The 57,671-nt window shown below is 62.8% G+C and carries 52 protein-coding genes (1 of these 52 running past the window's edge); 25 read left to right on the forward strand and 27 right to left on the reverse strand.

Annotated elements, in window-relative coordinates; genetic code table 11:
* Positions 1–216 precede the first annotated feature (216 nt).
* The 8 genes from ACJH6I_RS26960 (at position 217) to ACJH6I_RS26995 (ending at position 10,230) form a co-directional block, all read left to right on the forward strand.
* A complete protein-coding gene (locus ACJH6I_RS26960) occupies positions 217–1,026 on the forward strand; it encodes a DUF4262 domain-containing protein (protein ID WP_406784824.1) in 810 nt (269 codons plus the stop codon).
* Between the two features lie 79 nt (positions 1,027–1,105).
* Positions 1,106–1,498 carry a hypothetical protein gene (locus ACJH6I_RS26965; RefSeq protein ID WP_406784825.1) on the forward strand — a complete coding sequence of 131 codons (393 nt, stop codon included), beginning with the start codon at positions 1,106–1,108 and terminating at the stop codon, positions 1,496–1,498.
* 163 nt (positions 1,499–1,661) lie between these two features.
* Positions 1,662–3,227: a tyrosine-type recombinase/integrase gene (locus tag ACJH6I_RS26970; protein WP_406784826.1), complete on the forward strand. Its 1,566-nt coding sequence runs from the start codon at positions 1,662–1,664 to the stop codon at positions 3,225–3,227.
* Between the two features lie 107 nt (positions 3,228–3,334).
* The gene (locus ACJH6I_RS26975; protein WP_207548041.1) at positions 3,335–5,857 is read left to right on the forward strand and encodes a site-specific integrase; all 2,523 of its coding nucleotides are present in this window, start codon (positions 3,335–3,337) and stop codon (positions 5,855–5,857) included.
* Positions 5,854–6,447: a DUF6262 family protein gene (locus tag ACJH6I_RS26980; RefSeq protein ID WP_064985859.1), complete on the forward strand. Its 594-nt coding sequence runs from the start codon at positions 5,854–5,856 to the stop codon at positions 6,445–6,447. The genes ACJH6I_RS26975 and ACJH6I_RS26980 overlap by 4 nt, the downstream gene beginning before the upstream one ends.
* 396 nt (positions 6,448–6,843) lie before the next feature.
* Entirely contained in the window at positions 6,844–7,374 is a 531-nt protein-coding gene (locus ACJH6I_RS26985; RefSeq protein WP_064985863.1) for an HNH endonuclease signature motif containing protein, read from the forward strand.
* A gap of 710 nt (positions 7,375–8,084) precedes the next feature.
* Positions 8,085–9,140 carry an ImmA/IrrE family metallo-endopeptidase gene (locus tag ACJH6I_RS26990; RefSeq protein ID WP_234791669.1) on the forward strand — a complete coding sequence of 352 codons (1,056 nt, stop codon included), beginning with the start codon at positions 8,085–8,087 and terminating at the stop codon, positions 9,138–9,140.
* A 1-nt stretch (position 9,141) separates the two neighbouring features.
* Positions 9,142–10,230 (forward strand): hypothetical protein, encoded by a 1,089-nt coding sequence (locus tag ACJH6I_RS26995; RefSeq protein ID WP_064985867.1) that lies wholly within the window; start codon positions 9,142–9,144, stop codon positions 10,228–10,230.
* On the opposite strand, the gene ACJH6I_RS27000 is transcribed toward ACJH6I_RS26995, so the two are convergent.
* Both ACJH6I_RS27000 and ACJH6I_RS27005 read right to left on the reverse strand, forming a co-directional pair.
* Entirely contained in the window at positions 10,204–10,785 is a 582-nt protein-coding gene (locus ACJH6I_RS27000) for a hypothetical protein (RefSeq protein WP_131810263.1), read from the reverse strand. The two genes, ACJH6I_RS26995 and ACJH6I_RS27000, sit on opposite strands and share 27 nt — an antisense overlap.
* Complete coding sequence (locus ACJH6I_RS27005) at positions 10,785–11,003, reverse strand: AbrB/MazE/SpoVT family DNA-binding domain-containing protein (protein WP_064985869.1); 219 nt, start codon at positions 11,001–11,003, stop codon at positions 10,785–10,787. The genes ACJH6I_RS27000 and ACJH6I_RS27005 overlap by 1 nt, the downstream gene beginning before the upstream one ends.
* Positions 11,004–11,115: 112 nt before the next feature.
* On the opposite strand from ACJH6I_RS27005, the gene ACJH6I_RS27010 reads away from it, so the two are divergent.
* On the forward strand, positions 11,116–13,176 hold the full coding sequence (locus tag ACJH6I_RS27010) for a DEAD/DEAH box helicase (protein ID WP_165606037.1): 2,061 nt from the start codon (positions 11,116–11,118) through the stop codon (positions 13,174–13,176).
* A 28-nt stretch (positions 13,177–13,204) separates the two neighbouring features.
* Here ACJH6I_RS27010 and ACJH6I_RS27015 read toward each other — a convergent pair whose 3' ends face one another.
* The 4 genes from ACJH6I_RS27015 to ACJH6I_RS27030 all read right to left on the reverse strand — a co-directional run bounded on the left by ACJH6I_RS27015 (position 13,205) and on the right by ACJH6I_RS27030 (position 17,840).
* Entirely contained in the window at positions 13,205–13,570 is a 366-nt protein-coding gene (locus ACJH6I_RS27015) for a hypothetical protein (protein WP_064985873.1), read from the reverse strand.
* 333 nt (positions 13,571–13,903) lie between these two features.
* A complete protein-coding gene (locus ACJH6I_RS27020; protein ID WP_082981996.1) occupies positions 13,904–15,745 on the reverse strand; it encodes an ADP-ribosylglycohydrolase family protein in 1,842 nt (613 codons plus the stop codon).
* Positions 15,742–16,440, reverse strand: a complete 699-nt coding sequence (locus ACJH6I_RS27025; RefSeq protein ID WP_406784827.1) for a DarT ssDNA thymidine ADP-ribosyltransferase family protein — start codon at positions 16,438–16,440, stop codon at positions 15,742–15,744. Before ACJH6I_RS27025 ends, ACJH6I_RS27020 begins: the two co-directional genes overlap by 4 nt.
* Entirely contained in the window at positions 16,437–17,840 is a 1,404-nt protein-coding gene (locus tag ACJH6I_RS27030) for a 3'-5' exonuclease (RefSeq protein WP_064985876.1), read from the reverse strand. Before ACJH6I_RS27030 ends, ACJH6I_RS27025 begins: the two co-directional genes overlap by 4 nt.
* Before the next feature lie 637 nt (positions 17,841–18,477).
* Here ACJH6I_RS27030 and ACJH6I_RS27035 point away from each other — a divergent pair.
* Positions 18,478–19,428, forward strand: coding sequence for a cytochrome c oxidase assembly protein (locus ACJH6I_RS27035; RefSeq protein ID WP_064985925.1), 951 nt, complete (start codon positions 18,478–18,480; stop codon positions 19,426–19,428).
* Positions 19,429–19,696: 268 nt separating this feature from the next.
* Here the strand turns inward: ACJH6I_RS27035 and ACJH6I_RS27040 are convergent, their stop codons facing one another.
* From ACJH6I_RS27040 to ACJH6I_RS27055, 4 genes are all read right to left on the reverse strand, one after another.
* The gene (locus ACJH6I_RS27040; protein ID WP_082981997.1) at positions 19,697–21,379 is read right to left on the reverse strand and encodes an Nramp family divalent metal transporter; all 1,683 of its coding nucleotides are present in this window, start codon (positions 21,377–21,379) and stop codon (positions 19,697–19,699) included.
* A complete protein-coding gene (locus ACJH6I_RS27045; protein ID WP_234791670.1) occupies positions 21,379–22,638 on the reverse strand; it encodes a magnesium transporter MgtE N-terminal domain-containing protein in 1,260 nt (419 codons plus the stop codon). The genes ACJH6I_RS27040 and ACJH6I_RS27045 overlap by 1 nt, the downstream gene beginning before the upstream one ends.
* A gap of 719 nt (positions 22,639–23,357) precedes the next feature.
* Entirely contained in the window at positions 23,358–24,377 is a 1,020-nt protein-coding gene (locus ACJH6I_RS27050) for a cation diffusion facilitator family transporter (protein WP_064985880.1), read from the reverse strand.
* A 171-nt stretch (positions 24,378–24,548) separates the two neighbouring features.
* Entirely contained in the window at positions 24,549–24,854 is a 306-nt protein-coding gene (locus tag ACJH6I_RS27055) for a hypothetical protein (RefSeq protein ID WP_131810265.1), read from the reverse strand.
* A 1,644-nt stretch (positions 24,855–26,498) separates the two neighbouring features.
* Here ACJH6I_RS27055 and ACJH6I_RS27060 point away from each other — a divergent pair.
* Complete coding sequence (locus tag ACJH6I_RS27060) at positions 26,499–27,683, forward strand: esterase family protein (protein WP_131810267.1); 1,185 nt, start codon at positions 26,499–26,501, stop codon at positions 27,681–27,683.
* Positions 27,684–28,103: 420 nt separating this feature from the next.
* Here the strand turns inward: ACJH6I_RS27060 and ACJH6I_RS27065 are convergent, their stop codons facing one another.
* A complete protein-coding gene (locus ACJH6I_RS27065) occupies positions 28,104–29,588 on the reverse strand; it encodes an ATP-binding protein (RefSeq protein ID WP_064985929.1) in 1,485 nt (494 codons plus the stop codon).
* Positions 29,589–29,626: 38 nt separating this feature from the next.
* Positions 29,627–30,409 (reverse strand): response regulator transcription factor, encoded by a 783-nt coding sequence (locus ACJH6I_RS27070; RefSeq protein ID WP_064985889.1) that lies wholly within the window; start codon positions 30,407–30,409, stop codon positions 29,627–29,629.
* A 378-nt stretch (positions 30,410–30,787) separates the two neighbouring features.
* Here ACJH6I_RS27070 and ACJH6I_RS27075 point away from each other — a divergent pair, with 378 nt between their 5' ends.
* The gene (locus tag ACJH6I_RS27075; RefSeq protein ID WP_064985892.1) at positions 30,788–32,977 is read left to right on the forward strand and encodes a bifunctional SulP family inorganic anion transporter/carbonic anhydrase; all 2,190 of its coding nucleotides are present in this window, start codon (positions 30,788–30,790) and stop codon (positions 32,975–32,977) included.
* A 449-nt stretch (positions 32,978–33,426) separates the two neighbouring features.
* On the opposite strand, the gene ACJH6I_RS27080 is transcribed toward ACJH6I_RS27075, so the two are convergent.
* Positions 33,427–34,029 carry an isoprenylcysteine carboxylmethyltransferase family protein gene (locus tag ACJH6I_RS27080; protein WP_064985894.1) on the reverse strand — a complete coding sequence of 201 codons (603 nt, stop codon included), beginning with the start codon at positions 34,027–34,029 and terminating at the stop codon, positions 33,427–33,429.
* Between the two features lie 33 nt (positions 34,030–34,062).
* The gene (locus ACJH6I_RS27085; protein WP_064985897.1) at positions 34,063–34,725 is read right to left on the reverse strand and encodes a thioredoxin domain-containing protein; all 663 of its coding nucleotides are present in this window, start codon (positions 34,723–34,725) and stop codon (positions 34,063–34,065) included.
* A 46-nt stretch (positions 34,726–34,771) separates the two neighbouring features.
* Here ACJH6I_RS27085 and ACJH6I_RS27090 point away from each other — a divergent pair, with 46 nt between their 5' ends.
* Positions 34,772–35,149 (forward strand): metalloregulator ArsR/SmtB family transcription factor, encoded by a 378-nt coding sequence (locus tag ACJH6I_RS27090; RefSeq protein WP_064985900.1) that lies wholly within the window; start codon positions 34,772–34,774, stop codon positions 35,147–35,149.
* The gene (locus ACJH6I_RS27095) at positions 35,142–37,262 is read left to right on the forward strand and encodes a cation-translocating P-type ATPase (protein ID WP_064985930.1); all 2,121 of its coding nucleotides are present in this window, start codon (positions 35,142–35,144) and stop codon (positions 37,260–37,262) included. The genes ACJH6I_RS27090 and ACJH6I_RS27095 overlap by 8 nt, the downstream gene beginning before the upstream one ends.
* A gap of 71 nt (positions 37,263–37,333) precedes the next feature.
* Here the strand turns inward: ACJH6I_RS27095 and ACJH6I_RS27100 are convergent, their stop codons facing one another.
* From ACJH6I_RS27100 to ctaD, 6 genes are all read right to left on the reverse strand, one after another.
* The gene (locus ACJH6I_RS27100; RefSeq protein ID WP_064985904.1) at positions 37,334–37,627 is read right to left on the reverse strand and encodes a hypothetical protein; all 294 of its coding nucleotides are present in this window, start codon (positions 37,625–37,627) and stop codon (positions 37,334–37,336) included.
* Between the two features lie 39 nt (positions 37,628–37,666).
* Positions 37,667–37,951: a zf-TFIIB domain-containing protein gene (locus tag ACJH6I_RS27105; protein ID WP_268793892.1), complete on the reverse strand. Its 285-nt coding sequence runs from the start codon at positions 37,949–37,951 to the stop codon at positions 37,667–37,669.
* Between the two features lie 312 nt (positions 37,952–38,263).
* Positions 38,264–38,968 (reverse strand): hypothetical protein, encoded by a 705-nt coding sequence (locus ACJH6I_RS27110; protein WP_406784828.1) that lies wholly within the window; start codon positions 38,966–38,968, stop codon positions 38,264–38,266.
* Positions 38,969–38,978: 10 nt separating this feature from the next.
* Complete coding sequence (locus ACJH6I_RS27115) at positions 38,979–39,683, reverse strand: MspA family porin (protein ID WP_064986735.1); 705 nt, start codon at positions 39,681–39,683, stop codon at positions 38,979–38,981.
* Between the two features lie 86 nt (positions 39,684–39,769).
* A complete protein-coding gene (locus ACJH6I_RS27120; protein WP_064986736.1) occupies positions 39,770–40,459 on the reverse strand; it encodes an MspA family porin in 690 nt (229 codons plus the stop codon).
* Between the two features lie 53 nt (positions 40,460–40,512).
* Positions 40,513–42,171, reverse strand: a complete 1,659-nt coding sequence (ctaD, locus tag ACJH6I_RS27125) for a cytochrome c oxidase subunit I (protein ID WP_406784849.1) — start codon at positions 42,169–42,171, stop codon at positions 40,513–40,515.
* Between the two features lie 1,119 nt (positions 42,172–43,290).
* Between ctaD and ACJH6I_RS27130 the strand changes: the two genes are divergently transcribed.
* The 10 genes from ACJH6I_RS27130 to ACJH6I_RS27175 all read left to right on the forward strand — a co-directional run bounded on the left by ACJH6I_RS27130 (position 43,291) and on the right by ACJH6I_RS27175 (position 52,322).
* Positions 43,291–43,689, forward strand: coding sequence for a BlaI/MecI/CopY family transcriptional regulator (locus ACJH6I_RS27130; protein ID WP_064986737.1), 399 nt, complete (start codon positions 43,291–43,293; stop codon positions 43,687–43,689).
* On the forward strand, positions 43,686–44,627 hold the full coding sequence (locus ACJH6I_RS27135) for a M56 family metallopeptidase (RefSeq protein ID WP_064986738.1): 942 nt from the start codon (positions 43,686–43,688) through the stop codon (positions 44,625–44,627). The genes ACJH6I_RS27130 and ACJH6I_RS27135 overlap by 4 nt, the downstream gene beginning before the upstream one ends.
* Before the next feature lie 561 nt (positions 44,628–45,188).
* Complete coding sequence (locus ACJH6I_RS27140; RefSeq protein WP_064986739.1) at positions 45,189–46,145, forward strand: GntR family transcriptional regulator; 957 nt, start codon at positions 45,189–45,191, stop codon at positions 46,143–46,145.
* Between the two features lie 274 nt (positions 46,146–46,419).
* On the forward strand, positions 46,420–46,632 hold the full coding sequence (locus ACJH6I_RS27145; protein ID WP_064986740.1) for a hypothetical protein: 213 nt from the start codon (positions 46,420–46,422) through the stop codon (positions 46,630–46,632).
* Between the two features lie 368 nt (positions 46,633–47,000).
* Positions 47,001–48,431, forward strand: a complete 1,431-nt coding sequence (locus tag ACJH6I_RS27150) for an SIR2 family protein (RefSeq protein WP_406784829.1) — start codon at positions 47,001–47,003, stop codon at positions 48,429–48,431.
* A 50-nt stretch (positions 48,432–48,481) separates the two neighbouring features.
* A complete protein-coding gene (locus ACJH6I_RS27155) occupies positions 48,482–49,360 on the forward strand; it encodes a DNA-processing protein DprA (RefSeq protein WP_406784830.1) in 879 nt (292 codons plus the stop codon).
* Positions 49,361–49,536: 176 nt separating this feature from the next.
* Complete coding sequence (locus tag ACJH6I_RS27160; protein ID WP_064986742.1) at positions 49,537–50,142, forward strand: phosphoribosyltransferase; 606 nt, start codon at positions 49,537–49,539, stop codon at positions 50,140–50,142.
* 657 nt (positions 50,143–50,799) lie between these two features.
* Positions 50,800–51,108, forward strand: a complete 309-nt coding sequence (locus tag ACJH6I_RS27165) for a helix-turn-helix domain-containing protein (RefSeq protein ID WP_082982074.1) — start codon at positions 50,800–50,802, stop codon at positions 51,106–51,108.
* Positions 51,109–51,403: 295 nt separating this feature from the next.
* A complete protein-coding gene (locus ACJH6I_RS27170; RefSeq protein ID WP_082982075.1) occupies positions 51,404–51,634 on the forward strand; it encodes an AbrB/MazE/SpoVT family DNA-binding domain-containing protein in 231 nt (76 codons plus the stop codon).
* A 112-nt stretch (positions 51,635–51,746) separates the two neighbouring features.
* A complete protein-coding gene (locus tag ACJH6I_RS27175) occupies positions 51,747–52,322 on the forward strand; it encodes a hypothetical protein (RefSeq protein WP_064986743.1) in 576 nt (191 codons plus the stop codon).
* On the opposite strand, the gene ACJH6I_RS27180 is transcribed toward ACJH6I_RS27175, so the two are convergent.
* The 4 genes from ACJH6I_RS27180 to ACJH6I_RS27195 all read right to left on the reverse strand — a co-directional run bounded on the left by ACJH6I_RS27180 (position 52,294) and on the right by ACJH6I_RS27195 (position 55,511).
* Positions 52,294–53,586: a hypothetical protein gene (locus ACJH6I_RS27180; protein WP_406784831.1), complete on the reverse strand. Its 1,293-nt coding sequence runs from the start codon at positions 53,584–53,586 to the stop codon at positions 52,294–52,296. The genes ACJH6I_RS27175 and ACJH6I_RS27180 overlap by 29 nt on opposite strands.
* Before the next feature lie 37 nt (positions 53,587–53,623).
* Positions 53,624–54,724, reverse strand: coding sequence for an ImmA/IrrE family metallo-endopeptidase (locus ACJH6I_RS27185; RefSeq protein WP_165605930.1), 1,101 nt, complete (start codon positions 54,722–54,724; stop codon positions 53,624–53,626).
* Positions 54,725–54,748: 24 nt separating this feature from the next.
* Positions 54,749–55,051: a hypothetical protein gene (locus ACJH6I_RS27190; protein WP_064980278.1), complete on the reverse strand. Its 303-nt coding sequence runs from the start codon at positions 55,049–55,051 to the stop codon at positions 54,749–54,751.
* 247 nt (positions 55,052–55,298) lie between these two features.
* On the reverse strand, positions 55,299–55,511 hold the full coding sequence (locus ACJH6I_RS27195; RefSeq protein ID WP_406784832.1) for an antitoxin Xre/MbcA/ParS toxin-binding domain-containing protein: 213 nt from the start codon (positions 55,509–55,511) through the stop codon (positions 55,299–55,301).
* A gap of 81 nt (positions 55,512–55,592) precedes the next feature.
* Here ACJH6I_RS27195 and ACJH6I_RS27200 point away from each other — a divergent pair, with 81 nt between their 5' ends.
* The gene (locus tag ACJH6I_RS27200) at positions 55,593–55,892 is read left to right on the forward strand and encodes a hypothetical protein (RefSeq protein WP_064980277.1); all 300 of its coding nucleotides are present in this window, start codon (positions 55,593–55,595) and stop codon (positions 55,890–55,892) included.
* 377 nt (positions 55,893–56,269) lie between these two features.
* On the opposite strand, the gene ACJH6I_RS27205 is transcribed toward ACJH6I_RS27200, so the two are convergent.
* The 3 genes from ACJH6I_RS27205 to ACJH6I_RS27215 all read right to left on the reverse strand — a co-directional run.
* Complete coding sequence (locus ACJH6I_RS27205; protein ID WP_064980276.1) at positions 56,270–57,103, reverse strand: hypothetical protein; 834 nt, start codon at positions 57,101–57,103, stop codon at positions 56,270–56,272.
* Between the two features lie 179 nt (positions 57,104–57,282).
* Positions 57,283–57,627, reverse strand: coding sequence for an antitoxin MazE-like protein (locus ACJH6I_RS27210; protein ID WP_207547945.1), 345 nt, complete (start codon positions 57,625–57,627; stop codon positions 57,283–57,285).
* A protein-coding gene (locus ACJH6I_RS27215; RefSeq protein WP_131810040.1) for a hypothetical protein crosses the window boundary here: on the reverse strand, positions 57,614–57,671 show its 3' end. It continues 248 nt past the right edge of the window; 58 of the gene's 306 nt are visible here — the last part of the coding sequence; the start codon falls outside the window, past its right edge; its stop codon occupies positions 57,614–57,616. The genes ACJH6I_RS27210 and ACJH6I_RS27215 overlap by 14 nt, the downstream gene beginning before the upstream one ends.

Consider the following 57,671-nt stretch of genomic DNA (forward strand, 5'->3'; position numbering starts at 1 on the left):
GGCACCGACACCACCTCCCCACCCGGCACCGACACCACCTCCCCACCCGGCACCGACACCACCTCCCCACCCGGCACTGGGTGGGGAGGTGGTGTCTTGAAAGTTGCTGCGGCACCGGGGGTTTTGGGCGGAGTTGTCGGTGCCTGGCCATAGAATCTGTGGTGTGGGGCACGCCATTGGGGCGGGCCCGCAGAGCCCAGGGAGGGGCGGATTCTGATGGGAAACGACCGTGTTGATGAGTCGCTGGCTGCTGTTCGCGCAGAGGTTCTCGATAGCACTCGCGCTGATATCGCCAAGTTCGGGTGGTCGGTGATTGGGGTGTTTCCGACGCCGGAGGAACCGGGTGTGCCGTTCTCGTACACGGTGGGGTTGTCGGGGAAAGGGTTGCCGGAGTTGGCGATCTACGGCTTGCCGGTGCGGACCGGGCACCAGGTGCTCAACATGGTCGCGCGGCAGATGGTCGATGCCGGGGTGCCGCTGGTTACGGGGCAGCGCATCGAGAACGTGTTGGAGAACGATGTGGCGTTGGTGGCGGTGGCGATGACCAACACGACGGACCTGAACCTGGTGCGCGAGGTGTATGGGTCGGTGGCGGCTGCGGTGCAGCTGTGCTGGCCCGATCGTGACGGCTTGCTGCCGTGGGAGCAGGGCTGCAGCGTTGGCGATGATGTGCAGCCGGTGTACGGGGAGGTCCCGGCGGGGCGGCCTGTATTCCGGGCGCGGCGGCTGCCGGTGGAGACGGCGGGTGAGCTGGCCGAGCTGGTCGGCGCTGACGCTGATCCGGGGTCGCTGACCATCGTGGACCCTCAGGCCGACAACGACCGTCGCGCACGGTGGGGCGCTCGGGCGTTTCTCGGGTATGCGTCGTTCCTGGGGCGGGGCAAGCTCAACTGCGAGATGGAGACCACTGCGTCGGACATGCTTGCGGATCTGCGGCACATGTACGACGCGCTCGGTCTCGACTGGGAGGAAGCGCTGTCGTCGGTTGACCGGAACTATCGGGACGAGATTCTCGGCGAGCTGTAGCCCGTTGTCAGTGTGTGGGTGGGGCGTTGGCGCGTCCCACCCACCCGCACCACTTCCCCACCCGGCACAGGGTGGGGAAGTGGTGGTCGAACTGGCTGCGCCCAGGGGGCTTTGGGCGTCGGGGTTGTCGCTTCTGGCCGGTAGAATCGCAGGTGGTGGGCACGCCGTAGGGCTGGCCCCGAAATCCCGGGAAGGGGAGATGGTGATGATGGTGTACATCGATGACGACGAGCCAATGTTCGTGGAGCAGTTGGGTCTCGATGACGCGAGGGCAGTGCTGGCGCGGACGCGGGCGTCGTTGCCGTGGGCGTTCAACAGTGCTCACGCGGTGGCGTTGCGGGCCGAGATTGCCGCAGTCGAGGATCAGATCGATTGGCTGGAAACGCAGGAGTGCGCGTCAGTGGCGCGGGAGCGTGCTGCTGAGATGGCCTACGACCTGTGGGCGGATCACGACTTGGGTGTGCCCGCCTGATTGGTCGATGCCGCCCCGCTGTCTGGAATGGATGGCGGGGCGGCTGCATATTGTGCAGGGGCAGTGGATGTTTGGCGCAACTTGTCGGTGGCTGCCGGTAGGGTTGTTGGTGTAGGGCACGCCACGAGGGCTGGCCCGCGAATCCCAGGTAGGGGAATTGGTGATGACTGAATTGGACACGACTGTCACGGTGATTGATGCGGCGGCACGCGCTCACGTCGGCGTAATCCTGTGGGGGCAGCCAGGATTGGGTAAGTCTGCGGTGGTTCGTGCGCTGGCCGCTGCCGATGCGGTGCCGATGGAAACGCTGATCGGTTCACAGCGTGAGCCGGTCGATATTGCCGGGTGGCCGATGGTCGAGGACGGGGTGGTGCGGCTGGCGATCCCCGACTGGACCAAAGCCCTGGTGGAGGCCAACGGCGGGTATCTGTTTCTGGATTTAACTGACCCCATGAAATGTGTGCGTGTCGTACGCCCGCTGCAGACCTACGGGCGTAACGTGCCGTTTAACCAATCACTAGCAAACATGTACGTGACGTTGGCGGGGGAGTGCATGGCGGGCCGTCCAGTTATCGGTGTGATTCGGGTCCAAGAGATCAGGCGAGGTAACGGGCGGCGCGATTACACGATCGTTGACCGCCATGGGGTACCGATTGCCGTTGCAGATGGCTTTTTGCGGACCTGCGAAGGCGGGACAGACCGGACCTACGCGTACCTGTTGGTGGGACATTTGAGGTGGCTGGAGCACCAAGGGCTTGCGGTCGAGACGGTGTGCCTTTCAGACGTGGCTCGCTATATGGCGGCGATCGGCGCTGAACACGCCGGCCCGATAGGTCGTCCGTGGAGAGTGGGTAAGTCACCGTATAAGCAACGCACGCTTGACACTGCTGCAGCTTGCTTGAAGAGCTTCTACCTCTATCAGTCATCGTCGGGTGTGAATCATGTTCTGGCGGAGCAACTTAATCTGACTCGATTGCCGTCGAAATTAGATCGTCAGCGAAGCCTGTTGGGGCACATAACTCGTGAGTTGCCGTCAAATCCACTTACGTCAAAGCGGAGGGTGCGTACTCGTCACCCGAAGTTGCCTCCTGAAGGAGCCCGAGACGCGTTGGTCGCTGGGGCAAGAACTGCGAGAGACCGAATGGTAGTGACGTGGCTCAGCGATGGGGGGTTCCGGATCGGTGAACTTTGCGGCCTGTATTTGATGGATTTGCATCTGCGTGAGGGTGCTGATTGCGGGCAGTGTCGTCCTCGTCACGTTCACATTTGCCATCGGGAGGGAAATCGGAACGGCGCTCGCGCGAAAACGAAGCACCCATGGGTCGTGGAGGATGGTGCCGTGTGCGGCGGTCTGATCCGCAGGGTGAGTCCGGCGATGGTGCATACCTATTTCGACTACATGACAACCGAATATCCCCGAGACGTCGACCACGGGATGCTGCTAGTTCAGTTGCACGGCAAGAACCGGGGGCAGCCGTGGTCGCCCGCAGCCGCTCGGGGCATGCTGGCGCGTACGGCGCGGCGTGTGAACTTGGATAAGGTTCGTCCGCACTCGCTTCGTCATGAATTCGCGACAGCGGTGCTCAACGCATCGGGTGGAAACACGATCATTGCACGTGATGCCGGCGGATGGGCCTCCGCGAGCACTGTCGAGCAGGTATACGCCCACGTTGACGCCGACGACCCAGCTTTCGTCGCCGCACTTAATCATGTTTGGGCGCAAGGGTAGTCGTGGCGACGTTGGATTTGGCAGTCGGCGAATCGAGTCGGCGTGTACGTCGGGATCGATTCGAGTTGCTCGCTGCACTCATCTCTGCGCCTTCATTTCCTCCGCTCTTGCGCGACGACATCATTGACTTCCCGCCGGATCACTCGGTGTATGGATGGGGCTGCGGAGTAGACGGCTGTGAACGAACGATTAGATATGACAACAGCCGGTACTGCGCCAACCACGAGCTCGAGTGGAACGCGGCTGACACCGCTGGGATGAAACGCGACGAGTTTGAGAGCCAGGCTCAGCCGTTGATTCCCGAAACGGGCATTGACATCGGGCGGTGTGTGATATGCCCGCAGCAACCGGCGGTGCAAAGTGAGACGAAGCTGTGTTTTCGCCACTATCAACTGTGGCGACGAAGCGGTAAGACAACCGGCGCCGCGTTCAAGCGGTGGCGAAAGTCGCAGCATCAGTATCCAAGCGATGGGTCGTGCCGCTGCTTGGTGTGCCCGGAGGCCGCGATGTCGCCACTTGGACTGTGCGAACAACATCGGCAGCGATATCAACGAGACGACAGGCCGGGAAACGCACGCCTTCCGTATCGTTGGGGAGAGAAGTTTGAATCCCAGGGCATGTCGGTTGAGGTGCTTTATGACGCTGAGTCCGCGTTCAAAGAATGGTGCCGGAATGCTGACCCGATCTATCGGATTGGTCGACTGAATTTGACCGGTATGGCTCCCCTTGCTCGTGCGGAACTGAAATGGGGGATGCACGTACACGCGCAGATTCGTGACCGCACCAACTGGAACATCTTCGACCTCCAGTTGGTCGCCAATATTATTCGGCGCCAACAATTTTTGTCGATGGCTGACCTGGAGGCGAATCTAACAGATGACTTGAATCTGGCTGCCAGCACGCTGTCCAAAGTGGCACACGTATGCCGCGAGACGATTAAGGCTTTGCGTGTTATCTACTACAGTCCAGACGACAGCAAGGTCGCCGGGTTCATAGAAACCGATCACTTCGGCCGTCGTTTTCCAGACTCTGCCAGTACGTGGGATTTGACTCGTATCCCTCAGCGTTGGCTTAGAGATTTGCTTTGGGAACATCTCGCGGAGAGCTTGCGATCAGAGGCGTGCCCACGAACGCGGGGTAGGTTCGATTCCTGGCGTCGTGGTTGCGTGGAACTTGGGGCATTCCTGGAAATCGACGCTCCGCGTGGCGGCCACGTCCCCGAGAAGCTGACTTCGCGGAGTGTCGAGCGTTTTGTGGCCGACCAGCGCAATCGTGAACGCCACGGCTTGCCGTCGCTGGTGACCGTTGGCAATGACAAAAAGCCGTCCAAGGTCACGACCGTCACCCGCCGAATCGTGTTTCAAAGTGTTCGGCAAGTGATGCTGAGAGCTATGGAATCGGGCCGCGCAGCCCAGGTGGGCATCGATCACGGCTTTGTTCTAGCCTTCCCGAAGGCTGGCAATGATCCGAAGCGCTCCCGTAGTCCGTTCACCGATGAGGTCGCGAAAGCCCTTGCCGACGAAGCGAATCTAGCTGAGTTCGCCGCAATCTATGATCCGAACGATCGCGGGTTGCGCGACATCTGGGAGATCATCATCATGACCGGACGTCGCGTCAGTGAGGTCCTCAATCTGCGCTTGGACTGCATAGGTCGGTACGGCAGCTTCCCCATGTTGTGGCATGATCAAACGAAGGTTGGCAACTACAACGAGGCAATACGAATCCCTGAAATGCTCTTCAGTCGGATCGAGCGGCGCCAAGCTGCGACGAAGGCGCGCTTTGAGCGTAAACACGGACGGCTTCCGGAGGCATCGGAACAAACCGCGATGGCGTTGTTTCCCACGCATATTCGCAACACTGGGGACGACCGCGGAGTGTCCTACCAATTCTTTAGCCAATGCTTCAGGGCGTGGGTCAGGGACCTGGATCTTCCAAGCACCGTGGTGCATCAAGCTCGTCACACCTTGGCCACTAACCTGCTGCGGGCGGGCGCCAACCTCGCTCAGATCCGTCGCTACCTTGGACAAGTGAGTGACCGCATGGCCGAGCACTACGCGCAGGTCTCCCACTCAGACTTGGAGGATGTCCTGCAATCAGTGTGGGTAGCTGGCCCCGGATCTGCCAGGCCCGGCGAATTGCTCTCAGGCTCAAAGCTGCTAACACTCGAAGAAGCCCAGGCTCTTGCGTTAGATCTGTCGCGACGCAGCACTCCCACTGAAGGCGGATTCTGCACCTTCCAGCCTGTTGTCAACGGTGCGGCATGCCCGTGGAAACTGGACTGCGAAAACTGCGCCAACTTTGTTCTCTCCGGCGCGGACTTGTTGTACTGGCGACGCAAACAGCAACAATGGCGCTCTATCAGCGAACGCGCACCCGACGACGCCACAGCGGATTACCTGCACCGCGTTTTCGAACCAACTGCTCGCGCCATCGCTGGACTTGAGCGAGCTCTCGCAGCGCTTGGGCTTTTGGACGAAGCTCTTGCCTTAGATATGAGGCGGCCACAGGACTATTTCCACCGCGTGTGGAGCATCAATTTTCGTGCCAATGACCTTGCCGGCGTTGATGACACACAGGCCGACAGGTTCTCTGCGGAAACCGAATCGGCCGGCACATCAGAATCAGCATGACCGAGAGCGCCCTTACTGGAACGGCGGCCGCACTCCAGGCCCGTCGTGTCGCCACGACCGCGATGCTTCACCGATTGGAAGCTGCGCTCCAGGAGATGAAGCGCCAACACGCCAAGATCGGCGTGGCCGAAACTGCACGTCGCGCCGGGGTGTCGCGAACGTTTTTGTATCAGAACCCGGATGCGAAGCGATTGGTCGGCCATTACGCTCAGGAAACGACAACCATTCGCCTCCGCGACGAGGCGAACAGGGCTAAATCTGTCGAAACATCTTGGCGAGAACGAGCGCTCAATGCTGAGGATGCACTAGTTGTCGCAACCCGGGAGATTGCCCAGCAACGCAATACTATCGGCGATCTGTTCGGCAGGATCCGCGACTTGGAAGCGGACTTATCCGAAGACGCTGCTCAAAGGTTGCTTGCACAGAACCATGGGCTGAGGAACCAGGTACGGGACCTTACCGACGAAGTCCAGAGGCTCAACGATCGCCTACACGGTGCCCGCGACAATAACCGATTTCTCGACAAGCGCATCGCTGACCTTGAAGCCCAACTCGTCGACGGTGCTGGAGCTCCACCCGAAGCGACCTGACGTGGGCCATGTCGCATCACCTCGCGCCGGATCTGTGGCAGTTCAACAACTGCGAGATTTGCCGCAGCGTCCTGGACTGGGTCGTGCCGCCGAGAGCGACTGCCCGCTGTACGGAATGGCCCGGTGGTGGACTCCGATTGAAGTGCGCGGTAGCACCGGAACGGGTCACCGTTATCGGCGAGGCGTCCCTGCAGCTGTTTCTCGAGCGACGAGGTTGGCCACGACCCATGAGCAACCACATCATCGAGAACGGCAGCAAGGCGGTGCTTCGATTTCTCGCCGACGACTAGTTTCGCCACAGCGAGCCGGATGGCTCAGGGTCACGACGTGAGCGATGTCGGTGCCTCAGTGAATCGGATTCGGCCACCAATAGGTGAAGACAATCGGAGAAGGCGCATGAGCAGTCGCAAAGATATCCCCGCCGAGCTGGTACGGCAACTTATGATCGAAGCGGGCTATAGGTGTGCGATTCCACGGTGCAGAACGGCTGAGCCGCTGGAGATCGAACACATCGACGACTATGCCAAAGTGAAGACGCACGAGTTCTCCAACATGCTGGTTCTGTGTAGAAATTGCCACGGACGAAAAGGCAAGGGGCCCAGAAAGATTGATCGCAAGGCGCTTCGAATCATCAAGCAGTACCTCGGAATTGTTAACCAAAGGTACAACGATGTCGAACGGCGCATCCTTGAGCACTTCGTGGATGATGCCGACGCGTCCAGCGTGACCCCGCCTGAGACCCCTGTGCTGTTTGGGTATCTCTTGAAAGATGGACTGATCGAAGGACTGCCGGGTGCGGCTGTCCCAGACGCACTTTGGGGCACGACTGCAAGCAGCGAGGACGAATTCTTCTTCACGCGTGGCTACGCGCTTACAGAACGAGGTCATGAATTCGTGGCCCAGTTGCGAGACAATATTGCGAATTAGGGAGATGGATCGGCCATCTGGTGTGGACGACCAATTGATGCAAGCACTCGCAGGGTCAAGGTCAAGTCCACACGTCGAGCCCGAACTCCGGGACAGAGATCCGCTGGTGTCGAAGCGTTTCAAGTGTGCCCTCGCTCCGCCATGTCCGTGGCCATCGACGGCTCGTGGACGTCGCAGCCCGAGTGCACCCTGATCGGCCGCTAACCGCCGGGCTGGCCAGGTGATGAGGCTAACGGCGACTCAGTGGTCAGCGGCTGTGGTTATCCCGCCGGGCTGGCGGAAACGGTGGATCACGCGGCGTAGTTGTGCCAGGGCTAGTACGTCAGCTGCGCACGGTCAGCATCCACAACCGGGTCCGAGGCTCGCTTAGCGGTGTGGAGTGAATTCGACTCGGTACCCGGGGCTGCCATTGCTTCTTTCTGCGTGACCGGGTCACACCCGACGTACTGGATCATCGAATCAGTCATTGTCCGGATTCACCGATGTCAAGCAATCGGTGTGCGCGCGACATCGTCGGAATATTTTGGGATCTAGTTGCCGGGTGTGTCGACCGGCTTTTCCTCGGTGCCCAGCGCTATGGTCCTGGTTGTGAGGAGCGATGACTTGTCGGTGAGGCCGCAGCGGCGAGGTTCACGCGTGTCGGTGGCCGGTATGCGGGGACGCCCAGCGTCAATGTGTTCGACAGGTGAAGGCGCACGGTGGTGACGACGATGTCGGCCAATCCCCGGATGGTCACGTTGGTCCGTGAATCAAAATCGTGGTCGCAGGGCCAACTTGCCACGGCGTCTGGCGTGACTCAGGGCTACGTGTCGAAAGTGGAGAGCGGGCTCGCAGATCTTGTGGGGGAACGGTTGGCGGCAGTCGCTGCGGCACTGGATTGTCCTGCGGTGGTGCTGGCCATCCGCGATCCTCAGCAGGGTGCCGAAGTCTCCTGTATGTTTCACCGGCGCCGCCGGAGCCGAATGACCGCCAGCGCGGCGAAGCGTGTGGAAGCCATTGGTCACCTCACTCGTATCAGTGTTGACGGGCTGATGGAGGGCCGTGAGGTCGCATGCGATCTCCAGCGGATGCCCTTAGATGAATACGGCGGCGACCCCGCACGAGTCGCTGCTGTTCTTCGGGACCGTTGGGGTGTGCGCAGCGGACCGATCGACGACCTTCATGCGTTGTTGGACCGAGCGGGTGTAGTCATCGTGGTCCGGGAGTTCGATTCTGTCGCTCAGGACGCGTTCAGTACGTGGCCGCCAGGAAAAGCCCCATTGATGGTGGCACAGGCCGGACTGGCGCCCGACCGCGAGCGGTTCTCGTTGTGCCATGAACTCGGTCACGTGCTCATGCACGTAATCCCCACCGACGACCAGGAGCAGCAAGCTGACGCTTTCGCCGCGGAGTTCCTGGCCCCGGCCGAAGACATCGCCCCTCAACTTGAGGGACTGACCACGCGCGACTTCAAGCGACTGATGGAACTGAAACAGCAGTGGGGGATATCGATCGCTGCGCTGATTCAGCGTGCGAAGACGTTGGGCCTGATTAGTGACCGCCAGTTCAGGGAGTTCCGGGTCAAGCTATCCCAACTCGGATGGAACACAGTCGAACCAGTCTCGATACCACGCCATCGTGCTCGATTACTTGAGGCGATCCTGGCTGGGCACCGGACGACCGCGGCGAGTGGCGCAGGTGCCGCAAGTCTGCCTTTGGCAACAGCCGAGACATTCCTCGGCGACTACTACCGCATAGCGATCACTGACGACCGAGGGGTGTCCTAGCGTGGAACCGATCGAACTGCCACTCGACTTGCAGATTCCGGGCCGGCTGCCGGGTTTCGGACCAGGCTTCATGGCCCACGGCCCGGCTTCGAGCGCCGATCTGTTGGCGCCGCTGACGCGCCGTGCCGGTGTCGGCGCCATCGTCACGTCGCGCGATACTGCGGCGACCCGCAAAGCGATCCGTACCGTACTCGGCACGAATCCAGCGGCCAGTGTCCTTGCCGACGCTGATCGTTATAGCGGCAAGAAACGGCGAATCGGTGCCGAGGGGATGACTGTGGGCTGGATTCAAATGCAGCTGCGGGCGGGATGCGAATGGGCACTGACTGATTCGGGCTACATTCCCGCAGCTGACAGTGTCGCGCTCCAGCACGTTCTGGCATGGTCGGCCAAGAGCGAACGCATCATCGTCGCGTTGCCGCTGGCGTTGTCCTGGCTGACCGACCATCGCGACGAACTTTGTTCAGCCATCAATGCCGCGGGTGTCCCGGTGGCTTTGATCCTCGAACACGAGACGGATCCGCTTAGTAGACGGGAGGCGGTGTGCGGTCTCATCGAGGTTCTCGCCTGCGATGCTCCCGTGCTGCTGCTGCGATCGGACGTATCGACGCTCGGTGCTCTGGCGCACGGTGCTGCAGTGGTCTCGGTGGGCACTCGGTCGCGTTACCGCCATATCTACCCGTTGCCCGAAAAGGACGACGATTCAGAAGGTTTCACGCCACCAACATCGGCGTTCGTCAGGCCGCTGCTGTCCTTCAAGTACCTGGACATCATTGCGGACTTGCATACCCGCAACCCCGACAGCGCCCTGTGGAAGTGCGGGTGCGTCATCTGTGCTGGCCGGACCATCGACTGGATCACTACCGCGGTGGACCGGGAGGCTGCGGCTTTCGAACACTCGGTCGCGGCGCTGGCCCTGACCGCCGCTGAGTTGCTCGGCGACCCAATGCCGTCGATTCGCTGGCAGACAATGTGTGCCGAGGCGCAGTTGGCGTTCGACGAGATTCCCTACCCATCCGGCAAGCCGCGGCAATTCCCGGCGGCCCTGCGCGCCTGGGTGCAGTCAACTCCGCAAAGCGCCGCGTCCTGATCTCATCTGGCCGGAGCGCAACGCGTGTGCGAACAGAATCTCTTCTTTCTGCCGTGTCGCCACGGTCCTGCGCGCTGTCGCTACTGGCCCATACCGTCCGGTGACTACACACTCGCATCCATCGGCGCTGCTCCAGACCATGAACGCGCCAGCGAGGTCGCATTCACGCATGGTCCATTCAGATGGACGCCGCCTGCTCTCAAACAGAATCAGACCGGCGCCGTAACCAGACAAGACGTCCAGTCCGTAGAGCGCACGACGTGGACTGGCAGTGCTGATGAATCCGGTGATCGACAGAGGCGAATTCGGCGGGGCGGGCCCCAGATCGGCGCTCCAGCCTTCCCACATCGCCAGGGTTGACATGTCTGTCTCCGGATACTGCTGAGCGTTCAACCGCTCTTCGCAGACCTCACGGTCAATGGCTACGACGGGATGCACCGCGAAGCCGCTGAGTCGCAACGGTGGCAGCACGACGCCATCCCAGCCGGCCGTTGCCGCAGCACGCCCGGCTGTGTCATGAACAGCGTTGTCGGGCAAGACATTCGCGCTGGACACTATGTCACCACCGCCTGCATTTCCCCATCTTCGGTTGGCGTCAAAGTGGTCCTCTTACCTGGCAACATACAGATCACGCCGGGGTTGTCCGCCGAAACCGCGAAGTACACCTCGTCGTGCTTCTGGATATTCACCTGATCGAGCAGCTTCTTGGGTACCGACACCTGGTACACCTGCGTGATCGTCCGCGGCCCCCACGGCCGACCCAACAGCTTCATACATCGACCATATCCTAGAAATTAATAATATTAATAATATTAGGCCCTCGATCGCCAAGTGTGCACCCTTGTGCGAGGTTGGTGATGATGATCAATGTTGTACAATGTTGGCATGGCTGACGAAGACTATTTGCGGGTAGCGGAAGCGGCGGGGTACATCGGCGTCTCCGCTCAGACCTTGAGGCGCTGGGACCGCGACGGCACGTTGAAAGCATTGCGGCAGCCCGGTAGTGACTATCGGTACTACCGACGGGCTGACCTAGAACCTTTTCGGCTGCAGTACCGCCGTGCCGAGGAGGCCGCCGCGGCAGGTGCCGACAGCATCGTGTTTATCACCGCCAATGCCGACATCGAGGCCAACGATGCGCTACGCGATCCGCAACGCGAAGCGCACCGCGCAGTTCGTGAGCACTTTGCCGGCGGCGTCCTGCCCGCGATCGTGCAGATACCGGTGGGCTGCGGAAAGACCGGCATCATGGCCACCCTGCCCTTCGGGATCGCCAGGGGCCGGGTGCTGATCATCACGCCCAACTTGACGATCCGCAAGGGTGTCGCTGACGCCCTTGATATCGCCAGCGCTCAATGCTTCTGGACGAAATGCCGGGTACTTTCCGACTTCACCGCCGGCCCTTGGATGGCAGTCCTGGACGGCCCCAACGCCAATATCCACGACGCCATCGAGAGCCACTTCGTCGTCTGCAACATCCAGCAGTTAGCCAGTCAGGCTGACCGCTGGTTGCCGCAGTTCCCCGAGGACTTCTTCGACATGATCCTGGTCGACGAAGGTCATCATGCGGCGGCCGAAAGCTGGCAGAAGGTGTTCCGGCGATTCCCCAATGCCAAGGTAGTTAGCTTGACCGCCACCCCGTTCCGGTCCGACCAGCAGCAGCTCCACGGCGAGGTCGTGTACCGGTATCCGTTCACCCGGGCCATGATCAACGGCTATATCAAGCAGATTCATTCGCGCAACGTCGCTCCGTCGGAGATCTACTTCACCTACCACGATGACGCCCAGCGCCACACTCTGGACGAAGTCTTGCAGCTGCGGGAAGAGGCGTGGTTCCGGCGTGGCGTGGCGCTGAGTCCTGAGTGCAACCGGCACATCGTCGAGGCCAGCATTCAGCAGTGTGACCGCATGCGCGCGGCAACCGGCATCCAGCACCAGATCATCGCCGCCGCATGCTCGGTCGACCATGCGCGTCAGATCGCCGCGATCTACCGCGAATGCAACTACCGCGCCGCGGAGATTCACTCGGACATGGACCCCGATGACCAGGACGCCGTGCTACAGCGCCTCCGGTCGGGTCAGCTCGACTGCATCGTGCAGGTTCAGATGCTCGGTGAGGGCTTCGACCATCCACGATTGAGCGTCGCAGCCATTTTTCGACCATTCCGCAGCCTGGCTCCCTACATCCAGTTCGTCGGCCGCGTCATGCGCGTGGTCCAAGACGGAGCCCCAGATCACCCGGATAACCAGGGCCACATCATTTCTCACGTTGGTCTCAACAACGAGGAGCGCTGGTCAGAGTTCCGGGAGCTCGACCTTGACGACCAGGCTCTCATCCACGCCTGGGCCAACGGCGAGACCAATGGCGACGGGAATCCGGACGGCGACGGTGCACCGCGCGCACGCCGATTCGACGACGGCATGCTGGTAGACAACGAGATTCTCACCGACTTTGTCGAACACACCTACCTTGATCCCGCCGATGATCGCGTGCTCGACCAACTGCTTGACCGCGAAGTTGCCGTCGGCATCAAGCTCGGCGATCTCATCGATCGCGGGCAGCTGCGCACGAAGCTGCTTGCCCAGCGCGCCGCAACACCGACGCCGACTCCGACGCCGATTCCGGTCTCGCCACAGCGTCAACGCCAATCAGCCAAGACTCGAGTCAACGAGCGGACCAGAACAGTGGCCAACAGGGTCCTGAGCGAGTTGGGTCTGCAACATCGGCGATACGAGCTGATGGCAATCACGGGGGGCCGACGCCAATACAACTCCGCCATCGTGATCCGGCGCATGAACTCCGCGGTGAACGAGGCCGTGGGCATGCCCAAAGGCAGCCGGGGCGAATGGTCCGCCGAGCAACTCGCAATGATCCTCGCGCGGATCGACGAGCTTGGTGACACCGTTCGAGACACCGTGAAATCTCAACTTGACCAACACAAGTGATCAACGACCAGACTGCCGCAGATAGGAATCACACATGCCAACGAAGGCAGTATTGCGCCACGTTCACGTCGAAACCCCTCGAACCAATCACGAACGAAAATGCGCAGCCCACAAGTCCGGAAAGAACGCCCACCCAATACTGAGCGGTGACACCCACCTCGTGGTCGTCGAAGGCGACAAGACGTTCAGGTACTGCCGCGAAGCAGCCGAGGCTGTCCTTGATCAAGCTCAGGCTGACCTGCAGACTCTGCGGCAGCAACTCCATTCGGCGTCTGACTGACGCGCCACTGCTAGTTTTCTTGCCGCACGAATAGGGCGGCATGTCAACGATGGCGCAGATGATTGGCATTGTCGGCTCGCCATCCATGCCGCACGTTGCGTCGAAAACCTCCACTTGCCGTAGCCATACCGCACTTTGATGCCCATAACGTGCGGTATGGACTCCTAGAAATGCTGATTGCCGGCCGGGCAGAGAAGCGCCCGTTGCTGAGTGAGTTTGGCCATCCTTGCCGCCGTTGCTAACACCCGGGACTGCAACGAGCCGAGACGAAACGCCGACTACGCGGGCAGCAACTCACTGTGGTGAGTGGAGGGCCAAGCGCCCACGGTGCTGACGGAGCAGCCGGCCATTCCGCCTGAGCGGTTCTCCGTCAACGGGCGTAGGCGCGCATGCGGCGAGGAGCCCTGTAGTCATCATTGGACAGCGCTTGCAGCCGTGGGCGAGTCGTCAGCGACGCTCGTCGCGCCGAGCGGATCGCTGCGCTGCGGCGTGAACAGCTACGGAGAATGCGATTACCTGCTCTATCGTGCCGCCCTCGGCGAGTCTGCGCAGAGCGTAGCCAAGCGCCTCCTCGGAAAACTGCCTGCTCGCTGCCCACGCGAGGATGTGGTCGACATTCATACCTTGGTTGTGAGCTGGATCGAATGCCGTGGCAGGTGCGCTTCTCTCGTGTCGCGGGTCCGCGCTGGGGCTCGTAGCGGTTGGCGCACTCATACCATCAGTGTCGTCCAACCCAAGTTGTTCCGGCTGTCCGCCACGCCGAGGTGGGCGGCGCCGCTCAACTAGCGTTGGAGCGTCGGAGTTGGCGTGCGGTTCGCTGGTGCCGTCGTTGACCGTGTGCTGAGCCGAAGCGTCGATCACGGATCGTGTCGCGGGCCAAGAACCTTTGGGTAACACGCGAATCTTATTGCGCCGCTTGACAAGGACGGTCTGTCCGAAATCGGTTCGCATCCACTGCCAGATGTTGTCACGAAACTCCACTGGGCCTTGGGACGGTAGCGGTTCACACCAGCCGAGCCCGGCGAGAGCGGGGCGTTCCTCGGCAAGGCCACACGCATCAGACTGCGTCCGCGGTGCAACCCAAGTCAGCAAATCGGGGTAGGCGAACCGCTCCGTGGATTCTCCCGCAGCGATGCTTGCACACCGCGCGGCTTCGGCGGTGATGTAGGCACCGTCGAGGACATCTGGCGCTGAATCTGCACCGTCTGCAGCACCTGACATGGCGGCAGCCATCGTCGCGATGGTGTCGGTGTCGGTGCCGATCACCTGCGATGCAATGACCGAGGCTGCGTGCGCGTCGGAACCCACCGAAGCTGAAAGTGCCAGTGCGGCAACGACTGTGTGCAGACCGCTTCCGCGATATGTATCACTGCAGAGGTCAAATTGGCGAATTATCAGACCGTACTGTTCGGCAAGCGACGAAAGATCTTCTGTGCGTGTATTTGTCGCTGATTCTGTAGTCGCGACGGCGTCAGCAGCGACCGTGAGCAACTCCTCGCACTCGTTAGAAACAGTGGCCCATGCTTCCTTCAGCGACATTCCGACTTGGGCTTCCCATGACGGACGCCAGAACCCATCGATTTCCGCGTGTCCGTCCAACAACCCCAGCGCGGCGCTGGCGGTAGCGAGTAGCTCTCCCCATCGATCTGGTGCCGGAACTGCTCCGCTGGCCAGCGTTTCACCAAGGGCAGCCGCATGCAAAATCGCCCCAAAGAGCGCGCGCGGGTGGGCGTGAGTGGTGATGGCGTCGACGAACACCTCAAGCAGGTGTTCACCGGTACCCGATGGGCTCGCAGCCGACCACACGTGAGGTTGGATGCGCATGGCGGCGCCGTTGCCACCGGCATCAGTCCACCCCGGATAGAAATTGGCGAACCACGCAGTGTTCGGCTTGGCCATGTTGGCGGCCGCGGCTTTACTGGAGCGGCCACCGCCCAGTGCATATGACGGCCACACGGAGAGCTCTACGCGCGCAAAAGCTTCCACATCAAAACCGGCACCGGTAACTGCGCGACCAACCGCCAACCGCAACTGTGTGTCATCGGAGTAGCAGCCTGCCGGAAGATCGATCTCGACACCGTATCGTCCGCCGACCCGGCGCCTCCACGACACCGGTTGCACAAGCTCTGGGCCATTCTTTCCTAGACGACGGAGAAGTCCACGCTCATCAGTCAGCTCGCTGATGAAACCTAGCGAATCGGCCCAGGCCGCCCAGAGCGCTGATCGCACCACCGTGTCGTGACGGTCCGGATGAACCGCTAGTTTTTCTGGGTTGCTCGTGCTTGTCATGCGAAAACCTCTGGCTTGCAGGTGACGGGCACCACCGGGACTTCCGGGAAAAGATCGAACCAGGTCTTCACCTGATCGATGTCTTCGTCTTGTGCGACGTACACAGCGCGAAGATATTCGAGAGGCAGGTCGCCCGGGTAGAGCACCTCGGCCTGCAGGTCGGTGGTCCAGTGCGTCGGCATGCCATCGCGGCGGCGGTGGACGCTGCCGTAGTAGCCGTACGGCACAGGCTGCGAAAACATGTCGAGCAGCCCATCGGCGCCGGTGGCCCGCCGTACCGTCTCGGTGTAGGTGTTGTTCGTGGTGGTGAAGTGCACCCCGCCGTGGGTCAGGATGACCGGGTCGAAACCCAGCACTACCCACCAGATGCCAGCTTCGACATGCCAACCCATGGAAGAGCCCAACATATCTTTGTTCACTCTGCTGATCGAGAGGCTGATGTAGTCAGTCCAGTTCGCGTCTTTGATCCGGGTGTAGCAGTTGGGCGTGTAGATGTGCTGAACGTACTTATCCGCGTCAAGTCGATCGCGTGAGCGGACCATGCCTGAGGCGCAGATACCGACAAAGCCGAAGGGTGCAGTAGTGAAATGCAGGATTTCGGTGATGCCCCGTTCAGCGATCACCGTGGCGATCGCCGGGTCGTGACCGCAAGTGTCCTGGATGCCGGTTCCTGGAGCGGAGATGTTGGGGCTCATAGGGTTACCAGCTCATAGGTAGCCGGGTCCAGGTGCGTCAGGATAGTCGAGGCTTCTCCTGGCTTGTACCCGAGCATCACCGACTTCCGTGCGCGCCCAATACCCATAGCGACCAGCCGACGCAGCGCTTGTTCCTGCCCGTCGCCAGGTTCGGTGCCGTGCGGTGTCACCTCGGCATTGAGACCGGGCATCAGAACATGGTCGAATTCGAGCCCTTTCGCTGAGTGCAGGGTGCACAAGGCGACAGCCTCGGGTCCTGTGGGCCAGGTGCTGGCCCTGCTCAGCTCGACGAACGGAACGCCGGCGTACTGCAGGCGGCCCCGCAGATAACCGAACCACCCGCCACCTCTGGGATGTAGGAACGCCACCGACTCGGTCTTGAAGTCCACCGTGTTCACCAGCCGGTTGATCATCTGACTGATCTGGTCGCTGTACTTGCCCACAAAGACCGCAGGCTTGGTGCCGGATCGGGTGCAGGCGTCGAAGTCCGGGAGGCTACCGTCATCATCTTTGGGAAGCCCTGCAACCAAAGGCCTTGCAAAGGCGGCGATCTCGCGGGTGTTGCGGTGATTTGTTTTGAGCGTGTGGGTACGTGCCGGGTCGACGGTGATGCCGACCTCTTTCCAGGTGAAGTACCGGGGATAGATCCGTTGGACGGCATCCATGACGAAGGTCAGAGAGCCGAGCGGATCGAGGTGACTGAGCACGGTGCGCACCTGATTCGCTGAAAAGTCTTGCGCCTCATCGATGATGATCACGTCCCACGGTGGCTCCTGTGGCGCATTGGCTGCTGCGAGGGCGACGTCGTTCCAGTCCAGGATTTCTCGCTGAGCCTTGACCGCGGCGTAGGGCGCGATAACCTCATCGAGCAGGCGGCGCCGGAGAGGGGTGTCTATGCGCGGCGTGGACCCGCGGCCTGTCCGGACGATCGTCAGATACTCCTCAAGGTGCTCAGGAGGAAACCGGTCCAGAACGTAGTTGACCTCCTCAATGAGGAAGTCATCCGGGCGGGGGATGCCGGCGAGCAGAGGTGTCAACAACTGGCGTGACTTGTCGGGGTCGCACAGTGTCGGATAGCCGGCAAGATCGTTGGCCCAGCGACCGAATGTCGATACCTCGAGGTGCAGGCCTGTGCGCCCGCTGACCTGCTGCTGGGCCAGTTCGCGGATGTAACCCTCGAGCGTCCGGTTGTAGGTCAGGACGAGGACCCGAACTGGTTCGGCGTGGCCAAGGCGTTCTCGTCGATGCAGCCGCAGAGAACACAACTGGCGCAGCCGCAGAAGCGCTGTGGTGGTCTTCCCGCTACCCGCGGCACCCTTGATCAGCATGACGCCGGGCTGATTGTCACTGACAATCTTGAGCTGTTCCGAGGTCGGCGGGGGATTCCCGAGAATGCGCATAGCCGCCTCCAGCGGATTCGGGCCGCAGTGTGCTGGGACCACCTGTTGGCCAGCATACGCCGACCGTGAGATCTGTCACTGCCTGCTGAGGACGGGGCCTGGTTGGTGCCAACCTCGACCGGAGGCCTGCGACACCGAGCTGACACAACACAAGAACGCCAGGCCCACCACGTTTCGAGGGGTAGGCCGGTCGTATGGGGGCAGCCGGTCGCTACCCGCAGCCGACAGTTGTCCGAGGGGTAATGAATCACACCCCGACGAGGGGTGAGTCCATTGATCAAGCTGATCGCATATATGTGTGCGTTATGTGAATCCAGTGGCAGAGCGCAACAAACTTGTTGACACGATCGGAAAAGTGGATAAACCCCCGAATTTACCCTGCGCTGACGTCAATAACTCACTCGTTCCCAGCGCATTCTGGTAGGGCGTCTGGAGAATCATCGACTTTGCCGACAGCCACACAGGCGATCGAAACCCCGGGTCAGAGGCTCATCGATTCGATCTACTGAGTTGGATAGTAGAATCCATTCTGTGTCGCCGAAATTACCGCACTGTCATGGTATTTGATGGCTGCGTCCCCGATCATCATCGGCGACGGGGCGGCTGAAGCGGTCCTAGAACAGTGGCAAGGAGCGGCATGAGTGGACTGTCCCTGCCGCGCCGCGCGCCATCGGTATCGGCGATGCTGGACTGGTTTCCGCCCGCGGTGCCGCTGTTGCCGGTCGTCGCTGTCATCTTTAGCGTCTGGTATCTCTGGGCGGTGCACGCGCTGCGCACGACGGGAAGGTCCTGGTCGCGGGCGCGCACGGCGAGTTTCCTGGCTGGATGCGCCGTGATGGCCGCTGTCACTGGTCTGGCGATCGATAGTTACGGGTACCGGCTCTTTAGCGCCTTCATGTTCCAACACCTGACGCTATCGATCCTTGTCCCGCCGTTGCTGGTACTCGGGTCGCCGGGGCGGTTGCTGCTGCGTTCGACTCCGCACCGCGGCGCCGGACGATGGGTGTTGATCGCGGCACTTGTGGCCCTGCGCAGTCGGGCGAGTCGAGTGGTGCTGCATTCTGGTGTCACCATTCCATTGTTCCTGCTCAGCTACTACGGGTTGTACCTGTCGTCCCTTCTCGACACTGTCGCGGGAAACAGGATCGGACACATTGTTCTGCAGGTGTTTTTCCTGATCACCGGGGTCATGTTCATCCTGCCGATCCTGTCGACGGGGCCGCTTCCTGTGCGGCACAGTAATTTGGAGCGGTTTTTCGATATCTTCGTGGAGATGCCGCTGCATGTCTTCATCGGCGTGGTTCTGATGATGGCACCGCGACCACTGACAACGACATTCGCTGATCCACCCGTTGACTGGAATGTCGATCCGGTGGCCGATCAGGCGGTCGCGGGGGGTTTGGCGTGGTCGTATGGAGAGCCGGTGGCGTTGTTGACTACCCTCATTTTCGCCGTCCGATGGCGACGCGACGAGGAGTCCGAAACGGCCCGCAGAGAAGCCGATGTCGAGACCGACGACGCGGAATACTTGGCCTACAACAACTTTCTGCAGCGCCTGAATGGCAGTTCGGCCCCGCGGTGTGACTAGCCCCGATTTGTGGTCGGTGGGGATGGGCGATGCACCCGAACAGTGGTGCCGATCAACTGTCCGGATAGACATAGGATGGGGCCCGCCATTGTCGGGATTGCGCCGCCGCAATCCGTTGTGCTCCTGTCGTTTTCGTGTTCATGGACCGCTGCGTCCGCATTCGCCATCGTCGACCGCGGGCCATGTGCATCATGGCTGTCTATGGTGCACGGCGCTAGATGCACGCACTGTGGTACCTGTGCGTTCGGCCCGTGGCTACAGGTGGTGGTCAGCCACCGTGACTGATCTGGATTGCTTTGACCACCAACAGAATTGCTCCGACGACGAGGTAGCTGCGTAGGGCAATCATGCCCAAGCGGGTGCCGGCGTTCCACTGCACGGGTTCCAGGAGTGCCAGGGGAGGCATCCGCCAGGTGGCGCGGTCCCGCTCGTCCACCGACATGATGGCGGTCGTTGCGGCATGGCGGCGTGACATCCACCGCAGCGCGGCGAAGCCCGCGCCGGCACCGACGACGATGCCGCCGGCGAGATATTCGGTGACGGCGACGACGTTGAGGTTGTTGAACATGGTGGTGGCCATCAGGATCGACGAAAGTAGGAGCAGTACACCCACAATCACCCCGGCCACTGCGTTGAGCCAGGGCCGGTTCACCCAGGGTCCGAGCACTTCCCGGTCGTTGCACAGCAGCAGGAGGAACACGGTGGCGCTGGGCAGCAGAAGCCCGGCGAGAGCCTGGACCGCGGTGGTGATCAGGCCCAGCGGCGCCCCGGGGATCAGGACGATCGCAGCGGCCAGGGAGATCATGGTGCAGTAGGACACGTAGAACGCTTTGGCGTCTCTGAAGCCGCGGTGCAGGGAGTGCTTGAGTCCGAACACGTCGCCGAATGCGTAGCTGGTGGCCAGCGTGACTGCCGCGGCGCCGACGATGGATGCGTCGAGCAGCACGATCGAGAAAATGGAGCCGAGAACGGGGCTGTGTGCGCCGAGTAGCTGTGCGACATTGCCGGCGTCCACGAAGTCGGTTTTGCCGGATAGGCGTGCGGCGAAGTCGCCGACTATCACCAGGGCCGCAGCGCCGGTGACGACGACGACCGCTCCGATCACAGTGTCCGCGCGTTCGTAGCCGATGAAGCGTGGGGTGATGCGTTTGTCGACGATGTTGGATTGCTGGAAGAACAGCTGCCAAGGGGCGACGGTGGTGCCCACGATCGCGATGATCAACAACACCGCATCGGAGGTGACGCCGCCGGAAATACTGGGCATCACAAACGATTTGGCGGCGTGCCCCCATTGGGGGTGAGACATCAGCATCATCGGGATTTGCAGCAACGTGATGGCGATGAACACAAACATGGCCCGCTCCCACCGGCGGAAGCTGCCGCTGGCCATGATCGCGATCAACGCGACCGCGGCGGTGGGGACGACGATGTACTTGGATACGTTGAAGTAGTCCGCCGCCAAGGCAATTCCGATGAATTCAGTGACCAGAGTCAGGAAGTTCAACAGGAACAGGTCCCCGACGGAGAACCAGCCCCAGCCGCGGCCGAAGCGCTCGTTGATCAGTCGGGCGTGCCCGACACCGGTGACCGCGCCGAGTCGAACTACCATCTCCTGGTTCACGATCAGCACGGGGATCAGCAGCAGCAAGGTCCACAGCAGGCTGTAGCCGTAGGTTTGGCCGGCCTGGACGTAGGTGGAGACACCGCCGGCGTCGTTGTCGCCGACCATGACGATGATGCCGGGTCCGAGGATGGCCGCCAGGGTCAGCAGCCGGGTCTTAAGGGTGGCCCTGGTGTCGGGGTCGCTGACACTGATCTTGCCGAAGGCGCCCTCGATGTCACCGAGATGCGCCGAATCCAGCACAGCGCTGTGCTGTCGGTGTGACGATGCCGCGGTCGCGCGACCAGAATCGGGGTTTGGCGATGCGGCGGCGGGACGGTGGTTGGTCATCACTCGGCTCCGTTGCCGATCTCGCGGATGGGCCGGGGTGCGGGCTCACGCCGGCGCCAATCCTCAGGGATGAGTGCTTCCAGGACGTCGTCGTAGGTCACCACGCCAAGGACGTGGTCACTGTCATCGACCACTGGCACCGTGGCCAGGTTGAAGTCCGACATGAGCAAGGCGATGTCGGTCAGGTCGGCATCCGGGCCGACCCGCACCGGGTCGGTGTCCATCAGCGCGGCGATATCAGTGTCGGGGTCGGCCTGGAGCAGCCCAATCACCGACACCACCCCCACAAGGTGGCTCTCGGGGCCCAGCACGTGCATCTTCAACAGCGCCTCGGGCTGCAGTGTGCGGGCGCCGGCGATCATCGACAGTGCTTGTGCGGCAGTGCTTTCCGCCGGGCAGGTCGCGATATCGATGTTCATCAACCCGCCGGCCGAATCGGGGTTGAATCCCATCAGCGTGATCACCTTGGTACGCTGCGCCACCGGCAATAGGTCCAGCACCGTGCGCCGCCGCGACTGGCGCAGATCGAATACCGCGTCCGCGGCGTCATCGGCGCGCATGCGCCCCAGCACCCCGGCGACCTCGGCGTCAGGCATGTCATCGAATAGTTTGCTGGCCTTCTCCGGGTCGAGCTCTTCGAACACATCGGCCTCCAACTCGGGATTGGAGCGCACCCGTTCCAGGATTTCGCCGCCCTCGGCCTTGGTGGCGTCTTCAAGCAGGTCGGCGATCTGGGCCGGTTTGAGTGTGTGCACCCGGCCCCCCACACGGCGCAGAAGCATCGACTGGTCGTGCCCGATCATCGGCTCGAATGCTTTCCAGTCCCGTGCCGCGTGGCCGCCGTGAGACTTGATCAGACCGAAGAACCGGGCAGGACGGCGGGTGTCGAGGCGCGCCAATACCCAGCCGCCACCGGTGTGTTCGAGCTCAATGTCGTAGGCGCGCACCAGTTCTGCGTTGGGCACATCGATGAATCGGTGATCGAGCACGTCGGCTCTGAGAAGATATTCGCCGTCGCGGCGCTCGAACGTGCGCAGGTCGACCTTGTTCTTGGTCAAATCGACCCGGTGTTCGGCCAGCGACCGCACGGTCTCGGCCGACACGAACACATGGCGACCGCCGACACCGACCACCAGTCCGGTCACCGCCGGGTATTCCTGACCACCACCGAGTCGCACGATGACGTCCTCGACTTTGCCGACTGCCTCACCCGAGCGGGACACCACCGGTGCCTTCAACAATTCGGACAGGTGGATGATCGTTGCGCCGCCAGTGCCGGCATGACCGTCGTCACCAGTGATGCTCTGGTTCACGGGGACTCCTTGGTTCGGTGTGCCGCATCAGCCGCAGTGGCGGTAACGGGCGGAACATTGGGACAGAGAACGAATTGAGGGTGAGCGGTGGCCAGTTCGTCTCAGACCAGCTCGACCAGGGTCAACGGCACGCCACTTTGGTGCGCGACCGCGTTCAGACGAACCGGGTCGAAGGTCGGGCACGGCGACGGCCATCGCACACTTCTCAAAACCGTCTAGTCAACGAAATGGCTGCGCTGAATTACGCTGCTGTGCAACGTAACTGAGTTTATGCGCAGTGCCCGGTCGCATCTATTCAGATGCGGGCCGCGCAGGCGGCCATTGCGCGACTGTCACGACCGTGGCGAGGTTGGGCACAACATGGAGTTCAGATCGAGGAGGGAGACTCTCGCTAGGACTCATCGGAGTGTCGGTCACCTCCTTTGTGGCCACGACGCGCGCGGGCGCCTGTTCCGCCGCGGCCGCGACGGCCCCACCACCGCACCACCAGCACCGCCGTCAGCACTAGGGCGATCACCAACAGAACGGTGGTACCAAGGTCGGCCTGCCTATCGGTGTAGACCGGCAGTGCCCTTACCGCCCTGGCAGCTGCGGTGGCATCGACGAATAGTTGGCCGTCACAGCCGTACATCGTTCACGCCCTGTGTGTACGGCGCGGTTTGCCGTCAGTGGTCACTGTGCTCATGTTCATGGTCACTGTGGCCGTCGGCGGCGGCACCGCCGGCGCGGTGGGTGGGGCCGTGGGCGTGTTCGCAGTGCGGATCGGGATGGTCGCCAGCGACGGTGAGATTCTCGGCCGGGGCGTGGTCGACCTGAAGGGTGGTGTGTTCGATGTCGTATTCGCCAGCGAGCATGGTGGCCAGATCAGTGCGTACCGCGTGGCAGTCGTGATCAGTTTGGACCAAGACGTGTGCCGACAGTGCGGGCGACCCTGATGTGATGTCCCAGATGTGCAGGTCGTGTACCTCGACCACTCCATCTCGTCCGGCCATGGCCTGGCCGATGACGGCGGGGTCGAGGTGTTCGGGCGCAGCTTCCAGGAAGATGCGGTTTGCTGCGCGGACCAGTTCAACGCCTGCTTTGACCATGAGCACCACGACCACCAGCGACGCGATGGCATCGGCCCGGTCGAACCCGGTCAGAAGGACGACCACCCCCGCAATGGCGGTACCGATGAAGGCGAACAGGTCGTTGAGGATGTGCTGGAAGGCACCCTCGACGTTGAGGCTGGTGCGGTTGGCCTTGCTGATCATCCAGGATGCGGCGATGTTGACCACGATGCCGACTAGAGCGGTGCCCAGAACCAGGCCACCGGCGACCGCGGGCGGTGAGATAAGTCGCTGGATCGCCTCGTAGGCCAGCCAGATCGCCAACAGGATCAGGGTGAGGCCGTTGGCTTGCGCGGACAAGACTTCCGCGCGCTTCCATCCGAACGTCATCCGGCCGGCAGCCGGGCGTGTCGCGAGTCGAATTGCCCACAACGCCAAAGCAATTGATGCCGCGTCGGTCAGCATGTGGGCCGCATCGGAGATCAAGGCTAGCGATGATGCGATGAAGCCCACCGTAACTTCGCCGGCCATGAACACGACAATGAGAACGAGCGCCCCGGTCAGCCATCGCCGATCGGCGTCGGGCGATGCGCCGTGACTGTGTCCAGAGCCGCCGTGGCTGTGCCCGGCGCTCATCGCTGGGCCGTCAGGTTGTCCATTGCCCGACCATATGCATACATCGCGATATATGCAACTAATGGGGGCTTAACTGTCGGTGAATGCTGTCGGAGGTGCCGCATCGGCAACGCGCCGCGGTGGCGGATGCGGATTCGGCCTGCATTCCGAATCGCTGCTCTGACGCCGGGCTCAGCATTTCAGGGTGACGTACACCGTGGTCGACTTCTGGAGATTGGGTACTCCTGTCAGTGGATTCGCCGTGGGCTGTGGGGTGGTGCGCACAGGGCTTACCGAGGCCACCGAACACTGGTTGCCGGTCCCGGTTCCGATTTTGTCGATGATGACCTTGTTCCCCTGGGCCTGCAGGCTGAGGATTGTCTGCTGTGCTCCCGTCCCGGATGGCGCGGCGCTGGCGGTCGCGGCGCCGAATGTGATTACGGCGATGGTGGCGGTAGCGACCATCGCACTGACCGTCGCGGTGCGGTGGGTATCCATGATGCTCTCCATTCGAAGTCGCTCTTCCCCGCAACAGGCTGACTGGGTGGATGTTTTTCGAACGCTGTTGCGATACATCGATTTTCAACCGCGGGGTTGATGCCGGTCAACGAATTGATATGTCATACAAATGTTTTGATATCTACGCGGCAGCCGCCTGGTAACCGAACGGCGCTCCATGGGCCGTGGGGCCTCGGGGCCGTGCACGTGCAGCACGACGGTCGCACGGCGATGGGCACTTCCCGCGCCCCGCCGGTTACTGGAAGACCGGCGGGACATGTGTCGACTCCTGGCATGGTTCGCCGGCGCCGGGCTCCGTGGGAGGTCGACGCTCGTCACCGTCTCTCGTGCATGGGCTCCGGGCGGCGGTCATGCGGGCAGTCGCGGGTCCCGCGGTCTAGGTGTGGGCAGTGTTCAGTGGTTGTGGGATCGCATGAATCGTGCCGGCTCTAGCGCTCGGTTTCCGAGGTGTGCTGAGCCCTTAGCACTCCACGCCGACGAAGACGGGCGGCTTATTGAGTTTTGACCCGCGGGTCATCCTGGAGGACTGCGGGGTCCGGACCGGGGTCACTCTCGTTACCGTGCACTGTGAGAGTGCGTCGTCGCCTTGTTTGCTGATAATCGGGTGGCCGCCCTGCGATTGGATGCGGGCAATGGTGTCAACGGCTCCGCCGCCTGCCGAGGGGGCCGCGACAGCGGTCCCCGACCCCCCTAGTGCGAGGGCGGCGACGACACTCGCGGTGCAGAGGCCGATGGTGCCGGTTGTTCTCTTACCCATAGTGTGCTCCTTGTTTGTGACAGACGCCTGTGTGTCGTCATGCCGCCGCCGAAATATGTTGTGGTAGTTGGATGTTGGGCAGCTGGTGCCTGGCGCGACGATGAATTCGTATGTGGCACAGGCTGACCAGCTTTGGATCGGTTCGCCGTCCTTGTTGTGATGGGGATTGCCCGTGCTGATCCGGCACGGTCGCTCGGTTCCGCGTCGCCGCAGATGTTTCCCGGGTGTGGTTCAACGCAGCGTTCAAATGCGTTGGACCAAAAGGTTCTACGTTGAGGTTTCGTCCATCTGGCTATCGCGACGGTATTTCTCGTGGCAAAACGACGTCAATGCTCGCGGCGGGACGCATAGAGGATTCATATCGCCGTCGGCAGTTCGGGCTGGCGCGCTCGCGAGCGTTGCGCGGGTTCGCGTCAAAGGTGCTGGCAGAGGCGGTGTTTTGCCTCGGTGCGGTGCCCGGCTCGCTGACGGGCCGAGTGTGCAACGATTGCGCCCCGGTATTCTCGGAATTCGCTATGAACTACGTGACAGCTACGTAGTTGGGCTTCATTGTTGAAGGATGAGTCCGTTCGCGCGTTGTCCGCGCCCTCTGTGAGCTCCAGGCTGGGGCCGTGGCCTGCGATGACCGGTCGAACGCCGATCGTTCCTGCGGTCGATGGCCGCCGTGGATGCACGCTGGGTGATTGGGACTACATGCAGGTACACCGGGTCTCTGCTCGCAGGACGTGTAGACGGCAGCCCGCGCCGCTGTGGGGGTGATCCTGGACCTGTCGTTGCTGTCGGGACCGTTCGCGTCAGTGCTGCAGGTGGTGGCGTTCGTTGCGGGGGCCTGGCTGCTATGGACAGTGCGGCGGTCCGCTCCGGCTATGGTTCTGGGGGTCTGCGCGATCTCGGCGGCGGTCCTGACGGCTGGGCTGGTATTCGTGGTGCGCCACGTCTGGCACCTGTTTCCCGATCAACTTGAACCACCGGTATATGGCTGGCTGGTGGCCGCGGTGATGGCTCTGACCCTTATGGTGGCTGCCGTTGTCGTCGATTGGCGTTGGAGGCAGACAACACTGACCGTCATTGCCGGTGTCCTGGTCCTGGCCGGCTGCGCCAACCAGATCAACCGCACCTTTGAGGCGTATCCGGCGCTGCGCGACGTCTTCGGCGCCGTCCCGGATAACGAGGTTCCTTTCACTGAATTGTCCCGCCCGGCAACTGGATACCGCGCGGGACGTCCCATTGACGCGCATTGGCAACCACGGACTCTGCCGACCGGGCCGGGGCGACTTGCCACGGTGCGCATTCCCGCACAGGTATCGGGTTTCGCCGCACGCCCCGCCGAGGTCTATTTTCCACCTGCATATTTCGCCGACCCGCGACCGGCGCTTCCTGTGCTGGTCCTCATTTCCGGGCAACCAGGAGGGCCGCGCGACTGGATCGCCGCGGGGCGGCTGGCCGCCATCTTGGACAGGTTTGCTGCTGAACATCATGGCCTCGCGCCGGTGGCCGTCGTTGCTGACGCGACCGGTAGTCGGTTCGCCAATCCTCTGTGCCTGGACTCGAGGCTTGGCAATGCTGCGACCTACCTTGGTGTCGATCTGCCCGCGTGGGTCAAGAAGAATCTCAGTGTCGACACAGATCCGAACGGGTGGGCAGTGGCCGGGTTCTCCTACGGCGGTACCTGCGCCCTGCAATTGGCCACCAACTACCCTGGTGTGTACCCGACGTTCGTTGATATTGCCGGTGGCATCGAGCCCAGCTTGGTGGATCGTCGAAGTACGGTGGAGGCCGCCTTCGGTGGCGACGCCGCTGCGTTTTCCCAAGTCAATCCGCTTGACCTGTTGCAGTCCCGGAGGTATCCCGATTCCGCGGGAGCGATCGTCGCGGGCGCTGGCGACGACGAGTCCCGAACGGCTGCACGAACCGTCCTACAGGCGGCCCGCACCGCCGCCTTGAACGCGCATTACACCCAAGTGCCGGGCAGTCATGACTGGGGCGCTGCGCGAGCGGCGCTCGACCGCGAATTGCCATGGCTAGCAACACGAATAGGACTCATTGCCTGATCAGCCCCCGCCGAGACCTCCATCTGTAGTTGATTGCATCGGGTGCTGAATCGAGTGTCGACCGGGGCCCCGTTCGACCGGATGCCAGCGCCGCGGATGTGATTCGGGTGCGACTCTACGGGCGGGTTGATGAACATCGACAACGTGTCGTGCCCATCGGAAAGCCTGTCGCGAAGGCGCGCTCGCAGGTCGTCGATGGTTCAATGCAGAGTGTTGTTGAAATGGCACCGGCTGGGCGCCGACGACCAACTGTCTGCTGCAGTGCTGCCGATGGCGCACTTACCGCCGGAACGCTAACGGTCCGGGACCCGGTCGCCGCGGGTTCTCGGCCCGTAGACGCCGAATCGGCGATATTGCACGGTGGTGGAATCCGAGGGGTGCCGGCGGCTGGCGGAAAGGCCAGTTTCGATCATTGATCGTCTAGTTGCTGGCCTTTTGTAGTAGTGGTAGCTGAATGCGGAAAACCGTTCCACTGCTGTTTGATTCGACACTCACGGTTCCGTCGTGTGCGGCGACGATGGAGGCGACGATGGCCAGGCCGAGTCCGGTGCCGCCGACTTCTCGTGACCGCGCGGTGTCGGCGCGCACGAATCGGTCGAACAAAGTCGGTAGGAGGTCCGCGCCTATTCCGGGACCGTTGTCGGACACAGTCAATTCCGCGTGGTCGGTGCCGGCGGTCACGGAGGTGGTGACGGTCACCCCGGCCGGTGTGTGGATACGGGCGTTGACGAGGAGGTTGCTGAGCACTTGGTGTAGGCGGGCAGGGTCTCCGCGTACCCACACCGGAATGTCAGCGATGCGGCGGCGCCAGTGGTGACTGGGGGAGGACACAGCGGCGTCGTTGACCGCGTTGATCGCTAGGTCGCTCAGGTCGACGTCGTCGGATTCGAGGTCTTGGCGTTCGTCGAGGCGGGAGATGAGGAGCAGATCTTCGACGAGTCCGGTCATTCGGTAGGTCTCGGATTCGATTCGGGCCAGGGCGTATTCGGTGGTCTCGGGCAGAGTGGCGCTGTCCTGGCGGGTCAGTTCGGCGTAGCCACGGATGGCGGCCAGCGGGGTCCGTAGTTCGTGGCTGGCGTCGGTGAGGAACTGCCGGGTCCGGCGGTGCGACGCAGCGGCATCTGCCAGTGCGGCATCGACGTTGTCGAGCAGCTTGTTGAGCGTGTCGCCCATGATGCCGACTTCAGTGCGGGGGTCGGTGTCTTCGGGCCGAACGCGTTCGGTGATGCGGTGGTCGTCGTGGTCGAACTGGCGGGTCGCCACCTTGGCGGCCGTGGAGGCCACGCGGCTCAGCGGCCGCAGGGCGAAGTTCACCACCGTCAGGGTGCCGATAGCGGTCAGGACGATGGAGATGCCGGTGATGGTCGCGACGATGATCGTTTTGCGGGCCACGACCATGGTGGCCGGCCCGAGGGAGACGCCAGAAACCAGCACGTCGCCGCCGCCCGCGTCCTCCCCGGCTAAGCGGTACCAACCCAGCTGGGGGAGTTTGACGGTGCGTGGGCCCAGCTTCGTCCATGATTGTGCGCCAATGGCTTTCACCACGTCGGGCTCTGCAGGTTTGGGTTCGCCAAAGGGGAATACGGCTGACTGTGCAACGACGCCGTTGTGCACGACCGCGATGAGGTTGCCGGGGGCTTGGCCGCCGAACGCGGTCAGGCCATCGGCACCGGCGTCGATCGGATGAGCGGGGTCTCCGCGTTTGATCTGTAGCCGGTCATACGAATGGCCGAGTGCATCGAGCGAACGGGCGAGCTCCCCGTCGCTGGTCGCACTGACGTAGCTGTTGAGGCTGTATACCGACAGCACGCCGACGGTCAGCAGAGCCGCGGTGACCACCGCGGTCACACCGAACGCGAGCTGCCTGCGCAAGGTCCGCGGTCGCCACCACGACCTTCGATTCATCGGTACCTCACCGGACTCACTGCACCGCACGCGGCGGCTTAGCCGTCAACTGCGGCCGGACGCAGCATGTAGCCCACGCCACGCACTGTGTGGATCATCGGATCGCGATCGGTGTCGATCTTCTTGCGCAGATACGAGATGTAGAGGTCGACGATGCTCGACTTACCGCCGAACCCGTAATTCCACACCCGGTCGAGAATCTCTCCACGGGGGATCGCCCGGCGCGGGTTACGCATCAGGTACCGGAGCAGCTCGAACTCTGTGACGCTCAACGCGATCGGCTCACCGCCACGGGTCACTTCGCGGCTGGCGCCGTTGAGCACCATGTCACCGACCTTGAGCACCTCGTCGGACTCCGGCGCCAGGTGGCTGGACCGGCGCAGCAATCCGCGCAGCCGGGCCACCAACTCTTCGAGGCTGAACGGCTTGGTCATGTAGTCGTCGGCACCGGCGGTCAGTCCGGTGACGCGGTCCATCACGGAGTCGCGCGCGGTCAGGAACAGCGTCGGGGTGTAGCCCTCGCCCGCCCGGACCCGCTGCAGCAACTGCAAGCCATCGGTGTCGGGCAGCATGATGTCGAGCACCACGAGGTCCGGTTCCATCTCGCCGAACTTGGTCACCGCGTCACGGCCGTTGTGCGCGACCTCGACGACCCAGCCTTCGTAGTGCAAAGCCATCTTGACCAGGTTGGTCAGCGCCGGCTCGTCGTCGACCAGCAACACCCGGATGGGAGATCCGTCGGCACGTTCCATGCGCGGCAACTGGCCGAGCACGGCCGCCCGGCGATGGCGCGCATGTGTCGGCGCCGACATTGTGGTCATTGCTCCATTGTGTTGAGAACACATTTGGCTGTCACCGAGTTCATGCCGAGTTCACATTTTCGGTATGACCTCCATCACCCTGACACTGGGCGCCATACGGCGAGAGTCGTTGTTCCGCACATATTTTCACTGCGGGATTGCAGCGCGAAATTTGCGTTCTCTATGCATTGGTGAATCCTGCTTGACCGCTTCGGTGGGCGATAAATATTCTCGCACTTAGCAATTGGTGACACTTCCTCGTGGGGTCGCCGGTCGCTTTATGAATCACGCTGTTGTGCAACTAGTTTCGACTGTTGGTCCCGACGATTTCAGCGGTTCTAGGTGTCGGAAAATTACGCCCACGGACCCACCACATTTCCATCGAGAACGGAACTCGGCATGCTAGAAACCGCCCCGCCGGCAAAGGGTTTGCGCGCCATCCTGCGCTATGACCTGCCAGCGTCTCTTGTCGTATTCCTGGTGGCACTGCCACTGTCGCTCGGCATCGCCGTCGCATCGGGCGCTCCGATCCTGGCCGGCATCATCGCCGCCATCGTCGGTGGCATCGTCGCCGGTGCGATCGGCGGCTCGCCGCTGCAGGTGAGCGGCCCGGCCGCGGGCCTGACGGTCGTCGTGGCCGGACTGATCGCCGAATTCGGCTGGGGCGTGACGTGCGCCATCACCGTCGGCGCCGGCATCCTGCAGATTCTGTTCGGCCTGAGCCGGGTGGCCCGCGCCGCGCTGGCCATCTCGCCGGTCGTCGTGCACGCCATGCTGGCGGGCATCGGCATCACCATCGCGCTGCAGCAGATGCACGTACTGCTCGGCGGTGCCTCGAAGAGCTCTGCCTTGCAGAACATCGAAGGACTCCCCGCACAGCTGATGAACATCCACGGCCCCGGCTTCCTGCTCGGGATGCTCGTCATCGTCACGCTGGTGGCGTGGCGCTGGGTGCCGGCGCCGATCAACCGCATCCCCGGTCCGCTGGTCGCCATCGTCGGCGTGACGGCGCTGTCCGTCCTGTTGCCGTTCGACGTCAAGCGCATTCAGATCAACGGCTCGCTGCTGGACTCGCTGTCGCTGCCGACCCTGCCCACGGGTGACTGGGACGGCATCATCGCGGGCGTGCTGACCGTCGCCCTGATCGCCAGCGTCGAGAGCCTGCTGTCGGCGGTCTCTGTCGATCGCATGCACAACGGTCCCCGCACCAACTTCGATCGGGAACTCATCGGCCAGGGCACCGCCAACGCCATCTCCGGCGCCATCGGCGGCCTGCCCATCACCGGCGTCATCGTCCGCAGCTCGACCAACGTCCTGGCCGGCGCCAAGACCCGCGCCTCGGCGATCCTGCACGGCGTCTGGATCCTGGCGTTCGCGGTGCCGTTCGCCGGTCTGGCACAGATGATCCCGACCGCGGCACTGGCCGGTCTGCTGATCGTCATCGGCTGCCAGCTGGTCAAGAAGGCGCACATCGAAACCGCCCGCCGCACCGGCGACATCGCGGTCTACGTGATCACGGTGCTCGGCGTCGTCTTCCTCAACCTGCTCGAAGGTGTGCTGATCGGCCTCGCCCTGGCGGTCGCGCTGACCGTGTGGCGCGTGATCCGGGCCAAGATCGTCACCGAACACATCGCCGGCAACGACTGGCGCATCGTGATCGAGGGCTCCGTCAGCTTCCTGTCGCTGCCGCGGCTCACCTCGGCGCTGGCGTCGGTGCCGTCGGGCTCGGACGTCACCATCGAGCTGTCGGTCGACTTCATCGACCACGCCGCCCACGAGACCATCGACGAGTGGAAGCGCCAGCACATCGCCGGCGGCGGTTCCGTCGAAATCCACGAGCACGGCACCGCCGAGCTGCACAACGCGGCCGCCGGCCCGCCGACCCGCACCTTCACGCCGTTCGACAAGCGGTCGGGTGTCGTCCCGTGGAAGTCGCAGCCGCAGACCAACTCGGTCATGGACGGCCTGGAGACCTACCACCGTCGCACCGCGCCCGTCCTGCGCCCGCACATGGAGGAGCTGGTTCACACCCAGAAGCCGCAGACGCTGTTCATCACCTGCGTCGACTCGCGGGTCGTGCCCAACGTGATCACCAGCAGCGGTCCCGGCGACCTGCTGACGGTCCGCAACGTCGGCAACATGATCCCGGAGGGACGTGCCGACGCCTCGATCGAAGCGGCCATCGCCTTCGCCGTCGACGTACTCGAAGTGTCCTCGATCGTGGTGTGCGGCCACTCCAACTGCGGCGCCATGACCGCACTACTGGATGGCGTCCAGGGCGGCAGTGCCGATCGCAATGAACAAGTGCGCTCCTGGCTCGAGCATGGCGACGCCACGCTGCGCGCCTTCGACCAGGGGCGCCACCCCGTGGCACTCGCCGCGGCCGAAGAAGGCTTCGGCATCGTCGACCAGCTGTCGATCGTCAACGTCGCCCTCCAGGCACAGACCCTGGCCGCGCACCCGCTGGTCCGAGATCGGCACCGCGCCGGGAACCTCGAGGTGATCGGCCTGTTCTACGACATCGGCACCGCAGCCGCCCTGCGGGTGACGCCGGCCGGCGTGGACCGGCTGATCGAGGTGGCCGAGTAAGACCCGATTGATCCTGCGCCCAGGGCCGTCGACCGCGACGGCGGCAGGCCCTGGGCGCAGTGCCATGTCCGGATCGGTTTCAGCTCAGCCGCAGTCGCAGCACGCCGACGGTGTCGTCACGCTCATCGGATCGACTAGAGCGAGCAGATACTCGACCTGGCCCGCCAACAATCCGTTATCCGGCCACCCCTTTGCATCCTGACGCCCATCACCTGCCGTCCGACGACGCCAGCGCAACAGACTCAGCCGAGTCCGTGCCGATCGACATCCCACAACGTCACCGGTGACTTGGCTGCAGGTCATAGGCGGGAGTCGTCGAACAGGTGGCGGTCGAAGAATCCGATCCCGCGCGGTTTTCGGTGCGGGATTTCTTGTGCCCGTGGAGGTTTCGGCGGGCGGTTCAATGGGTCGAGAGTGGAAAGATGTACCTCGCGCCGTCGCTTAGCCGGTTACCCGCAGCCGATACGGGGAACAAACCGGCCGACAGCTTCGCAGTAGTCGCGGTAGGCCTGGCCGTGGGTGGTGCTCAGATACGGCTCCTCGACGACACGGACCTGGAGCTCGATCGTGACGAGCAGCACCGCGAACGCGGCCAGCGCGAGCGGGTTGGGGTTCATGAGCGTGATGCCGGCGGCGAAGATCAGCATGGCGGTGAAGATCGGATTGCGTACCAGCCCGAAGGCGCCGCGGCGCACCAGCGGCGTTGTCTCATCGGGGTCTACGCCGATGCGCCAGGAGTCGCCCATGTCACGCTGGGCATACAGGGTGGCCGCGATCCCTGCGGTTGCGAGCGCTGCTCCGGTCGCCTGCATCCACGTGGCGTGCAGGGTGCTCACTGGGGTGAGGAAGCCGAGTAGCTGTAGCAGCGGTGCGGCTACGCCGGCGACGATCGCGGCGATGAATCCGACGCCGGCCCACCATTGCAGCGAGCCCGGGCGTCCGTGGATTCCGCGGAATCCGGTCGAGCCGGTGTGGCGGTATTGGGTCCAACTGCGCCACCCGAATCCCAGTGCGGCGAAGAGTAGGTAGAGCATGAGCGCGGTGAGTGGCATCAGCGTGAAACCTCCTGCCCTATAAGGGCGCGGCTATTTTGCGGCGAGTGCTTCGTCGAGTGCCCGGGTGAGATCGTCATAGGTGCGCGGACGGATACGGGTGCCGTTGAGGAAGAAGGTCGGGGTTCCCTGCACGCCCAGGGACCGGCCGTCGGCCACGTCGGCTTGGACTCGTTCCAGGGTGGCAGGATCGCGGTAGGCCGCGTCGAACGCAGTCAAGTCCAAGCCGAGTTCTCTTGCGAATCCACGGAATACGTCATCGGCAGGCGTTTGTTTCTCGCCCCATTGCGCCTGCGTGTCATACATCTTGCGATACATCGGCTCCAGCTGGCCTTGCTGGGCTGCGGCCTCGACAGCACGAGCGGCCCGCTCGGCGTTGGTGTGTGCCGGCAGGGGGAAGTAACGGATCACGAAATTCACCCGATCCCCGTATTGCCCTCGCAGCTTTTCAATTTGCGGATAGACCGCACGGCAACCCTCGCATTCGAAATCCAGGAATTCGACGAACGTCGCGGTGCTGCCAGGCACCGTGTTGAGTCGGCGACTGTTCTCGCGCTCCACCTGGCCGACCTCACCGCTGTCGGTCTGCGCTTGTGGGGTCGATTCACGATCGGGCATCGACCGATAGGCCAGCACGCCGATCGCCATGGCGGCGACAACAAGAGCGGTCAGCAGGATACGGCGGGCTCGTGTCATTTCAGCACCCCTCCCTCGCCATATCAACATACATTAGAATGTTGATATGGACGAGCGATCAATGGACACCTGCGACTTGTTGTGCCTCGATCTGCCGCACGCCGAGGCGATCCGCACCGGACTTCCGGATCTGGCGCGGATCGAGCCGACGGCGGCCGCGGCCCGAGCATTGGGGGACCCCACGCGCCTGACGATCGCCGCAGCCTTGTTCGACGGGGAAGAGATGTGCGTGTGTGACCTGGCGTGGGTGGTCGGGGCCCCGCAGAATCTGGTGTCGCATCATCTGCGTCAGCTCAAGGTCGCCGACATGGCCACCTCGCGCCGTAACGGACGACTGGTGATGTATCGCCTCACCGCACGCGGGCGCGCTCTGACCGAAGCGGTGCTGGGTGCATCCGCGCGACTGGAGGCAGATCGTGTCTGATGCATGCTGCGGTCCACAGGACGCCGAACCGGAAGCGGGACCCGACCAACTCTGGCAGGTGCGCGAACTGCAACTGGCGGTTCTCGCCGCGGCGCTGCTGGTCGTTGGCTGGCTGGTGTCACGGGCCGGGCACGAATCCTGGTCGCTGACAATCGAACTGGTCGCCGCGTCGGTTGCGGCCTCGACGTTCGTCCCCGACGCGGTCCGCAACCTGCGGCGCGGCCGTATCGGCGTCGGCACGCTGATGACGATCGCCGCGGTCGGCGCGGTCGCGCTCGGGCAGATCGCCGAATCGGCACTCCTGGGAATCTTGTTTTCGATCGCCGAGGGGCTCGAACACTATGCGGTCACCCGCACGCGCCGCGGCTTGCGGGCGCTCCTGTCGCTCGTGCCACCGACGGCCACGGTGGTCCGTGACGGTCGCGAAATCACCGTAGCTCCCGACGATCTGGTACTCGGCGACGTGATGGTGTTGCGGCCCGGTGAGCGTGCCGCCACCGACGGAACCATTGCCGCCGGCCGAACCAGTCTGGATCTGTCGGCGATCACCGGCGAGTCCGTTCCGGTGGAGGCGGGCCCCGGCAGCCAGGTGCACGCCGGGGCGATCAACGGCGGCGGTGCCATTGAAGTCACGGTAGGCGCGCTGGCGTCCGACAGCTCGTTGGCCCGCATCGTGCACATCGTCGAGCAAGCCCAGGAGCACAAAGGCGCCGGCCAGAGACTGGCCGATCGGATCGCCAAACCGTTGGTGCCGGCCATCCTGATCCTCGCCGTGTCGATCGCCGCCATTGGTGCGCTGCTGGGCGATCCGATGCTCTGGATCGAACGCGCGCTGGTGGTGTTGGTGGCGGCCTCGCCGTGCGCACTGGCCATCGCGGTGCCGCTGACGGTGGTCGCCGCCATCGGTGCCGCCAGCCGTCAGGGCGCTCTGGTCAAAGGCGGGGCCGCGGTCGAAGAACTCGGCCGCATCAAGGTCATCGCGCTGGACAAGACCGGCACCCTCACCCGAAACAAGCCACAAGTCGTCGCGACCGTCGCTGTCGACGGCGTCACCGAGGCGCAGGCGCTGCGCACCGCGGCGGCGCTGGAAGTCAGGAGCGAACATCCACTCGCCCAGGCAATTCTGGATGCAGCCGGAAATGAGCCGGTACCGGCCAGCGAGGTCACTGCGATCGCCGGCCACGGCATCCACGGCCAGATCGACGGCGCCGCCATCCGTCTGGGCAAGCCGAACTGGATTTCACCGGGCCCTCTGGCGAATGACGTCACACGTCTACAGGCCGCCGGAGCCACCGTCGTCGTGCTCGAACGCGATGGCCAGGTCATGGCAGCCATCGCCGTTCGCGATGAACTGCGACCGGAGGCCACGGAAGCGGTACGACTTCTAGACCAGCTCGGCATCGAGGTGGCCATGCTCACCGGCGACAACCAACTCACCGCCACCGCACTGGCCACCCAAGCCGGCATCGCGACCGTACACGCTGAACTGTTGCCCGAAGACAAAGCCGGCCTGCTGCCGGAATTGGCGCGCGGACGGGCCATCGCCATGGTCGGCGACGGCGTCAACGACGCACCCGCCCTGGCCACCGCCGACATCGGAATTGCCATGGGCGCCATGGGAACCGACGTCGCAATCGAAACCGCGGACGTCGCGCTGATGGGCGAAGACCTCCGTCACCTGCCGCAGGTTCTGGCACACGCACGACGGGCCCGGCGCATCATGGTGCAGAACATCGGGTTGTCACTGGCCATCATCGGCTCGCTCATTCCGCTCGCCGCGTTTGGGGTTCTGGGTCTGGCCACGGTGGTGTTCATCCACGAGTTCGCCGAAGTTCTGGTGATCCTCAATGCCATCCGCGCCGCACGCACCCAGTCACTTCCCGGGATCACCGAGCAGGCGAGCCCGACGCGTGTTCGTCAGTCTGTCCAACCAGCTGCTCCGGAACAGCCATCTTTGGATAGCTGTTGCGGCGATGAACCGCATCAGCCGGCACCCCGGGCGCGCCGTAATCTGCTGGCGCCGCCGCCGGAGGAAGCATGCGCCAACGGGTGCTGCGGGTCCAGCGCGCAGACCAGCACCGACGACCACACGGCGTATCGAAGGGGTCAGTGAACGCCTCCACCGGGCGACGCAAAACGGCCCCGTCGCGGCGACGGCAAGCCAATTCGAGCAGAGTCGCTTGATCAGCTCTGCCGCGCCAGGGACACCGGCGTATGTACAAAGCGCCCTTTATGGATGTCATCGTTGGACGCATCACGCGAGCCACGGCTGGTCACGCCACGGCTCGCGTTGGTGTGCGACGCCGAGCACTCCCCGCCGCGCTGCGTGACGAACTTGAATATCGGTAGGCCGTTCGACGGCTCGATCGGACTTGAAAATCGCTGCATCAACACGCTGTTGCGCATCTCGAAAGAATGCATGCAGCGGTACGAAGTCTCTTGCATGAGCTCGCCGGTTTTGGCGGCGTCCGAGCTCACCGTGTTGGCAAAGCGCCGGATGCCCTTTCGGTCCGCAACCTAATGGTGACCTCGCCGGTGGCCGTATCCGTGGCTCTCACCACCGAACAGTCCACCGAGGAACCCGCCCTGGTGTGCAGGATACGGGGATTGTGGATAGCCGGGCTGGGAGTATTGCTGCGCTGGAGGCGGTTGCGACGCGGCATAAAACTTCGCCTCAGCCTGAGCGAGCTGTTCAAGTTCGCCGTGGTCCAGAAAGATGCCTCCACATCCGGTGCACTGGTCGATTTCAACGCCGAAACGCGGAATGGGCAGCATCTGCGACCCGCATTTGGGACAGAGCACAACAGGCTTGGCGCTCGGACTATTCGGTGGTTGCGACACGTTGGATTTCCTCTCCACAAGTGATGCGAACAACTTCAATAAATTGTAACATGCGCATATAAGCATGGATGGATGCTTGTGGTCCACAGCCGCTCTTTGGCGCGTTGAAATGACATGCCCCTGGAGTGGTCGCGGCAGGCCTCGCGGGGTGGTGTTGGCGAACCCACCGATACGCCGTATGAATTCGATCCTCGTGAGGTTTGCCCGATGAGCATTTGCGACTGTTGGATACAAACCGGTAGCAATGGGGCCGCGATCGGTGCGATGCGTACATCAGGGACTCGGAAGAGTGGGCGCAGCCCCCGGCTCTGACAATGCGTCGGCGGGATCAGGCAGGTACTGGCTCAGGCCCTGCGGGATGTTGGTTCCTGGCGGCGGTGCGGTACCCGGCATCGGTTCGCCGAGTTGCTGCTGAGGCAGCTGTGCGAGCAGTCCGCCTTTGAGCCGGCCATCGCGGTACATGTCGATGTAGCGGCCCAGCCACTGGCGGGCAGTGACATCGGCGTTCTCCTGACCGGGCTCGACCCCGAACTGCTGGCATTGTCCGGGCGCCGACGGCGTGAGGCACTCCTGCTGACCGTAGGCGTTGTTGAACACGTTCAGGTTCGGTGGAGTTCCTGGTCCCACACTGGGTGCCGACGGCGCCACGTTCTGGCCCAGGACGTCCGAACGGCTGAGCCCACTCGTCCCCTGCGGTAGGCCAAGTGCCCCGGCCACCGGGGTCGAGGCGGTGCTCTGCCCGAAGATGTTCAGCCCGGCCGGCCCTAACGGGACACCAAAGCTCGACTTCGGCTCGCCGGCCAACGGTCCGGGTGCTGCCTCGAGCGTTGATGGTGGTGCGCCGGGGTCTGTGGGCGGCGCGGGCGATGCCGCTGTAGAGGGTGCCGCGGGCGGGGCGTCAGGGTCGGCCGCCGCGACCGGCGATAGAGCGATCACCGTTGCCGCAGTAAAGATTCCAGTAGCGACAATGTTGGACATGGAGCCGCCTTCAGACGCTCTTGGTGACGCCGTAATACGCCACGATGTCATCGGTGTCCGTTGTCGTGCTGGTGAGTGTGGCGTAGGACCGTAGGAAAGACTGACCTACGCAACCATCGACCTTGATATGGATGTCTTTGAGGGTCACACGCGCCGGGGCGGCCTTGAACGATTTCTTGTCCACCGGGACACGGATCACCTGACCGGGCTTGGGGTGAATTTCGATAGTTCCCGACATTGGGAAGCTCACCCCGGTGGGGATGAGGTTCGCCAGTGATCCGTTGGTTGAGGCGCCGACCTGGCCGATCAGGCGAACCTGACCAAGCTCGATCCCGCAGCCGATCTCGTAACCGACTTCCAGAATGCCGCCGTTGAGTTTGGTTTTACCTCCGCCGGTGACGGTGCCGGTAAAGGTGCCGCCCACCAGGTATTCACGAGAGGAGACCGCCGTAGTCAGCGGTGCTACCGGCAGTTCACTCTCGTTCTGCGCTTTCACTGTCAGGACCCAGCCGTCGGGGGTGGTGACGGCGACCGGGTCAGCTGAGGCCGCTACGCCATTGTCCAGCGGCGGGCCGCCGTCGGCGGAAGTGTCCGGCGGCGGCGCTACAGGCGATGGGCCCGGGTCGGGTGCTGGCGGATCGGCCAGGGCAGGTGGCGCAGTCGATATGGCAAGTACCGCGCAGGCTGCTGCTAATGCGACGAAGCGATTCAACATGGGGTTGATAGGACTCTCGTGGCCAATCATTACGGCAGTGAAACGAGGAAACCGTTGTCGGGTAGTCGAATTCGAGGGCGCTCTAGTCATACGGCCTTTGTGACACCCAAGTAGGTGATCACGTCATCGGTGTTATCGGTCGAGCTGGTCAAGGTGGCGTAGGACCGGATGAACGACGGTCCCGCGCAATAGTCGGTCTTGATCCGCACGCCGGTCACGCTGATGCGGGTTGAGGTGCCTTTGAACGTTTTCTTGTCGATCGCTACGGAGGTCACCGTCCCCGGCTTGAGGTAGACCTTGCCCTGCAGGCTCACACCGGTGCCATCGCCGATACCGCTCAACGCCGGGGTGAACGGAATTCTGATTGACGGCGTGAAGCTCGCGCCCGGGTTTATCTCACCCTCGTCCGCTACGATGCCACAGCCAATCTGCTCACCGACCTCCAAGGTTCCACCACTGAGCTCGGTTGTGCCGTTGCCGGTCACACTGCCGGTGAAGGTTCCCGCGACGAGGTACTCGCGGGAAGTGATCGCTGTAGTCAAGGGAGCGACGGGAAGCTGAAATTCGTTGCTGCCAGCCACCGACAGGTGCCACCCGTCGACGGTCTCGAGCCGGCCCGGCGGCGCGGATGGGACGGCACCGTCCACCAGTTGCGGAGGAGCCGGACTGACCGCCGGCGGCACTGGTTCGTTCGGGTCTGCGGCCGCGCAAGGCCCGATCCCCGAAGCGAGCAGAACACAAACAGCGAGCGCCAATACGGCATAGCGGTTCAACATGAATCTGAACGTGCCTCTCGTGGTCAATCATCAGGTTTGACGCGGACACCCAGCTACGCAGAGTCGCCGTCGTGGCGTTCGTGCGATCGACCGATGTGCGCTTCGGCCCGTATCCGCTCGACCATGTGCGGGTAGTGCAGCTCGAACGCCGGACGCTCCGAACGGATCCGGGGCAGCTCGGTGAAGTTGTGCCGCGGCGGCGGGCAACTGGTGGCCCACTCCAGGGAGTTGCCGTAGCCCCACGGGTCGTCGACCACGACAGGCTCGCCGTAACGCCAGCTCTTGAACACGTTCCACACGAAGGGCAGCGTCGACACACCGAGGATGAAGGCACCGATGGTCGAGATCACGTTCAGCGTGGTGAAGCCGTCGGTCGGCAGGTAGTCGGCGTAACGACGCGGCATACCCGAATCACCCAGCCAATGCTGGACCAGGAAGGTGGTGTGGAAACCGATGAACGTCAGCCAGAAGTGCAGCTTGCCCAGACGCTCGTCGAGCAGACGGCCCGTCATCTTCGGGAACCAGAAGTAGATGCCCGCGTAAGTGGCGAACACGATGGTGCCGAAGAGCACGTAGTGGAAATGTGCGACAACGAAATACGAGTCCGTCACCTGAAAGTCCAGCGGCGGGCTGGCCAGCAGCACGCCCGACAGACCACCGAGCAGGAAGGTGATCAGGAAGCCGACCGAGAACAGCATCGGCGTCTCGAAGGTCAACTGCCCCTTCCACATGGTGCCGATCCAGTTGAAGAACTTGATACCGGTCGGGACCGCGATCAGGAACGTCATGAAGGAGAAGAACGGCAGCAGGACGGCGCCGGTGGCGTACATGTGGTGCGCCCACACGGCGACCGACAGGGCGGCGATACCGAGCGTCGCGTAGATCAGGGTGGTGTAACCGAAGATCGGCTTGCGGCTGAACACCGGGAAGATCTCCGACACGATGCCGAAGAACGGCAGCGCGATGATGTACACCTCGGGGTGCCCGAAGAACCAGAACAGGTGCTGCCACAACAGGGCCCCGCCGTTGGCGGGATCGAAGATGTGCGCGCCCAGATGGCGGTCAGCGGCCAGACCGAACAGCGCGGCGGTCAGCAGCGGGAAGGCCAGCAGCACCAGGATCGAGGTCACCAGGATATTCCAGGTGAAGATCGGCATGCGGAACATCGTCATACCCGGGCAGCGCATGCAGACCACAGTGGTGACCATGTTGACGGCACCGAGAATGGTGCCCAGACCACCGACGGCCAGGCCGACGATCCACAGATCGCCACCAGCACCGGGCGAGTGGATCGCATCGGTCAGCGGCGAGTAGGCGGTCCAGCCGAAGTCAGCGGCACCACCGGGGGTGATGAAGCCGGCGATGGCGATCATCGCGCCGAACAGGAACAGCCAGAACGAGAACGCGTTCAGACGCGGGAACGCCACGTCCGGGGCGCCGATCTGCAGCGGCAGCACCAGGTTGGCAAAGCCGAACACGATCGGGGTCGCGTAGAACAGCAGCATCACCGTGCCGTGCATGGTGAACAGCTGGTTGAACTGCTCGTTGCTCAGGAACTGCAGTCCCGGCATGGCCAGCTCGGTGCGCATGAACAGCGCCATCAAGCCACCGATGAAGAAGAACACGAAGCAGGCAACGCAATACATCATCCCGATCAGCTTGTGATCGGTGGTGGTCACCAGCTTGTAGATGAGGCTGCCCTTGGGGCCCATACGTTCCCGGAACGGGCGACGAGCCTCGAGTACTCCGATTGGGAGCGCTTTGGTTACCACCAGATCCTCCAAAAGTGCCGGTCTGTCACCTCGTACCAACCGCCGGTTCATGGAACCGAAACCTACGTAGAAACATAGTAGATCCGACCAAGCGCCGATTTCATGGTCCGGAGCTCAGCCCCAGGTCACCAGCTCAGCCAAAGGCAAATTCATACCCAGTTCAAATCATTTGTATCCCATGAGATATCGCCCGAATCGATTCGCAATCGCTTCTAACAAACAGTGTCGCAACGCATTTCAACTCTTGCGCTGATCGCCACGCGAACGACGAGACACGGCGCAGGCGCAGCAGGCCCTCCTCAGACTCCAAACCGAATGCAAGCAGACTCCAAACGGATGGTCAGCCTCGGCAAGAACTGATTCAGATCAATCAAGGGTCGGGGCTCTCGCCCGATGCATGCGACGCGCTGCCAACCGCCGATCCTCCAGAAGACACCGACTCGGCAGCGAACCGCCACGGGGTGCGCGGCACGTGAAACTGCGTATTGCAGCAGGCTGGAAGCGCAGGCAACCCGAGCAGTGTCAAACCCACCCCATGCACCAACCCCCTACGTGAAATAGTCCGGTAAATCGAACTGCACCGCACCGACCTCCGGCAGTCGTGTCCCGTTGGCCTGATCCTGTAGCGCGGATCGAGGCTCCAACGCCTCGATATATCCCGTACGGCCGGTGTGCCGCCACGCGAGACCCCCTCGCCACTGCGTCAACGTCGAAAGGCGGTGGCATGCAAGGCGTGGGATCTCACCAAGAGTCGGCGACGACTCTCTCTTTGTGTTGTGCAGCCTCATGGAACCTCTTCGGAATCAGACATTCGAACCGTAAGCGTGGCTACGCAGACCACGAAGCCGCGAATCCACCTCAACACCAAAGTATTTGAATCTGTGAGGTTCCGACACCACCCAAGTTGCAGAGAAGGTAGGCCTCATCCGGCGAGCACCAATCGGATCAACGGCCCCCGGCTGGCCGCTTCGTCGAGTCGCTGGCAGTGGTCACAACGCCGATATCGTGGCTGGTCTAGCACCGACTAGGCTATTGGCGGAGAGAGCCGGGAGGGCAGGCATGGCGCGCGTGCGGGGCTTCGGTGAACTGGAAGCTGCAGTGATGGATCGCCTGTGGAATCGAGAGTCCACGGCAGACACGTCCGTCCGCGAGATTTTTGAAGAACTCTCCACAGAGCGCACTATCGCGTACACCACCGTCATGTCGACGATGGATAATTTGCACGGAAAAGGCTGGTTGACGCGCTCTCGTAACGGAAAGGCCTACCTGTACCGCCCCACCCTTACCAGAGAAGAGCACAGCGCTCATCTGATGCGGGAAGCGCTGAGCGGCGGTGGGCGGTCCGACATGATTTTGAGTCACTTCGTGGAGCAGATCGATTCGGACGAGTCGGCCGATCTACGGGCCGCGCTGCGCCGGCTGGCACGCCGCACTGCCCGCAAATCGGGTCCGCGATGAATGCTGCGGCAGAACTGCTGCTCTATGCTGTGGTCGTTCTGGTCGCGGGGCCTTCGCTGCTCCTCGAGCTCACCGCCAATGGTGCCGCACCCCGTCTTGCCATCGTCACTTGGCTCACCGCGATTGTCGGCGTCATAGGGTCTTTCACCGCCGCGATTTGTCTGATGATTGTCGAAGCGGCCGGCCACTGGGGCAGGCCGGACGAACTGCTCACGTCGTGCCTGCAGCGCCTAACCGCCATTCTTCTGGGCCACGGCGGCCAGATCCCCCAAGCGGCAAGCGCCGTCGCAATCACTACTGTGCTGGGAGCCCTGGTGTGGACGGGCGGGCAGATCGCGCGATCTTTACGCCGAACGCGCGATCGCACGTTCGCCCACGCTGAGGCGGTCCGGCTGGTGGGCAGATCCACCACAGACAACGTCGTCGTCGTCGACACCAAGCAAGCTGCCGCCTATTGCGTCGCCGGACGCCCGCCTGCGATCGTCATCACCACCGCAGTACTGGCTGCCCTCGACACCAGGCAACTGGCGGCAGTACTGGCGCACGAACGCGCACACCTGGACGGTCGCCACGCACACATCGTTGCGTCGATGCGAAGCCTAGCCGCGATTCTGCCCTTCTTCGCTCTGTTCACTGAGGGTGCCACACGCATCACCACATTGCTGGAGATGTGCGCTGATGACGTTGCCGCGCGCCGGCACGGACGCCGGACTCTTCTGAGTGGTCTGCTGGTCCTCACGCGGGCGAGTCCCTCCCACGCGCTGGGAGCGGCGAGCATCGCCGTCCTCACACGTGCGCGACGCCTCACAGACCACCGGGGCGCACTGAGACATTTGCGCACCTACCTGGCGTTGCTCACCACGGCTTGGGCGCTGGCAGCTGCACCACTGAGCGTCGGAGTATTAGCGTGCGTTGGCATGCTTCCCTGCGCTGCCTAGCCCATTTGCCTTGAGATGTTGCGGTTTGACTGGGCAGCGATACGACGGTCATGGTGTCGGCGCGTTCGTAGAAGCCTTCGATCGCTACTGCGTCGTGCATATGCGATGTCATGATCCCGATTCGTAGTTCGTGAAATTATCCCGCGTAAGCCACGGTTTCGGCCACGGGCTGCAGGCAGGGCTTGCTTGAGTTCGTTCCTCTTCGGTCCGGTGCCGACGACACTATCGGCATTCGAAGTCCAGATCAGGCTGTTGACGCCTCTCGGAAGCCCCGGGTCGACCACGGCTCCTCCTTGATGCAGGTGGTGGTTCCGGCCCCTCGAACGGCCATGTTGGTAGACGTATTGTCGATCGAGAGCAGAATCCCTTTGAGCGAATCGATCTCCGCATGCGGGCCAGCCGATTTCGGGTCGAGCGCAGAAACAGGTACCGCGTGCGAAACCTGTCGTGTCGGACCCCGCAGACATAATCGACACCATGGATATCTACGAGTTCGTTGTTGATCGAAACGGAAGAAATCTGAAGGGAGTTGTACCGGGGGAGATTCTCATCGATGCTGTAGTGCTTTCACTGCAGAGTGCCGACCCTGACGTTTCGTCCGAACGCCAAGAATGGCTGCGCCGCGAGGTGGCGGACTACATGGCCAAAGACTCCGTGACCCCGCGCTATCCCGTCATGTTTTTCCAGGACGGCGGCGACACTGTCTCGGGAACGGTGACGCTGACCCGCCTCTCCGGCTCCGTCCCGCCCATGCAGCCGCCACCACAACTCACCCGACCACACGTGGAGCGGTCCAACGAGTGGGAAGGTCTGCTGTACCAGCAGATGTACCGATACCTGCGCGGCCAGATCGAAGCCGGTATCTACACGGTGGGCGCCCAGCTACCTGACCCAGACCAACTCGCCTGGCACTTCGGGACGACGTCGTCCAATGACAGCCGCCAAGCGTACGTCCAGCTCGTAACCGAAGGCCTAGTGACGGTTCACGGTGACGGCAACTACACGGTCGCTGCAATGACACCCCCACCCGTGCAGACCATCGAGGCCGCTGTCGACCGGCTCGACGCGCTCGAAGCGTCCGTCAACGAGGCCTTGGTAGCGCTGCGCCGACTGCGCGGCGACCTCGCCGGCGTTCAAACACCGCAGTGCGGTCAGTGGTGGCAGGTGCGTTCGCTTGCCAAAGGCGCCGACCCGGTCTACACCTCGGAGGCGGTGTGCATTCGCGACGACGAATCCGGAGATCTGCAGTGGCTGGCGATGATCAGCAATACCTGGGTCAGAAAACCTCTGAACTCTTTCCAGCCACTGCGCCGCCTCAGCTACATCCCTGACTGGTCCAGCGAAGAGCGTTGGCCCACCATCACGTCCAACAGCCGACGCCCCGAACAGACTGGCCAGGCCGCCGCAACCACGTCGTTGCCCGGTATCGCCTACAGCTCGACCGGCGAGCAACACAACGCCACCGGCAGCTTCGAGCACTACGGCCCCGAGCAGTGGACCGAAGGCTTCTTCCAATAGCGCTGCGGCCTGCCTCGAGTATTCAGGCAAGGCAAAGGAATTCGCGAGAACAGCCTGGCCAGACCGCAGCGGCAAACCATCGCCTGCTCGAGGCAATCCAGTTCAGCGCCAACCCGGGCGAAGCCAGAATGTCCGCCCCGGACTCCGTGTTTTTCGCGTTGTCCGGCATCAACCCACACCAGCTATCCAACACCGCAATGCAACCGCCGCGCGGGCCTCAGTCGGTATCCTTTGTTCGCAAACATCGACGTCGTCACTGCGGGTGGGGGGAGATATGAGCAAGCCCGATCAGCAGCGGTCAGGCATGCCGGAGGCCGTCTCCACCACCAAGACGACAGTGAAATCGGCCGCCATCAAAAAGGCAGCCGCGCGCGCGACCGCAGCCTCGACGAAGCTGGAGGACCGGGCCGTACCAGCCGGCCACGTTCGCTCCATCGGCGTCAAAACCCTCCTGGCGCAGCGCCAGGCGCGCAAACTGATGCCCTAGCGGTGTGTTCGCCGGTCACGCTCAACGGCGGCGTTTCGCCCTGGGAGCGGACGGTGTGGACGTCGGTGCCGGATCGAGCCGTTCGCTCGGGTGCTCAGGCCCGGCGTTCCGCCGCGATGTGTCTCCCATCCAACGACCCGAATCAGGGCATGTACGGAACGTGCGACCGCATACCCGCGGGAATGCCGGTACGAGCTGATCACCGCATGCGGCAGGGGAACCCCGGTAACACAGGGGCGTCGCGAGTGTGTGGCGCCCATGCACCGGTGAGATGAACCACACGCCCGTCGTTTCTTAGCAGCCGACAGTATGGGCGCGGCGACGTTTGGACTGTTGACAGTGGGGATTGACTTGGCACACTACGGCGTGTGCCTATTCGCCGCGCTGAACTGATCGAAACGTATGGACAAGCCATCCTGTCGGGCAACGCCGCGGTGTTTATCGGAGCGGGTCTGTCGCGGGCTGCCGGCTATCCAGATTGGGGAGGACTACTTGCCCCGATGCAGACGCGGTGTTCGATCCCGTATCACGCAGATCTGCCGTTGGTCGCCGAGTACATAACCCTGGATGCAGCAAATGGTGGCCGCCAAGCACTTGAATCGCACATTATCGCAGCGATGGCGACCGTCGACCCTAAGCCAACTTCAAGTCATTTCGATCTGAAAAGGCTTGCCATCAAGGAAATTTGGACCACCAACTACGATCGGCTCATCGAAACCGCGATCCCCGAGGCTGTCGTCGTGGCCGGCGACGACGCCATTCACCACATCGCATCGCAGCGCCGGGCCATCATCAAGATGCACGGAAGCATCAGCCCTTGCGGCGATTGGGAGCAACCTCCGATCATCACCCGTTCTGATTACGAACGCTATGAGACTGAACACCCCCGCACCTGGACGGTGCTCCGATCGTCCTACATGAGCCGCACCATGCTGTTTCTCGGTTTCAGCTTCAGCGATCCCAACGTCGAGATTCTGCTCAGGCTGGCCCGTACCCTGGGCACGGCTTCGAGTGACCGGCACATCGCGGTGATGAAACCACCGACCGGCGCGGAGGTCACTGCCGACGACATCCGGCGTTACCACCTGCAGATCGGGGATCTGGAGAACAGCGGCATCACCGTATGCGAAATCGACGACCACGCCGAAATTCCTGACCTTCTGGCCGAACTCGTGCTCCGCACCAGACCTGCTCACCTGTTCGTCTCCGGCAGTGCGGGTCTCAATGAGGACGCGACCGCCGAAGAAGAGGAAGAAGTCGTAGGCCCGTGGTGTGCTGCGATCGCGCGCCTGCTCGTTGATGAAACGCATTGGACAATCGCCAGCCTCGGCGGCCGGGCCGGTTGGTGCACCAGCCGCGATGTTGCCCGCACACGACGCAAAGAAGGCACCTACGACCCGGCCCGTCTGGTCATTCACTTCCGCGGAAAAAGCGCTCGCCCGGTAGTGCCCGACGAACGCGTGGGGACATCGATCTACACCGACTTGTCCCGGGAGGAGCTCGTTCCCAGCGTGCTCGATCAGTGTCGGGCGTTGATTGCGATCTGCGGCGGCGAGCGCACCGCGGACGAAATCGCCTGGGCAAACGAGCAACGTGTGGCAGTGATACCGATCGCAGCGTCGGGAGGAGCCGCTCATCAGTACTGGCTTGACCACGAGAGGACGCCACCGAATATCGGCAGCCGCCCCGTCGATCTGGGCACCTGGGGACGGCTCAATGACAGCGACCCCCACGTGGCTGCCCGCGCAGCCAAAGCACTGCTTGACCAGGCCATGTATAAGACAACCGGCTCGTCGTGACCCGCGTGTCACACCCAGCTCGTACAGTGACAGCCATGGAGCAGGATTACGTGCGGCAGGCCGCCATCGTCATGGCGTCGCTGGAACTGCTGCCTGCCCAGCCCAGCGATCTGACCGGCATCCTTCGCGACCCCGATCAGTTCCATGCGCTCATCGATCACGACGCACAATCCTACGAATCTGAGCTTGTCGAATACCTGCGCAACAGCATGGATCATTCGCGGATTGAATACTGGCACAAGCGGATTGATCGACTGATGATCAGCGAGGTGGCCCACCCGGTGCTCGCCACGGACCTGTCGGGCGGGCCGGCCTACCCGGCTCGGCTAGCGCAGTGCTGGGATGCGCCTCCGATACTGTTCGCCACCGCCGACCTCAGCGATCCGCGCGACACGGTGGCGATCATCGGGAGCCGCGAGGCCACCACTGAGGTGCTGACGCAAACCCGGGAGTTAGCAGCGCAATTGGCCGCCGACGGCGCCACCATTGTGTCGGGCCTGGCGATGGGGGTCGACGCCGCCGCGCACGAAGGTGCACTGGCTGTAGGCGGTCACACCATCGCCGTCCTCGGGACCGGGATCACCCGCATCTACCCCGCGCAAAACGTCGATCTCGCACAGCGGATCCGCCACGCCGGCGTCTTGGTCTCCCAGTTCGCACCGCATGCGCCCCGAACACGCACCTCATTCCTGCGCCGCAACCACGTGATCGCAGGACTCAGTGAGGTCAGCATCATCATGGCCGGCGAGTCGCGCAGCGGCAGCCGCCACGAGATCGAGCAGGCCATGGCCTATGGACGCACCGTGCTGATGTGGGCGCCAGAGCTCGAACGCCATCTGTGGGCCTGCCGACTCGCCGAGACGGGCCGAGCGGCGTTCATCTCCCGCGCAGACGATGTACGGGATGTCCTGCAGGAGAACCAACTCTGATCGATCACCTTGACCGGCACCTGCGAGAGCTGTCGGACAACGCAATCAACGAGCTGGTGCCTGTTCCAGTCGATGGGCAGCCCGAGACGTGCTGGCGATGCCGAACCTGGACCGAGTGGGCCAGCGGTGAATGCTGGAACTGTGACCAGATTCAGCAGAAGCTGGGAGTCCCAGCGGTGCCGTTGGATCTGGTGTCGCTATACACCAAAATGGACCTCGCGTCCGGCTACACCACGCATTCCCCACTGCGTCAGTGGTTAACCTGCTACAAGGGACGGATCGATGACAGCGAACCGTTCGTCCCCGAGTACGTCACCGTGGTCAAGGCGCTGGTGGCCCGCTTCCTCTACGAGCACGGCGACAGGATCACCAGTCGTGGCCCGGTCGATGCCATCGCAGTCGTGCCGTCCTCGACCAGACCGGGCGCGCACCCGCTGGAAAACGTATTGGCCGACCTGCCGCTGACGATCCCGGTCGAGACGCTGCTTCAACGAGGCCCGGGTGAGCTGGACCATAACAAGCCATCTGTCGACGGCTTCGTGCCGGTAGCTGCCACGGCACGACGGGTGCTACTCGTCGATGACGTCTGTACGACAGGTTCTCGCATCAATAGCGCCGCCGTAGCCCTGGCCTCAGCGGGCCATCACGTGGCTGGAGCATTCGTCATCGCTCGCCGATTCAATGTCGGATATGGGAACACACCCCAGTTCTGGGTCGAGCAAAAAGCTCTGCCGTTCACCTGGGAGCACGGCCCACTCGTCAACAGACAACACCGCCCGTAGGCGATACAGCTTCGGCCGCCAGAGCCACCAGCGACGATCACAGCACCGCACCCGCGTCCGCCGCATTCTCCAGGTCGATGAACGGTGTCCCTCACTGCTCGCGACGGTGCCCTGCGATGACTGCTACGGCGCAATCCTGCGAGGCCGCGGGAAGACCCGGGCTAGGGTTCGATACCGGCGCAGCCCGTTAGCGGGCCCCTGCGCAGCCACGAGCCCCGTCCCTCGCAGCATTCGGTGCCAGACCCTTTCCCGGGCGAAGAAATCCTCCACCCAATCAGGGAGTGCGGGTACATCCAGGTCCTCGGCGAACTCTTCCACCTCTACTTGGACGAACTGCGTGCGTGATCGGTTCCATCGAGTTTCGACCCCGCCGGTAATGACGATGTCTGCCTAGACGTGGCGATGAGCGGTTGCAGCGCAGCGCGGATAAACGATTGGCGACTCGCGTGCCCGTGCTGTTTCGCCAAGCTGCTCAGCGCGGCGCCTTCATCGGGCAGTAATCGAAGGGTCACCTGGTCGGTGCGCTGTCGGGTTTCCGATCCGCGGCGCCCCTTCTTCGCGCTCGCAGTCTCCGGCATGCGTTACCTCCCTCTCATATGCGGCCCGGCAAAGTATAGGCCTCATGCCAAGCTAGCTTGGCAGACCTTTGGCGGTCCGATGCCACTACTTGGTGAGGTGCCAAAACCCCGAGACCAATCTGACCCTGAACGCCTAGCGACCTGGGAGCGGGCCCGCACCCTGGTAGGACAACAGATCCGACGGATACGCACTAGTCGCGGCCTCACCCAGGAAGCTCTTGCACTTCGCGCCGGATTTTCGCGGAACCTGCTGATCGACGTCGAACTCGGCAAAAGCGGTTTGCTTTACGAGCGCCTGTTCGACCTGGCAGGGGCCCTGGACGTCTCGCCCCACGAATTCCTGAAGGTCGGCGCAGTCGCAGAATTGGACCCGCAGCCAAGAGACTAACTCGACGCAGTGATAGCGATTGACATGCGACTATGCCGACAGCCAGCTCGGCAATCTCTATGTTCGAGGGCACGACGCTTCCCGGCGCGGCCGCGCCGTAGTCGTTGCGCGCCGTCGAACAGTGCACAAAAATCCGGCCCGTCGAGCTTTGGCGGGAATCGCACGATGGCGACCACGCTGGCCACGGGCCGAACGGCCCACACCGCCTCATGTATGACCAAAGTGGCCAGAGGCCATTGGTGACGTTGTGGCTTGTGAGTACAATTAATACAAATACTTGTACTGGGAGCATTTGGTGTCTGAACCTTACGGCCCGACCAAAATCAGCGGTAACCGCCAGGTTGCGTTGCCGAAAGCGCTGATGGATCGGTTGAACCTGCGACCGGAGGATTCGGTCTATTTCCTCGCTGATGAGAGGGTGCAGGGGGCGCTGCTTGTGGTGCCGGTGGAGCGGATTTCAGAGTGGATACGTCGAGGCCGAGAACACGAATCCGCCGACAGCGAAAGCGTCGACCATGAGAGATGAACACATGCGAGGGATTCCGATAGCGTGCGCCATGAATTTGGGCAACAGCCCCACCGCTGTGCAAGCTGGACCCACTACGAGTGCGTGGCGGGATCGTCTGCAGCATGCCAGGATGTGCGGCCAGAACGCTTGGTGGTCGGTGACGCTGAATCACGCGGAGCTGCACCGGCGCCGAGAAGCGAACGCCGATGCGCTCCAGAGGCTGGAGATGGTCTCGACGCTGCTCGGCTTGCCAATCGACGTCCCCGTCCCCGCAGAGGCGTTGCGGCCCACGCAATTGCGTGCATTGGCAGATTTGCCCGAGCATCTGGTCAGCTGGGATGAAGGCCACCTGATCCGGCGCACCACCCCGCCGTTGTGCGTCAACCATGTTGTCGTGCGGGCACGAACGTTTCGCCGGGGACTTGAGGCGGTGTCCGAGTTCGCCACCTACTGCGCCGGGTCGGTGGTGCTTCCCGCGGCCGCGCCCGTCACCGATTGGGATTTGTCCGAGGCGAGCTACTACGGAGTCGGTGTGTACCGGGCAAGTAGCGATCGGCTGGCATGCCTGGTGGAGGCGGAATCGTTTCCCGACTGGCCAGAAACGGCCGCCAGTTGGGTATTCAGCGAAACATTGTGGCAGCAGTTAAGACCGCAATATTCGGTCGGAATCGAGCCGATCAGGCGGGCAGTTTCGCCCACGCCTTGAATGCTGGGCGCACTGCGAGCGGCTTCGCCCGCCGCAGTTGTGTCGAGAGCAGCTTGTGTTCATCGATCCGGCTCTGGCAGAACGCTTTCCAGAATGTTGCGCGATCTGCCATGGAGTCCTGGCCGACAAGCAACTCGACCCATCGCTGCCAGATGAGGACTCCGTGGGCATACGCTTCGTCGGAGTCCTGCCGGGTCAAGAAGCGATCAATGTGGCGACCGTTGCAGATGGCGCAATCGCAGATAGGCGCTGGGCTGCGGCCATGGACGCGCGCGACTTTGCTACCGCGCCACCAACACCCGAGACGTTCGTACAGGACGGAAGGGGACTGGTCCGTGGGGTCTGCCGAGAACGACTGCTTGCCGGCGGCGGTGGCATGACGCATACTGCCGCCGGTGCCGATGGCGCCGCTGAAGCTGCCATGACACAGCAGATCGAACGCGTTGAAATCGGTGCGGAACGCGGCGACGGCGGCCGGGCCCGCCGCAAACGATCGCACGGCGGCGATCCTCGACTCGGCGTTGGTATCGAACGGATCGAACTGGCTCGACAGAACGAGTGACACCGGCGCCTTGACACCGTTCAGGATCCCCCAAATACGGGCGGTGAGGTCGGCATCGTCGAGGATCGCCGCATTCAGCGGTGCGGTGAACATGAAGTCATCGCGACAGAGCCGATTCGCTTGCTCGACCGCGGATTCCAACGCTTCGATGTTGTCAATACCGATCAACCCGGTGGGTGTCTGCGCTACGTCGACGCCGAGCCATCGCTGGGAGGATAGATTCTCCTCGAGCGAGCCGGGAATGATCCCTTCATCGCCGAAATGGAACGGGGCTTGCACGGTGGCGGTATGGCGCCGATAGCCTTCTGGGTCGAACACGACCGGAGCGCCGAAGTCCCGTTCTGGCAACGACTTAATCAGTCTGCGGAGATTGTCGCGGTTAGACATGCGTCCGCGACTCAGCACAAGGCCGCTGCGCTGCTGATCGACGTGGGCGAGGATCGCGTCAAGCGGCGCCCCCGCCGACGTCTGGACCAATATCCGATCTACCAGCAGTCCCGGTGTACCTGCGGGTCGCTTGCGTTTGATCTCGGCGGCGGTGTTCGTCACTGGCGCCGCGGCAGCCGTCGGGCGCCAGCGCGGTGCGCCGACCGGGCCAACGCGCTGCGGACGTGAGAAGTGGCCGTAGCCAGTGCGCGGTGCAGCAGTGTTTGCGCCGTGCTCCATGCCGGCTACGTGCTCGCCGTGCGTGTCAGTGTCCATCGCGATCTCCCTTCCTTGATTGTGACATCTGGACCCGTCATTTCTCGGAATGGTCAGCCAACGTGTAACGGACTTTGAGCGATTGACCGACATCGAAGCCAATAACCCCGTCGTGCTGAAGTCGCCCGACAACAACACCAGCAGAGACACCGATTCGATCAGCAAATTCTCTTATCGCGTTCAGCGACAACAGATTCGGTAGCTCGTCGGCAAACCGTCGAGGAATCAGCAAGTCCCTGGCGAACACGTCGGCTTCGAGCTCCTTGTCGCCGTGTGTGTCGTGATCAGTGCTTCCGTCGCTGATAAACACATCCTTCTTGCCGTGTAACAAGATGTGTGCCAGCTCGTGGAAAAACGTGAACCAGAGGTGGTCGTCAGTGCCGAATCGCAATGACAATTGCACTATTGGTCGGGAGTGAACCCATCGAGCCGCACCGGAGCAACGCGCCCCCGGGATCTCGGGAACGAACACCACTGCAACCCCGCACTCGGCAGCGACGTGGACCATCCGATCGACGAAGACAGCCGGATCCGGCTGGCGAGTCAACGCCCGCAGCTCAGGAAGGCTCGCGCGCAGCCTTGCCGCGCTAAAGGCTGCAACCTCGAACTGTTCGGCTTCGAGTTCGCCGAGGCGCAGCCACGCGGCGACAGCGGCCGGATCGGCCGTAAACGCCGGCGACTGACGCAACGCGACGGCCTGCTCTCCCAGCCACAGCCGTCGCCAGGCGTCGGGGTCTGAGACACCGAAGAACTCCAGTAGCTGACGCACCAGGGCTGCTTTGTCGTGGTTGGTAGAGGTGATGATCCCCAACTTGCGCAGGGCGGTGGCGGGCATTTCAGCGAGCCAGTCGCTGTGGCGTTCGAACTCGCTGCGCTGTGAGATTCGGGCACGATCGTCTTGGTACAGCGCCTCCAGGTTGTTCCAGGTGCGTGCAGCGATACCAGTGACCAACTCCAGTTTGGCGGCCGTGGCTCGCGTCAATGGCGCTGACCCGCTGATGATTTGACTCAGCGCTTTCTCGCTGATGTTGATTCGCGAGGCGAATTCGGCCTGCTTCATGCGGCGTTCCTCAAGCCACTCGGCCAACGTATCGCCCGGCGGAACCGCATAGTCAGGCTCTAGCGATTCAGTTGTCATCATCGTCCTCCTTTCTGGGTCGCATTAGTGGGTATCGACGATGCCGACGACGGTCATGGCGGTCGTTGCCGTCCAATCGATTCCCCCGTCACCGGTCAGTGGCGCGGGCTCCCGCGGACGAACCAACAGCCGGTACGGGTGATCGAGGTCAGCGGACATGTGGCCCTTCCAGTTGCCCGCGAGGACATGCCACCGTCCGGGCAGCGGCAGGAGGTCAACGGCGAAATCGACCGCGCGCAACGCGGCCAGTCGCACCGCGAGCTTGCGTGCTCGAAGTGCTCCCAAGTCGCGCTGCATCACGCGCGCACTGGCCGTCAGCCGCGCCATCGCGGGATCAGTGAAGTCTATATCCAAAATATTGTTTACCTCCCAGGTAAACGATATCAGGTCTGACGCCGCGTTGCCGGCATCATGATCGCTGCCCGATCAGCGGCGGAAAGCCGTGGTTTTTCGCGACGAGGTAGCGGCGTCAACGGCGTGCGCGATGGTGATCAGCGGTTGGAGACCTCGGACATCACGAGTTGGTGCGAGAGCGGATGTGGGCCACCGATCGTGGCTTGTGCGCAGCGGTATTTCACGCACCGCCACCCCACGTCTCGGCATCCAACGCGAGAAGGACGCGAGAGGATCCGTCGGTGAGCAGAACATCGAGTGGTCGCGCCCCACCCAGAAATGCGTTGGCGCTTTCCATCCAGATATCGGCCGACGCGCCGGCCCAAACTAGGCGCGCTCGTGCGTACACATCAGCCTGCGGCACAGCATTTGGGCCGTCCACTTCGGCGCCCACATGCCCTCCCGCGTCGGTTCATCGTCACCCCTGCAGAACCAAGGTTAATGGTCCACTGTGTCGGGTCAGTAGGGTCGAATCATGTCGTACTACGACGAGCTCGCCCAACGCGTTCGCGACAGCGTGCCTGCGGCGATGTCGCATGCGGAATTAGCTGGCAGACTTGACATTACGGTAGATGACTTGGCGTGCCTGCTCGGTATAGGTCAGGACGTCGCCAGCAGCTCCGGCGCCGGATTTCAGCGATTCCGCGGGCGGTTCGCGTCGGTCGAGCTCGCTTTACTCGCAGACATCCTGGACGTCGATGTGCACTGGTTGATCACCGGAAACCCAGATCCGTACCGCATTGTGCACGCCTGCCAACCGCATTCAGCACCCTGACGCGGAGCGCCATGTTGGCTTTGGCTGCACGACCGCAAGACACCTCTGCCCGGTCGTCACGATGCGTAGGTTAGAGCCCCGGCGACGCCTCGGCGTTGTCCGCCTCGGAGAGACGCTGAACTTGCCGATGGGCGAGCTGTGCTGACGCGAGAGGTTAGGTACGCGGCTGGCGGGCGGATGGCCGCGTCGAATCGGCCCAAACGGCTTGGCAACTTCCCCTCAGGCATCTGCCGGAGCAGCTTGCCTCGCGGTGCGCCGCCTTGACGACCACGAAGGGCAGGGATCAGATCCAACCGATGCAGACACCTACATCTATCGGTACCTCGCGGCGCGGTCTCATGTCAGTGAGGAACGCGGGACCGAACGATGCAGCGTGATCAGGTGGCATCTTCTGGGGCGTGCGTCAGCACGGGCGGCAGAGCAGGCTCTAGGTGCCAGGTAAATGAGGCTGCAGTGTCGGTCGACTGCGTCACGAACCTGGACATGCCGGTTCCGTTAACGATCCGGAACGTCCGCCGCGGACCTATCTGATATTTGCGCGCTGCCGGGACCCGAACCTGACGGCGGGATCGCAGCCCGCGGTTGGCATCCAATTCGAACCACAGGCACCAATCGATGACCGGTGATGTCTCGCCTATACCGATACCCGCATCCACGAGTAGGTGCAGTGATTCTCGCGGGCCCAGCTGAAAAGAGCGCGTTGTCAAATCCATTTCGTTCAAATCGAGATTCGCTGACACGCTGCAGCTGCGGTCCGAATGCAGAGCGACTGACAGACCGAACGTCTGAACGAGGCTTCCGCCGGCTCCAAGTTGCACCACGCACCCACGCATCGGCGCCGTCAGCACGGGGTGCGCCGTTGCCCAAACCCGGTTGAAAAATACGGCGTCATCGGACTTGTTGTAGATATGCAGAACAACACGATCCTGATCGACAGGCAGCCACCGCTGCTCATGGGCTACCTTCTCGATGCTGAGGTAGAGGTTCTCGGCATCGAACATTTCGGTAGGTGGCGGCGTGTCTGAATCACCGGGCACCCAGCGTGGAATGACCCGCGCGTTCGCCCCGGACCGTATCGACGCCTCGGTGACCACCTTCTGGCGGTCCTGACCTTCAAGAACGGTGATCCGCAGTGGCGAACCAACCATACCGAGTCCAAAACCTGCCAGGCCCTTGATGATCCCCACGAATGACCCAACCCCGATGTCCATTTTGGTCCCCCTCCAAAAGTCGATGTCGCGGCGTTGTGCTCGCTGCGGCCCAACGTAATCGGGGGCACCGACAATTTGCCGTCCATAAGCGCGGAGCTATGGCTACGCACGACGACTACAGGACACCTTGCCATCACTCATAGCGTCCTAATTCCTTGACCCGCAGGGCAACTGCTATATCAGTCTGCTGATTGCGAATCGAAACGGTGGTCGTTGAATTGGGAGATGTCGTCGACCCAGGCTTGGTCTTCGGCTGCGTGGCTGGCGGCGGCGGTCAGGGCTGATTGGCGATGGGCTTGGGCGGCGAATGCCGATGTCGCTGTTGTCTGATCAGCGGTTTGGCTCTGGGTGCTTTCGTCATCGTGTTCGCTGTTCGCGGTCCCAATGCGACCTGCGGCGTCACGACCCCGTTCGACCATTTCCAGCATCGCCTCCTGGTAGCCGGCGGATGTCGGTCGTCGGTAGATCGCAGATTGCTTGATCTCGGCCAGGGAGATGCCCTCCCGATGATTAGTCGATTCCATCGCCCACCGTGTGGCTCCGGGCATTGCACACTTCGAGGACAACG

The organism is Mycobacterium sp. SMC-13 (assembly GCF_045311035.1).
Taxonomy (GTDB): Bacteria; Actinomycetota; Actinomycetes; order Mycobacteriales; family Mycobacteriaceae; genus Mycobacterium.

Bases quoted from the DNA above. Each gene is read 5' to 3' on its own strand.
- ACJH6I_RS26960 (WP_406784824.1), top strand. From the start codon at position 217: ATGGGAAACGACCGTGTTGATGAGTCGCTGGCTGCTGTTCGCGCAGAG.
- ACJH6I_RS26970 (WP_406784826.1), top strand. From the start codon at position 1,662: ATGACTGAATTGGACACGACTGTCACGGTGATTGATGCGGCGGCACGC.
- ACJH6I_RS26980 (WP_064985859.1), top strand. From the start codon at position 5,854: ATGACCGAGAGCGCCCTTACTGGAACGGCGGCCGCACTCCAGGCCCGT.
- ACJH6I_RS26985 (WP_064985863.1), top strand. From the start codon at position 6,844: ATGAGCAGTCGCAAAGATATCCCCGCCGAGCTGGTACGGCAACTTATG.
- ACJH6I_RS26990 (WP_234791669.1), top strand. From the start codon at position 8,085: ATGTCGGCCAATCCCCGGATGGTCACGTTGGTCCGTGAATCAAAATCG.
- ACJH6I_RS27005 (WP_064985869.1), bottom strand. From the start codon at position 11,003: ATGAAGCTGTTGGGTCGGCCGTGGGGGCCGCGGACGATCACGCAGGTG.
- ACJH6I_RS27010 (WP_165606037.1), top strand. From the start codon at position 11,116: ATGGCTGACGAAGACTATTTGCGGGTAGCGGAAGCGGCGGGGTACATC.
- ACJH6I_RS27020 (WP_082981996.1), bottom strand. From the start codon at position 15,745: ATGACAAGCACGAGCAACCCAGAAAAACTAGCGGTTCATCCGGACCGT.
- ACJH6I_RS27025 (WP_406784827.1), bottom strand. From the start codon at position 16,440: ATGAGCCCCAACATCTCCGCTCCAGGAACCGGCATCCAGGACACTTGC.
- ACJH6I_RS27030 (WP_064985876.1), bottom strand. From the start codon at position 17,840: ATGCGCATTCTCGGGAATCCCCCGCCGACCTCGGAACAGCTCAAGATT.
- ACJH6I_RS27035 (WP_064985925.1), top strand. From the start codon at position 18,478: ATGAGTGGACTGTCCCTGCCGCGCCGCGCGCCATCGGTATCGGCGATG.
- ACJH6I_RS27040 (WP_082981997.1), bottom strand. From the start codon at position 21,379: ATGACCAACCACCGTCCCGCCGCCGCATCGCCAAACCCCGATTCTGGT.
- ACJH6I_RS27050 (WP_064985880.1), bottom strand. From the start codon at position 24,377: ATGAGCGCCGGGCACAGCCACGGCGGCTCTGGACACAGTCACGGCGCA.
- ACJH6I_RS27055 (WP_131810265.1), bottom strand. From the start codon at position 24,854: ATGGATACCCACCGCACCGCGACGGTCAGTGCGATGGTCGCTACCGCC.
- ACJH6I_RS27060 (WP_131810267.1), top strand. From the start codon at position 26,499: ATGGTTCTGGGGGTCTGCGCGATCTCGGCGGCGGTCCTGACGGCTGGG.
- ACJH6I_RS27065 (WP_064985929.1), bottom strand. From the start codon at position 29,588: ATGAATCGAAGGTCGTGGTGGCGACCGCGGACCTTGCGCAGGCAGCTC.
- ACJH6I_RS27070 (WP_064985889.1), bottom strand. From the start codon at position 30,409: ATGACCACAATGTCGGCGCCGACACATGCGCGCCATCGCCGGGCGGCC.
- ACJH6I_RS27075 (WP_064985892.1), top strand. From the start codon at position 30,788: ATGCTAGAAACCGCCCCGCCGGCAAAGGGTTTGCGCGCCATCCTGCGC.
- ACJH6I_RS27080 (WP_064985894.1), bottom strand. From the start codon at position 34,029: ATGCCACTCACCGCGCTCATGCTCTACCTACTCTTCGCCGCACTGGGA.
- ACJH6I_RS27085 (WP_064985897.1), bottom strand. From the start codon at position 34,725: ATGACACGAGCCCGCCGTATCCTGCTGACCGCTCTTGTTGTCGCCGCC.
- ACJH6I_RS27090 (WP_064985900.1), top strand. From the start codon at position 34,772: ATGGACGAGCGATCAATGGACACCTGCGACTTGTTGTGCCTCGATCTG.
- ACJH6I_RS27110 (WP_406784828.1), bottom strand. From the start codon at position 38,968: ATGTCCAACATTGTCGCTACTGGAATCTTTACTGCGGCAACGGTGATC.
- ACJH6I_RS27115 (WP_064986735.1), bottom strand. From the start codon at position 39,683: ATGTTGAATCGCTTCGTCGCATTAGCAGCAGCCTGCGCGGTACTTGCC.
- ACJH6I_RS27120 (WP_064986736.1), bottom strand. From the start codon at position 40,459: ATGTTGAACCGCTATGCCGTATTGGCGCTCGCTGTTTGTGTTCTGCTC.
- ctaD (WP_406784849.1), bottom strand. From the start codon at position 42,171: ATGGGCCCCAAGGGCAGCCTCATCTACAAGCTGGTGACCACCACCGAT.
- ACJH6I_RS27130 (WP_064986737.1), top strand. From the start codon at position 43,291: ATGGCGCGCGTGCGGGGCTTCGGTGAACTGGAAGCTGCAGTGATGGAT.
- ACJH6I_RS27135 (WP_064986738.1), top strand. From the start codon at position 43,686: ATGAATGCTGCGGCAGAACTGCTGCTCTATGCTGTGGTCGTTCTGGTC.
- ACJH6I_RS27145 (WP_064986740.1), top strand. From the start codon at position 46,420: ATGAGCAAGCCCGATCAGCAGCGGTCAGGCATGCCGGAGGCCGTCTCC.
- ACJH6I_RS27165 (WP_082982074.1), top strand. From the start codon at position 50,800: ATGCCACTACTTGGTGAGGTGCCAAAACCCCGAGACCAATCTGACCCT.
- ACJH6I_RS27175 (WP_064986743.1), top strand. From the start codon at position 51,747: ATGTGCGGCCAGAACGCTTGGTGGTCGGTGACGCTGAATCACGCGGAG.
- ACJH6I_RS27180 (WP_406784831.1), bottom strand. From the start codon at position 53,586: ATGGACACTGACACGCACGGCGAGCACGTAGCCGGCATGGAGCACGGC.
- ACJH6I_RS27185 (WP_165605930.1), bottom strand. From the start codon at position 54,724: ATGACAACTGAATCGCTAGAGCCTGACTATGCGGTTCCGCCGGGCGAT.
- ACJH6I_RS27190 (WP_064980278.1), bottom strand. From the start codon at position 55,051: ATGGCGCGGCTGACGGCCAGTGCGCGCGTGATGCAGCGCGACTTGGGA.
- ACJH6I_RS27200 (WP_064980277.1), top strand. From the start codon at position 55,593: ATGTCGTACTACGACGAGCTCGCCCAACGCGTTCGCGACAGCGTGCCT.
- ACJH6I_RS27205 (WP_064980276.1), bottom strand. From the start codon at position 57,103: ATGGACATCGGGGTTGGGTCATTCGTGGGGATCATCAAGGGCCTGGCA.
- ACJH6I_RS27210 (WP_207547945.1), bottom strand. From the start codon at position 57,627: ATGGAATCGACTAATCATCGGGAGGGCATCTCCCTGGCCGAGATCAAG.